The organism is Microvirga arvi, assembly GCF_016892765.1.
GTDB classification, from domain to species: Bacteria; Pseudomonadota; Alphaproteobacteria; order Rhizobiales; family Beijerinckiaceae; genus Microvirga; species Microvirga arvi.
Genome location: NZ_JAFEMD010000018.1, coordinates 1 through 55,525 on the forward strand (window position 1 = coordinate 1; position 55,525 = coordinate 55,525).

The 55,525-nt window shown below is 64.1% G+C and carries 55 protein-coding genes (1 of these 55 cut by a window edge); 31 read left to right on the forward strand and 24 right to left on the reverse strand.

Annotated elements, in window-relative coordinates; translation table 11 throughout:
• Positions 1-300 precede the first annotated feature (300 nt).
• Positions 301-1,857 carry a histidine--tRNA ligase gene (gene hisS / locus ILT44_RS12955; protein WP_204240007.1) on the forward strand — a complete coding sequence of 519 codons (1,557 nt, stop codon included), beginning with the start codon at positions 301-303 and terminating at the stop codon, positions 1,855-1,857.
• A gap of 70 nt (positions 1,858-1,927) precedes the next feature.
• The gene (locus tag ILT44_RS12960) at positions 1,928-2,389 is read left to right on the forward strand and encodes a hypothetical protein (protein ID WP_204240008.1); all 462 of its coding nucleotides are present in this window, start codon (positions 1,928-1,930) and stop codon (positions 2,387-2,389) included.
• A 76-nt stretch (positions 2,390-2,465) separates the two neighbouring features.
• Here ILT44_RS12960 and ILT44_RS12965 read toward each other — a convergent pair whose 3' ends face one another.
• Positions 2,466-2,900: an Lrp/AsnC family transcriptional regulator gene (locus ILT44_RS12965; protein ID WP_204240009.1), complete on the reverse strand. Its 435-nt coding sequence runs from the start codon at positions 2,898-2,900 to the stop codon at positions 2,466-2,468.
• A 231-nt stretch (positions 2,901-3,131) separates the two neighbouring features.
• On the opposite strand from ILT44_RS12965, the gene ILT44_RS12970 reads away from it, so the two are divergent.
• Positions 3,132-3,707, forward strand: coding sequence for a cysteine hydrolase family protein (locus ILT44_RS12970; RefSeq protein ID WP_204240010.1), 576 nt, complete (start codon positions 3,132-3,134; stop codon positions 3,705-3,707).
• Between the two features lie 106 nt (positions 3,708-3,813).
• Here ILT44_RS12970 and ILT44_RS12975 read toward each other — a convergent pair whose 3' ends face one another.
• Positions 3,814-4,272 carry a GatB/YqeY domain-containing protein gene (locus ILT44_RS12975; RefSeq protein WP_204240011.1) on the reverse strand — a complete coding sequence of 153 codons (459 nt, stop codon included), beginning with the start codon at positions 4,270-4,272 and terminating at the stop codon, positions 3,814-3,816.
• A gap of 143 nt (positions 4,273-4,415) precedes the next feature.
• Here ILT44_RS12975 and carA point away from each other — a divergent pair, with 143 nt between their 5' ends.
• The 4 genes from carA to ILT44_RS12995 all read left to right on the forward strand — a co-directional run bounded on the left by carA (position 4,416) and on the right by ILT44_RS12995 (position 7,549).
• Positions 4,416-5,633, forward strand: coding sequence for a glutamine-hydrolyzing carbamoyl-phosphate synthase small subunit (gene carA / locus ILT44_RS12980; RefSeq protein WP_204240012.1), 1,218 nt, complete (start codon positions 4,416-4,418; stop codon positions 5,631-5,633).
• Between the two features lie 119 nt (positions 5,634-5,752).
• Positions 5,753-6,127, forward strand: a complete 375-nt coding sequence (locus ILT44_RS12985) for a hypothetical protein (protein WP_204240013.1) — start codon at positions 5,753-5,755, stop codon at positions 6,125-6,127.
• Positions 6,128-6,262: 135 nt separating this feature from the next.
• Positions 6,263-6,811, forward strand: a complete 549-nt coding sequence (locus ILT44_RS12990) for a cupin domain-containing protein (RefSeq protein ID WP_204240014.1) — start codon at positions 6,263-6,265, stop codon at positions 6,809-6,811.
• A gap of 45 nt (positions 6,812-6,856) precedes the next feature.
• The gene (locus ILT44_RS12995) at positions 6,857-7,549 is read left to right on the forward strand and encodes a class I SAM-dependent methyltransferase (RefSeq protein ID WP_204240015.1); all 693 of its coding nucleotides are present in this window, start codon (positions 6,857-6,859) and stop codon (positions 7,547-7,549) included.
• A gap of 7 nt (positions 7,550-7,556) precedes the next feature.
• Here the strand turns inward: ILT44_RS12995 and ILT44_RS13000 are convergent, their stop codons facing one another.
• Positions 7,557-7,952 (reverse strand): GtrA family protein, encoded by a 396-nt coding sequence (locus ILT44_RS13000; RefSeq protein WP_204240016.1) that lies wholly within the window; start codon positions 7,950-7,952, stop codon positions 7,557-7,559.
• A gap of 31 nt (positions 7,953-7,983) precedes the next feature.
• Positions 7,984-8,769, reverse strand: a complete 786-nt coding sequence (locus ILT44_RS13005) for an SDR family NAD(P)-dependent oxidoreductase (protein WP_204240017.1) — start codon at positions 8,767-8,769, stop codon at positions 7,984-7,986.
• Between the two features lie 203 nt (positions 8,770-8,972).
• Between ILT44_RS13005 and carB the strand changes: the two genes are divergently transcribed.
• From carB to ILT44_RS13035, 6 genes are all read left to right on the forward strand, one after another.
• Complete coding sequence (gene carB / locus ILT44_RS13010) at positions 8,973-12,443, forward strand: carbamoyl-phosphate synthase large subunit (protein ID WP_204240018.1); 3,471 nt, start codon at positions 8,973-8,975, stop codon at positions 12,441-12,443.
• A gap of 106 nt (positions 12,444-12,549) precedes the next feature.
• On the forward strand, positions 12,550-13,026 hold the full coding sequence (gene greA, locus ILT44_RS13015) for a transcription elongation factor GreA (RefSeq protein ID WP_204240019.1): 477 nt from the start codon (positions 12,550-12,552) through the stop codon (positions 13,024-13,026).
• A gap of 33 nt (positions 13,027-13,059) precedes the next feature.
• Positions 13,060-13,560 carry a twin-arginine translocation signal domain-containing protein gene (locus tag ILT44_RS13020; RefSeq protein ID WP_204240020.1) on the forward strand — a complete coding sequence of 167 codons (501 nt, stop codon included), beginning with the start codon at positions 13,060-13,062 and terminating at the stop codon, positions 13,558-13,560.
• A 127-nt stretch (positions 13,561-13,687) separates the two neighbouring features.
• Positions 13,688-14,782 (forward strand): ATP phosphoribosyltransferase regulatory subunit, encoded by a 1,095-nt coding sequence (locus tag ILT44_RS13025; RefSeq protein WP_204240021.1) that lies wholly within the window; start codon positions 13,688-13,690, stop codon positions 14,780-14,782.
• Positions 14,782-15,756: an ATP phosphoribosyltransferase gene (hisG, locus tag ILT44_RS13030; protein ID WP_204240022.1), complete on the forward strand. Its 975-nt coding sequence runs from the start codon at positions 14,782-14,784 to the stop codon at positions 15,754-15,756. The genes ILT44_RS13025 and hisG overlap by 1 nt, the downstream gene beginning before the upstream one ends.
• Before the next feature lie 211 nt (positions 15,757-15,967).
• Positions 15,968-16,450: an META domain-containing protein gene (locus tag ILT44_RS13035; protein WP_204240023.1), complete on the forward strand. Its 483-nt coding sequence runs from the start codon at positions 15,968-15,970 to the stop codon at positions 16,448-16,450.
• 291 nt (positions 16,451-16,741) lie between these two features.
• Here ILT44_RS13035 and ILT44_RS13040 read toward each other — a convergent pair whose 3' ends face one another.
• Entirely contained in the window at positions 16,742-18,838 is a 2,097-nt protein-coding gene (locus ILT44_RS13040; protein ID WP_204240024.1) for an ABC transporter ATP-binding protein/permease, read from the reverse strand.
• A gap of 261 nt (positions 18,839-19,099) precedes the next feature.
• Here ILT44_RS13040 and ILT44_RS13045 point away from each other — a divergent pair, with 261 nt between their 5' ends.
• From ILT44_RS13045 to ILT44_RS13060, 4 genes are all read left to right on the forward strand, one after another.
• Entirely contained in the window at positions 19,100-20,194 is a 1,095-nt protein-coding gene (locus tag ILT44_RS13045) for a methionine ABC transporter ATP-binding protein (protein WP_204240025.1), read from the forward strand.
• The gene (locus tag ILT44_RS13050) at positions 20,184-20,849 is read left to right on the forward strand and encodes a methionine ABC transporter permease (protein ID WP_204240026.1); all 666 of its coding nucleotides are present in this window, start codon (positions 20,184-20,186) and stop codon (positions 20,847-20,849) included. Before ILT44_RS13045 ends, ILT44_RS13050 begins: the two co-directional genes overlap by 11 nt.
• A gap of 34 nt (positions 20,850-20,883) precedes the next feature.
• Positions 20,884-21,672 carry a MetQ/NlpA family ABC transporter substrate-binding protein gene (locus ILT44_RS13055; protein ID WP_204240027.1) on the forward strand — a complete coding sequence of 263 codons (789 nt, stop codon included), beginning with the start codon at positions 20,884-20,886 and terminating at the stop codon, positions 21,670-21,672.
• Positions 21,673-21,841: 169 nt separating this feature from the next.
• A complete protein-coding gene (locus ILT44_RS13060) occupies positions 21,842-22,870 on the forward strand; it encodes an ABC transporter substrate-binding protein (RefSeq protein ID WP_204240028.1) in 1,029 nt (342 codons plus the stop codon).
• A 39-nt stretch (positions 22,871-22,909) separates the two neighbouring features.
• On the opposite strand, the gene ILT44_RS13065 is transcribed toward ILT44_RS13060, so the two are convergent.
• Positions 22,910-24,013, reverse strand: coding sequence for a flavodoxin family protein (locus tag ILT44_RS13065; RefSeq protein ID WP_239468194.1), 1,104 nt, complete (start codon positions 24,011-24,013; stop codon positions 22,910-22,912).
• Positions 24,014-24,137: 124 nt separating this feature from the next.
• Between ILT44_RS13065 and ILT44_RS13070 the strand changes: the two genes are divergently transcribed.
• The gene (locus tag ILT44_RS13070) at positions 24,138-24,965 is read left to right on the forward strand and encodes an aldo/keto reductase (RefSeq protein ID WP_204240030.1); all 828 of its coding nucleotides are present in this window, start codon (positions 24,138-24,140) and stop codon (positions 24,963-24,965) included.
• Between the two features lie 16 nt (positions 24,966-24,981).
• Here the strand turns inward: ILT44_RS13070 and ILT44_RS13075 are convergent, their stop codons facing one another.
• From ILT44_RS13075 to ILT44_RS13095, 5 genes are all read right to left on the reverse strand, one after another.
• Positions 24,982-25,791, reverse strand: coding sequence for an anti-sigma factor family protein (locus ILT44_RS13075; protein WP_204240031.1), 810 nt, complete (start codon positions 25,789-25,791; stop codon positions 24,982-24,984).
• Positions 25,788-26,297, reverse strand: coding sequence for an RNA polymerase sigma factor (locus ILT44_RS13080; RefSeq protein ID WP_204240032.1), 510 nt, complete (start codon positions 26,295-26,297; stop codon positions 25,788-25,790). The genes ILT44_RS13075 and ILT44_RS13080 overlap by 4 nt, the downstream gene beginning before the upstream one ends.
• A gap of 56 nt (positions 26,298-26,353) precedes the next feature.
• Positions 26,354-26,740 carry a COG4315 family predicted lipoprotein gene (locus ILT44_RS13085; RefSeq protein ID WP_204240033.1) on the reverse strand — a complete coding sequence of 129 codons (387 nt, stop codon included), beginning with the start codon at positions 26,738-26,740 and terminating at the stop codon, positions 26,354-26,356.
• 106 nt (positions 26,741-26,846) lie between these two features.
• Positions 26,847-27,362, reverse strand: coding sequence for a VOC family protein (locus ILT44_RS13090; protein ID WP_204240034.1), 516 nt, complete (start codon positions 27,360-27,362; stop codon positions 26,847-26,849).
• A 133-nt stretch (positions 27,363-27,495) separates the two neighbouring features.
• On the reverse strand, positions 27,496-27,933 hold the full coding sequence (locus ILT44_RS13095) for a MarR family winged helix-turn-helix transcriptional regulator (protein WP_204240035.1): 438 nt from the start codon (positions 27,931-27,933) through the stop codon (positions 27,496-27,498).
• A 96-nt stretch (positions 27,934-28,029) separates the two neighbouring features.
• On the opposite strand from ILT44_RS13095, the gene ILT44_RS13100 reads away from it, so the two are divergent.
• Positions 28,030-28,479 carry a DoxX family protein gene (locus ILT44_RS13100; RefSeq protein WP_204240036.1) on the forward strand — a complete coding sequence of 150 codons (450 nt, stop codon included), beginning with the start codon at positions 28,030-28,032 and terminating at the stop codon, positions 28,477-28,479.
• Between the two features lie 27 nt (positions 28,480-28,506).
• Positions 28,507-29,124 (forward strand): glutathione transferase GstA, encoded by a 618-nt coding sequence (gstA, locus tag ILT44_RS13105; protein ID WP_204240037.1) that lies wholly within the window; start codon positions 28,507-28,509, stop codon positions 29,122-29,124.
• An 85-nt stretch (positions 29,125-29,209) separates the two neighbouring features.
• Here the strand turns inward: gstA and groL are convergent, their stop codons facing one another.
• Positions 29,210-30,859: a chaperonin GroEL gene (groL, locus tag ILT44_RS13110; RefSeq protein ID WP_204240038.1), complete on the reverse strand. Its 1,650-nt coding sequence runs from the start codon at positions 30,857-30,859 to the stop codon at positions 29,210-29,212.
• 54 nt (positions 30,860-30,913) lie between these two features.
• Entirely contained in the window at positions 30,914-31,204 is a 291-nt protein-coding gene (groES, locus tag ILT44_RS13115; protein WP_036357429.1) for a co-chaperone GroES, read from the reverse strand.
• A gap of 196 nt (positions 31,205-31,400) precedes the next feature.
• Between groES and ILT44_RS13120 the strand changes: the two genes are divergently transcribed.
• Positions 31,401-31,835: a MarR family winged helix-turn-helix transcriptional regulator gene (locus ILT44_RS13120; RefSeq protein WP_204240039.1), complete on the forward strand. Its 435-nt coding sequence runs from the start codon at positions 31,401-31,403 to the stop codon at positions 31,833-31,835.
• 59 nt (positions 31,836-31,894) lie between these two features.
• The gene (locus ILT44_RS13125; RefSeq protein WP_204240040.1) at positions 31,895-32,383 is read left to right on the forward strand and encodes a PaaI family thioesterase; all 489 of its coding nucleotides are present in this window, start codon (positions 31,895-31,897) and stop codon (positions 32,381-32,383) included.
• On the opposite strand, the gene ILT44_RS13130 is transcribed toward ILT44_RS13125, so the two are convergent.
• The gene (locus tag ILT44_RS13130) at positions 32,380-33,225 is read right to left on the reverse strand and encodes a DMT family transporter (protein WP_204240041.1); all 846 of its coding nucleotides are present in this window, start codon (positions 33,223-33,225) and stop codon (positions 32,380-32,382) included. The two genes, ILT44_RS13125 and ILT44_RS13130, sit on opposite strands and share 4 nt — an antisense overlap.
• A gap of 235 nt (positions 33,226-33,460) precedes the next feature.
• Here ILT44_RS13130 and ILT44_RS13135 point away from each other — a divergent pair, with 235 nt between their 5' ends.
• Positions 33,461-34,207: a L,D-transpeptidase gene (locus tag ILT44_RS13135; RefSeq protein WP_204240042.1), complete on the forward strand. Its 747-nt coding sequence runs from the start codon at positions 33,461-33,463 to the stop codon at positions 34,205-34,207.
• 177 nt (positions 34,208-34,384) lie between these two features.
• Here ILT44_RS13135 and ILT44_RS13140 read toward each other — a convergent pair whose 3' ends face one another.
• Genes ILT44_RS13140 through ILT44_RS13150 form a run of 3 tightly spaced genes read right to left on the reverse strand, consistent with a single transcriptional unit; the run spans position 34,385 to position 36,612 of the window.
• Entirely contained in the window at positions 34,385-35,101 is a 717-nt protein-coding gene (locus ILT44_RS13140) for a DUF2076 domain-containing protein (protein ID WP_204240043.1), read from the reverse strand.
• Between the two features lie 56 nt (positions 35,102-35,157).
• Positions 35,158-35,754 carry an NUDIX hydrolase gene (locus tag ILT44_RS13145; RefSeq protein WP_204240044.1) on the reverse strand — a complete coding sequence of 199 codons (597 nt, stop codon included), beginning with the start codon at positions 35,752-35,754 and terminating at the stop codon, positions 35,158-35,160.
• Between the two features lie 6 nt (positions 35,755-35,760).
• Positions 35,761-36,612, reverse strand: a complete 852-nt coding sequence (locus tag ILT44_RS13150) for an SDR family NAD(P)-dependent oxidoreductase (protein WP_204240045.1) — start codon at positions 36,610-36,612, stop codon at positions 35,761-35,763.
• A 284-nt stretch (positions 36,613-36,896) separates the two neighbouring features.
• Between ILT44_RS13150 and ILT44_RS13155 the strand changes: the two genes are divergently transcribed.
• On the forward strand, positions 36,897-39,089 hold the full coding sequence (locus ILT44_RS13155) for an FG-GAP-like repeat-containing protein (RefSeq protein ID WP_204240046.1): 2,193 nt from the start codon (positions 36,897-36,899) through the stop codon (positions 39,087-39,089).
• A gap of 141 nt (positions 39,090-39,230) precedes the next feature.
• Here the strand turns inward: ILT44_RS13155 and ILT44_RS13160 are convergent, their stop codons facing one another.
• From ILT44_RS13160 to ILT44_RS13180, 5 genes are all read right to left on the reverse strand, one after another.
• Entirely contained in the window at positions 39,231-40,742 is a 1,512-nt protein-coding gene (locus ILT44_RS13160) for a hypothetical protein (RefSeq protein ID WP_204240047.1), read from the reverse strand.
• 99 nt (positions 40,743-40,841) lie between these two features.
• Positions 40,842-42,197, reverse strand: coding sequence for a glycolate oxidase subunit GlcF (glcF, locus tag ILT44_RS13165; protein WP_204240048.1), 1,356 nt, complete (start codon positions 42,195-42,197; stop codon positions 40,842-40,844).
• A gap of 9 nt (positions 42,198-42,206) precedes the next feature.
• Positions 42,207-42,824, reverse strand: a complete 618-nt coding sequence (locus ILT44_RS13170; RefSeq protein ID WP_204240049.1) for a DUF2585 domain-containing protein — start codon at positions 42,822-42,824, stop codon at positions 42,207-42,209.
• Between the two features lies 1 nt (position 42,825).
• The gene (gene glcE, locus ILT44_RS13175; protein ID WP_239468204.1) at positions 42,826-44,010 is read right to left on the reverse strand and encodes a glycolate oxidase subunit GlcE; all 1,185 of its coding nucleotides are present in this window, start codon (positions 44,008-44,010) and stop codon (positions 42,826-42,828) included.
• A gap of 177 nt (positions 44,011-44,187) precedes the next feature.
• Positions 44,188-45,621, reverse strand: a complete 1,434-nt coding sequence (locus tag ILT44_RS13180; protein WP_204240051.1) for an FAD-linked oxidase C-terminal domain-containing protein — start codon at positions 45,619-45,621, stop codon at positions 44,188-44,190.
• Between the two features lie 248 nt (positions 45,622-45,869).
• Here ILT44_RS13180 and ILT44_RS13185 point away from each other — a divergent pair, with 248 nt between their 5' ends.
• From ILT44_RS13185 to bfr, 7 genes are all read left to right on the forward strand, one after another.
• Complete coding sequence (locus ILT44_RS13185; protein ID WP_204240052.1) at positions 45,870-46,259, forward strand: c-type cytochrome; 390 nt, start codon at positions 45,870-45,872, stop codon at positions 46,257-46,259.
• Positions 46,256-47,053, forward strand: a complete 798-nt coding sequence (locus tag ILT44_RS13190; RefSeq protein ID WP_204240053.1) for a (Fe-S)-binding protein — start codon at positions 46,256-46,258, stop codon at positions 47,051-47,053. Before ILT44_RS13185 ends, ILT44_RS13190 begins: the two co-directional genes overlap by 4 nt.
• Before the next feature lie 9 nt (positions 47,054-47,062).
• Positions 47,063-48,496 (forward strand): LutB/LldF family L-lactate oxidation iron-sulfur protein, encoded by a 1,434-nt coding sequence (locus ILT44_RS13195; protein ID WP_204240054.1) that lies wholly within the window; start codon positions 47,063-47,065, stop codon positions 48,494-48,496.
• Positions 48,493-49,164 carry a LutC/YkgG family protein gene (locus ILT44_RS13200; RefSeq protein WP_204240055.1) on the forward strand — a complete coding sequence of 224 codons (672 nt, stop codon included), beginning with the start codon at positions 48,493-48,495 and terminating at the stop codon, positions 49,162-49,164. The genes ILT44_RS13195 and ILT44_RS13200 overlap by 4 nt, the downstream gene beginning before the upstream one ends.
• Positions 49,165-49,240: 76 nt before the next feature.
• Positions 49,241-49,810 (forward strand): putative glycolipid-binding domain-containing protein, encoded by a 570-nt coding sequence (locus ILT44_RS13205; protein ID WP_204240056.1) that lies wholly within the window; start codon positions 49,241-49,243, stop codon positions 49,808-49,810.
• 118 nt (positions 49,811-49,928) lie between these two features.
• A complete protein-coding gene (locus tag ILT44_RS13210; protein ID WP_204240057.1) occupies positions 49,929-50,186 on the forward strand; it encodes a (2Fe-2S)-binding protein in 258 nt (85 codons plus the stop codon).
• A 221-nt stretch (positions 50,187-50,407) separates the two neighbouring features.
• Positions 50,408-50,893, forward strand: coding sequence for a bacterioferritin (gene bfr / locus ILT44_RS13215; protein WP_204240058.1), 486 nt, complete (start codon positions 50,408-50,410; stop codon positions 50,891-50,893).
• Between the two features lie 59 nt (positions 50,894-50,952).
• On the opposite strand, the gene ILT44_RS13220 is transcribed toward bfr, so the two are convergent.
• On the reverse strand, positions 50,953-53,676 hold the full coding sequence (locus ILT44_RS13220) for a bifunctional acetate--CoA ligase family protein/GNAT family N-acetyltransferase (protein ID WP_204240059.1): 2,724 nt from the start codon (positions 53,674-53,676) through the stop codon (positions 50,953-50,955).
• A 121-nt stretch (positions 53,677-53,797) separates the two neighbouring features.
• A protein-coding gene (locus ILT44_RS13225; RefSeq protein WP_204240060.1) for an ATP-binding protein crosses the window boundary here: on the reverse strand, positions 53,798-55,525 show its 3' portion. Its footprint extends 978 nt past the window's final position; only the last 1,728 of its 2,706 coding nucleotides appear in the window; its start codon lies beyond the right edge, outside the window; it ends in the stop codon at positions 53,798-53,800.

Genomic DNA, 55,525 nt, shown 5'->3' on the forward strand with positions numbered 1-55,525 from the left:
CCGCTGAAACAAACCGCGCGTGACGAGCAGTCCGGCTCTTAACCTTCACCATCCATCATCGAGCCGGGCTGCCCGACACGCCACCCTCGATCTCAACCCAAGGCTCGCAGCTCAGGCTGCGGGCCCCAAGGTGCTGGCTCTTTGACAGAGTAAGTCTCTGCCGCTTTGTCAGGGCCAGACTCCATCCAGGAAGGAATGAAGCGAATGTTGCCTATATGGCAACAACCCTTGCCCGTCCCCACTACAGGGAGTAGTGACCGCAGCACGTTCTTTCCAACAAACGGCTGCTGTAAGAAACCCATGTCCAAAGCCGACAAGATCAAGGCTCGCGCGCCGCGCGGCTTTGCCGACCGCACTCCCGCCGACCTCGGCGCCACCGAGCGCATGCTCGCGGCGATCCGCGAGTCTTATGAGCTCTACGGCTTCGAGGGGGTCGAGACGCCCTTCGTCGAGTACACCGACTCGCTGGGCAAGTTCCTCCCCGACCAGGACCGCCCGAACGAGGGCGTGTTCTCGTTCCAGGACGACGACGAACAGTGGCTGTCCCTGCGCTACGACCTCACCGCGCCGCTCGCCCGCTACGTGGCCGAGAACTTCGACGCCCTGCCCAAGCCCTATCGCAGCTACCGGGCCGGCTGGGTGTTCCGCAACGAGAAGCCGGGCCCGGGCCGCTTCCGTCAGTTCATGCAGTTCGACGCCGACACGGTGGGCTCAGGCAGCGTCGCGGCGGATGCGGAAATCTGCATGATGGCCGCCGATACGCTCGAAAAGCTCGGGCTCAAGCGCGGCGATTTCATCATCAAGATCAACAACCGCAAGGTTCTCGACGGCGTGCTGGAGGCTGCAGGCCTGGGTGGCGAGGAGAACGAGGCCAAGAGGCTCATCGTTCTCCGCGCTATCGACAAGCTCGACCGCCTCGGCGTCGACGGTGTTCGCCTGCTGTTGAGCGGCGGGCGACGTGACGAGTCGGGAGATTTCACCAAGGGCGCCGAACTCGACGCAAATGCACAGCGTGTGATCCTTGCCTTTCTTGGAACCGGAATGGACGAGCGTGTTCTTCCCTTTGAGGAGGCCTCGCAATCTGGGCAGGCTCCGACTCAGGAACAAGAGCATCAAGCCAATCTCGCGATCATCGACACCATCCAGAGCCTCGTTGCCCAGTCGAGAAGGGGAATGGAAGGGGTCGAGGAGTTGCGGCAGATTGCGGACAGCATTCATGCCGCTGGTTATAGCGACGGCCGCATCCGCATCGATCCGTCCGTCGTGCGCGGCCTCGAATACTATACCGGCCCCGTCTACGAGGCCGAGCTGACCTTCCAGGTGCAGGACGAGGACGGGCGTCCCGTCCGGTTCGGCTCCGTGGGTGGCGGCGGGCGCTATGACGGGCTCGTGGGCCGCTTCCGCACCGAGCCCGTTCCGGCGACCGGCTTCTCCATCGGCGTGTCGCGCCTGCTCTCGGCCCTGCAGATGGTGAAGAGCCCCATCGTCTCCGGAGCCGAGAAGCCCGGCCCCGTGGTGGTGCTCGTGATGGACCGCGACCAGATCGCCGCCTACCAGCGCATGGTCTCGACGCTGCGCCAGGCCGGCATCCGCGCCGAACTCTATCTCGGCTCGTCGGGCATGAAGGCGCAGATGAAATATGCCGACCGGCGGCAGAGCCCCTGCGTCGTCATCCAGGGCTCCAACGAGCGCGAGCGCGGCGAGGTCGAGATCAAGGACCTGATCGAGGGCGCCAAGGCAGCAGGGGCCATCGCCTCGAACGAGGAATGGAAGGCAGCCCGCCCGGCACAATTCTCGGTGACCGAGGACAAGCTGGTCGAGGCCGTCCGCGAGGTCCTGGCCAGACACTTCGGATAACCTTGGCCTTTCGGGAACCCCTGCGGTTCCATCGGGGTTGTCTGGCAAGCTTGACCATCAGGAGATGAACATGCCGAAGGATAAGAAGGGCAGCAGTAAAGCGAAGAAAGGCGCCGGCAAGAGCACCGGCACGAAGCTGGCAAAAACGGCCAAGAAGTCGGGCCTCATGGATTTGTTCAATTCCGATCTCGGGCGGGAAATCCTGGCTGACGCCCTCATCGCCGCCGCCGGCGCGGCCGCGACCGTCCTCACCCGGACCCGCACGGCCAAGAAAGCCGGCGCGGCTGCGGCCAATGCCGGCTCCCAGACCGCCGACCTGACGCAGACCGCAGCCGGCGCCGTGGCCGGCGTCGTGACGGAAGCCGCCCGGCATTTCCTGCCGCCAAGCCTCATCGGCGAAGAGGGCGGCTCCGGGAAGGGCGCCAAGGCCGAGCCCAGGAAAGTCAAGTACGTCAACCGCTCCAGCGACCACAGCAAGCGCAAGACGACGAAGGCCAGAAGCCCGAAGAGCGACACGGCCGAGAAGCACTGAGCTTCCGGTCAATCCTCATTCCGGGGCTGAACGGCAGCCCCGGAATGATCCCTCAACAAGAGTGGCGCGCCTGTGGCTACTCCCGCGACCATTCCGTCGCGAGGACGATATGGGTCGTGGCGGTGGCGACGCCGGGTACGGAAGCAACCACGTCCCGGATCCGGTTGAGGGTCGCGTTGGAATCGCAGGCCACATTGACCATCAGGTCGATCGAGCCCGTCAGGGAATAGCAGGCGACGACCTCGGGAATGCCCGTTAGGCGGGGCACCACCTGCTTGCAGCGAAAGCCCGGCTCGAAGGTGACGGCGATCATGGCGCGCACGGCAGGATCGTGAGCGGAAGCCAGCTCCACCGTATAGGCCTTGATGACGCCCTCCCGCTCCAGGCGGCGCATCCTCTCCTGGGTGGCGCTGCGCGAGAGCCCGACGCTGCGGGCAAGGCCCACGAGGCTTTCACGGGCATTCTTCCGCAGGGCCGCAATGAGGATCCTGTCTTTCTCGTCCAGTATCATGCCCCAATCGCCGCTTCTCAGTCCGTCTGACCGGCACTTAGCGCATCGTGCGGAAAAGTGGATCCGGTTTTCTGCTCCGAACGATGCGCTCATTAAAGAAGAAGCATCGGATGGATCCCAAAAGTGCAAATCCATTTTTCACGTCCGATGCTTTTGCCGGTCGACCGGTCATCTTGTCTAGTGAAACCGGCGGCATAAGGCGCGAAGAGATGGAGGATAAGGAGATGCCCCATGAACTTCGCCCAGACCATCCTTCTGCCCGTGGATATGCAGCAGGCCTTCGACGGCCCCTCGTGGCCGCGCCGGTGGAACGGCGCCGTGGACCGGAACGGCCAGGCCATCCTGGGCGCATGGCGGGCTCGGGGGCTGCCGATCATCCATGTGAAGCATGATTCCGTCACGCCCGGCTCGACCCTTGCCCACGGCCAGCCCGGCAATGCCTTCCGGCCGGGCTTCGAGCCTCAGGATGGAGAGCCCGTCGTCTCCAAGAGCGTCAACTCCGCCTTCATCGGCACCGACCTCGACCTGCGCCTCAAACGCCTCGGCATCCGTCAAGTGGTGGTCTTCGGCATCACGACGGACATGTGCGTGTCCACGACCGTTCGCACGGGGGCCAATCTCGGCTACGACATGATCCTCGTGGAGGATGCCTGCGACTGCTTCGACCTTCCCGACGGGACGGGCGGGACGATCCTGGCCCGGACGAGCCATCAGGTCCATGTGGCAACCTTGGGCTTCGAATTCGCCAAGGTGGTCACGACGGAGGAGATCGTCGAGGTGCTCGGGAAGTCGGCGGCCGCGGCCTAAAATACACTCTCGTCATGGCCGGGCTTGTCCCGGCCATCCACGTCTTCAACCGCCGCAAAGACGTGGATCCCCGGCACAAGGCCGGGGATGACGGGTGGGAAAATTCTTACCCCTTCGGCAGCAAGTCCTTCACAAGGCCGCTCGCCTTGGCGAAGTCCATGCGGCCGGCGTACTTGGCGCGCAGCGCCGCGACGACCTTGCCCATGTCCTTCATGGAAGCGGCGCCCGTCTCGGCGATGGCGGCCTCGATGGCGGCCTTCGTCTCGGCCTCGTCCATCTGCTGCGGCAGGTAGGAGGTGATCACCGCGACCTCGTCTTTTTCAGCTTGAGCCAGCTCCGTGCGGCCGCCCTGCTCGTACATGGTGATCGATTCCTGGCGCTGCTTCACCATCTTCTGCAGGAGGGCCAGGATCTCCTCGTCGGAGAGGGGGTCCTTGCCGGCGCCGCGGGCCTCGATGTCTTTGTCCTTGAGCGCGGCCTGGATCAGGCGGATGGCGCCGAGCTTGCCCTTTTCCCCGGCCTTCATGGCCTCCTTCATGTCGGCGGTGAAACGTTCGCGCAGCATGGATATCTCCTTGGTTATAAGTCGCTTGAGCGTTGACGGAACGCCGATCGCCCCTTAAGTCACGCAGGACAGTTCAAGGGCGGCCCGGTTGTGGCCTGCTCAAGCACGGCCCGTTGGCCCCGGACTTACAAGAGATCATGACGATGCTGCAAGACAAAGACACCACCGGGTTCTCCTCGGGCGGCTGGACAGAGCCGCGCGCAACCGCCGTTCTCGTGCTCCAGGACGGCATGGTGCTGGAAGGCTTCGGCATCGGCGCCGTCGGCGAGGCGACCGGCGAGGTCTGCTTCAACACCGCGATGACGGGCTACCAGGAGATCCTGACGGACCCTTCCTACGCGGGCCAGATCATCACCTTCACCTTCCCGCATATCGGCAATGTGGGCACCAACGAGGAGGACACCGAGAGCGTCAACGCCGCCTCGTCCTCGGGGGTGCGCGGCGTCGTGCTGGCGGCCACCATCACCGAGCCCTCCAACTGGCGCGCCTCCCGCGACCTCGACGCTTGGCTGAAAGCGCGCCAGATCGTGGGCCTGACCGGCATCGACACCCGGGCGCTGACGGCCCTGATCCGCGACAGGGGCATGCCGAACGCGGTCATCGCCCATGATCCGGAAGGGCAGTTCGATATCGCGGCGCTCAAGGCCAAGGCGGCAGCCCTCCCCTCCATGGACGGCCAGGATCTCGTGCCGCTGGTGACCAGCGGGCAGCGCTTCGACTGGGACGAGACCACCTGGAGCCGGGGCGAGGGCTACGGTCATCAGGACGGCACACAGAAGCACCATGTGGTCGCCATCGATTACGGCGTGAAGCGCAATATCCTGCGGCTCCTGGCCAGCGCCGGCTGCAAGGTCACGGTGGTGCCCGCCACGGCCACGGCTGAGGACGTGCTGGCGCTCAAGCCCGACGGCGTGTTCCTCTCCAACGGCCCCGGCGATCCGGCCGCCACCGGCGAATACGCGGTCCCGGTGATCCGCAAGGTGCTGGACGAGAAGATCCCGACCTTCGGCATCTGCCTCGGCCATCAGATGCTGAGCCTGGCCGTGGGCGCCAAGACCAAGAAGATGCACCAAGGCCATCATGGGGCGAACCATCCGGTGAAGGACAGGACCACCGGCAAGGTCGAGATCACGTCCATGAACCACGGCTTTGCCGTGGATCCTGAGACCCTGCCGCAGAACGCGGTGGAGACCCACGTCTCCCTGTTCGACGGCTCCAATTGCGGCATCTCGCTGACCGACCGGCCGGCCTTCTCGGTGCAGTATCACCCGGAGGCCTCGCCCGGCCCGCAGGACAGCCACTACCTGTTCGACCGCTTCGTCGAGCTGATGGATCAGAAGAAGACGCAGGCCTCAGATTGAGGTGCCTGAAGGCTGGCGCCGCGACAAACGGGTCGGTTGCGCCAGCCGCCCAAATCACGGTAACCGATCATTAACCATAAAAGAAAAATGATTCCGTGCTTTGATTTGGGGGTTTTGCAATGGATTTCGAGGACGATTCCGGCGAATTCAGCCGGCTTCACAACCTGTTCACCTTCCACCTCGGCATCGCCGTCACGCTCTCCTGGCTGACCTCGCTTTACGCCGCTCTCTATGCTCCCTGGGTGCGCAACATCCGCCCCCTGATCGACCCCGCCAATGTAGGCCCGGTCGAGAGCACCTGGTCCTATCTCTTCATCTTCCCGGTGGTGCTCACGGCAGCTTGGCTGATCTCCATCTTCGGCCAGAACCTCTTTGCCCAGTTCCGCATCTTCAAGAACCAGATCATCGAGTTCGCGATGGCCGCGATGGTGGCTTTCGGCATGTTCTACCTGTCCATCGACCGCGCCGTCGCGGCGATGCTCATCGGCATGTAAGGCTCTCTGACGCATCGGATGGATCCCAAAAGCGCCAATCCGCTTTTCACGTCCGATGCTCTAGCTTTCGAAAAGCCCCGCTCGATCTTTCGCCTGCCCCGGGCGTTCCCTCCCCGATTTCGAAGGGAGGAACGCATGGCGCAGGCGAAGGGATATGGTGATCCGCGGGGCTACAACGCGCCGCTCGGCACGGAAACTTACGTCTTCCGCAGCAACGGCATCGTCCCGAATTCATCCCTGCCGCTGATCGTCCGCCGCGGAGCGATTCCGCCCTCCGCCGACGATCCGGCCAAGGCCTTCAAGGCGACCTTCGCCAAGAACGGCTGGACGAATGCCTGGCTCGACAGCATCCACGATTATCACCATTACCACCCGAACACCCACGAGGTGCTCGGCATCGTCTCCGGGTCCGGTTCGGTCCGCTTCGGCGGGGAGGATGGTGATCTCGTTGCGGTGAGCGCCGGCGACGTCGTAATCATCCCGGCCGGCGTCGCCCATGCGCTCATCAATGCGAGCGACGACTTCGCCGTGGTCGGCGCCTATCCGGGTGGGGCCGATTACGCAATGATCCGCGACGATCCCAAGGCCCTCGCCTCCTCGCAACAGCGCATCGCCCAAGTGCCCCTGCCTGACGCAGATCCCGTTGACGGAGCTGACGGGCCGCTGATGAAGCTATGGACATGAAACCGGGTGACGAAACCTTAAGCATGGGATAGGGCTGGTCTCGTTATGAACTGGCGAGATTATTGGAATCAGGACACTCCGATCTATACGGGCGAGCGGCATAAGCTCCTCCATTATCGGCTGATCGCGAACGACATCATCGGCCTCATCTCCTCCCCGGATGCGGCGGTGCTCGACTACGGCTGCGGCGAGGCATTGTTTGCCGACAAGATCGCGGCGAAATGTGCGAGCCTCACCTTGAGCGATGCCGCGCCGCTGGTGCGCGAGCGCTTGAACGAGCGATTCAGGGGCGACGGGCGGATCACGGTGCTGTCCACGGACGATGTTGCCGCCCTGCCTGATGCCTCCTTCGATCTTATCGTCGTGAACTCCCTCGTCCAGTACCTCTCCCTCGACGAGTTCCGCGGGCTCCTGACCCTCGCCCATGACAAGCTGAAGGGCAGCGGCAGGCTCGTCCTCGGCGACATCATTCCGCCCGACATCAGCCCGCTCACCGATGCCAGGGCATTGCTGTCCTTCGCATGGCAAGGGGGGTTCTTAAGATCGGCGATGACTGGTCTCGCCCGCACCGCCTTCTCGGAATACCGCAAGATCCGCGAGGAGGTGGGACTCGCGCAATACAGCGAGGAGGAGATCGTCGATCTTCTCGAGGATTCCGGCTTCAAGCCGGAGCGCGCCGCGCGCAATCTCGGGCATAACCAGGCCCGGATGACCTTCGTGGGACGCCGCCCAGGCTGATCCGCCCTCAGGCGAAGGTCCACGCCTTGTGCGCCATGAAGCTCCACAGCATCACGACGCCCGTCGTGATGATCTGCGAAGGCAGATAAGGGCCTTCGAGCCAGATCGTAAAAGCATGCATGAGGAACCAGGTCACGAGGAAGCCGACGAGGGCCACGACCGCGAAGCGCCAGGTCGCCTCCCGGTGCGGCCGGTCGCTCCCATAGGTGTGCCTGCGGTTGAGGACATAGGACACCAGCCCTCCCGCAACGTAGCCGGCAAGCGTCGCCGGAACTGGGTGAAAGCCTATGGCCTCCACGAAAGCGATCAGGATTCCGAAATGGACCACCGCCGCAACAAGACCGACCCCGAAGAAGGCGGTGAACTGGCGAGCGAGGCGGTGGAGGGGGCGAGATGCGGTCACGATGCTTCGATAGCGGCTTATCGCCTGCCCGTCACTTCATTCCCTGAACGAGCCCGGCAACCCGGCGTGACACGAAGCGCGGCAGGAACTTGGCGCCGACAGCGCCCGCCCGGTTCTTGGCGCCTGGGATGACGATCGCCTGCCCCGCCTCATAGCCCTCGACCCCGATGCGGGCGACCTCTGCCGAGGACATGACGCCTGCCTTGAAAAGCCGGGAATCCTTGAGGCCCGCCGTGTCCGAAAACTCGCTCTCCGTCGGTCCGGGGCAAAGCGCCGTCACGGTCACGCCGTGGGGCTTGGCCTCATCGTGCAGGGCCTCGGACAGGGAGAGCACGAAGGCTTTCGTCGCGTAATAGACCGCCATATACGGTCCGGCTTGGAACGCCGCAGTGGAGGCGACGTTCAGGATCCCGCCCCGCCGGCGCTCGATCATGCCCGGCAGCATGAGGCGGCAGAGGGATGCCAAGGCCGTGATGTTGAGGTCGATCATGGCGAGCTGCTTCTCATGGGGAAGCGACGCGAAATAGCCCCGGAGCCCGAACCCGGCATTGTTGACCAGGGTGTGGATCGCGATCCCCTGCTCCTGGAGCATATCACGGAGGTCCTGGGGCGCCTCCCGGTCCCCGAGATCGAGGGCCATGACCTCGACCGGAACGCCGTGGGCTTGGCGGATCTCGTCGGCCAGCGCCTCCAACCGCTCGTGCCGCCTAGCGGTCAGGACGAGCGCGTATCCCCTGGCTGCGAACACCCGGGCCAGTTCCGCGCCGATTCCGCTGGACGCTCCCGTGATCAGGGTCCAGCGCGGTTCCTCAGCCATGGCCATGTTGTCCCAGCTCCGTTGATCCGATTCCCAGCGCATCGTACCGCATCGGCATTGCCTGTCTAAATCATGGCTCGGGCCTTTGAATTTGCTCAAGGTCCGTGTAAGAGCCTCTCTCAACCTTCAATCTGACACACCCCGGCTGCGCTTGAAGCGCCGTAGCTCTACGGCCGCGCGGCTGGACACGCCTGGGTGGCCCAATGCCAAAGCGGACAGACATCTCCTCCATTCTCATCGTCGGCGCCGGTCCGATCATCATCGGCCAGGCCGTGGAGTTCGATTATTCGGGCACCCAGGCCGTGAAGGCCCTGAAGGAGGAAGGCTACCGCATCATCCTGGTGAATTCGAACCCGGCGACGATCATGACCGATCCCGATCTCGCCCACGCCACCTACGTGGAGCCGATCACCCCCGAGATCGTCGCCAAGATCATCGAGAAGGAGCGCCCCGACGCGATCCTGCCCACCATGGGCGGCCAGACGGCGCTCAACTGCGCCCTGTCCCTCAAGAAGATGGGCGTGCTCGACCGGTTCAATGTGGAGATGATCGGCGCCACGGCCGAGGCCATCGACAAGGCCGAGGACCGCCAGCTCTTCCGCGAGGCCATGACCAAGATCGGCCTCGACACGCCGAAGTCGCGGCTTGCCAACGCCTCGGCCCTCAAGAAGGCCGACCGCGACGCCTACCTGGCCGAGCTCGCCCGGCTCGAGGCGCTCGACATGCATCCCGGCGACAAGAAGCGCATCGTTGCCGCCTACAAGCTCAAGTGGGATGCGGGCGAGAACGACCGGCGCAAGCGCTACCAGGAGCACGCCATGGGCGAGGCCCTGATCGCGCTCTCCGAAGTCGGCCTGCCGGCCATCATCCGCCCCTCCTTCACCATGGGCGGCACCGGCGGTGGCATCGCCTACAACCGCGAGGAGTTCCTCGACATCGTGGAGCGGGGCCTCGACGCCTCCCCCACCAACGAGGTGCTGATCGAGGAGAGCGTGCTCGGCTGGAAGGAGTACGAGATGGAGGTCGTCCGCGACAAGGCGGACAACTGCATCATCATCTGCTCCATCGAGAATTTCGACCCGATGGGCGTGCACACGGGCGATTCCATCACGGTCGCTCCGGCGCTGACGCTGACGGACAAGGAATACCAGATCATGCGCGACGCCTCCCTGGCGGTGCTGCGCGAGATCGGCGTCGAGACAGGCGGCTCGAACGTGCAGTTCGCGATCAACCCGGAGAACGGGCGCATGATCGTGATCGAGATGAACCCGCGCGTGTCGCGTTCGTCCGCGCTGGCCTCGAAGGCGACGGGCTTCCCCATCGCCAAGGTCGCGGCGAAGCTCGCCGTCGGCTACACCCTGGACGAGATCGCCAACGACATCACCGGCGGCGCGACGCCTGCCTCCTTCGAGCCGACCATCGACTACGTGGTCACCAAGATCCCGCGCTTCGCCTTCGAGAAGTTCCCCGGCGCCGAGCCGACCCTGACCACGGCCATGAAGTCGGTCGGCGAGGCCATGGCCATCGGCCGCTCCTTCCCGGAATCGCTCCAGAAGGCGCTCCGCTCGCTGGAGACCGGCCTCACCGGCCTCGACGAGATCGAGATCGAGGGCCTCGGCAAGGGCGACGACCGGAACGCCATCAAGGCCGCCATCGGCACACCGACCCCGGACCGGATCCTGAAGGTGGCCCAGGCGCTTCGTCTCGGCATCAGCCATGACGAGGTCTATGCCTCGTGCAAGATCGACCCCTGGTTCCTGGAGCAGCTCCAGGACATCGTCGACATGGAAGCCAGGGTGAAGGCCCACGGCCTGCCGCAGACCCCCGGCGCCTTCCGCCAGATCAAGGCGCTCGGCTTCTCGGATGCGCGCCTTGCCGTGCTCACCCACAAGACCGAAGCCGAAGTCCGCGAGCTGCGCCGCTCCCTTGCGGTGCGCCCGGTCTTCAAGCGCATCGATACCTGCGCGGCGGAGTTTGCCTCCCCCACCGCCTACATGTACTCGACCTATACCGCCCCGTTTGCAGGCACCCCGGCCGACGAGGCGAACCCGTCCGATGCCAGGAAGGTCATCATCCTCGGCGGCGGCCCGAACCGCATCGGCCAGGGCATCGAGTTCGACTATTGCTGCTGTCATGCCTGCTTCGCCCTGAAGGACGCGGGCTATGAGACCATCATGATCAACTGCAACCCGGAGACGGTCTCGACCGACTACGACACCTCGGACCGGCTCTATTTCGAGCCGCTGACCCAGGAGGACGTGCTGGAGATCATCGAGACCGAGCGCACCAAGGGCACGCTCCACGGGGTCATCGTCCAGTTCGGCGGCCAGACACCGCTGAAGCTCGCCCATGCCTTGGAAGAAGCGGGCGTGCCGATCCTCGGCACCTCGCCGGAGGCCATCGACCTCGCCGAGGACCGGGACCGGTTCAAGCGCCTCCTCGACAAGCTGCACCTGAAGCAGCCCAAGAACGGCATCGCCTATTCGGTGGAGCAGGCGCGCCTCATCTCCACTGATCTCGGCCTGCCCTTCGTGGTGCGCCCATCTTACGTGCTCGGCGGCCGGGCCATGGCGATCATCCGCGACGAGACCCAGTTCGAGGATTACCTGCTCGGCACCCTGCCGAGCCTGATCCCCTCCGACATCAAGGCCCGCTACCCCAACGACAAGACCGGCCAGATCAACACGGTTTTGGGCAAGAACCCCCTCCTCTTCGACCGCTACCTCTCGGATGCGATCGAGGTCGACGTGGACTGCCTCTGCGACGGCAAGGACAGCTTCATCGCCGGCATCATGGAGCACATCGAGGAGGCCGGCATCCACTCGGGCGACTCGGCCTGCTCGCTTCCGCCCCGCTCTCTCTCCCCCGAGATCATCGCCGAGCTGGAACGCCAGACCAAGGCCCTGGCCCTCGCCCTGGAAGTCGGCGGCCTGATGAACGTGCAATACGCCATCAAGGACGGCACGATCTACGTGCTCGAGGTCAATCCGCGCGCCTCGCGCACGGTGCCTTTCGTGGCCAAGGTGATCGGCGAGCCCATCGCCAAGATCGCGGCCCGCATCATGGCTGGCGAGAGCCTGGCCAAGTTCGGCCTCACCCCGAAGGAGCTGCCTCATATCGGCGTCAAGGAAGCCGTGTTCCCGTTCAACCGCTTCCCGGGGGTGGACGTGCTGCTCGGACCGGAGATGCGTTCCACGGGCGAGGTGATCGGCCTCGACCGCAGCTTCGGGGTCGCCTTCGCCAAGAGCCAGCTCGGGGCGGGAAGCCAGCTGCCGAAGACCGGCACCCTGTTCGTGTCGATCCGCGACTCGGACAAGCCACGCATCCTGCCGGCGGTCCAGATGCTTGAGGAGGCCGGATTCCAGATCCTGGCCACGGCCGGCACCCAGAGGTATCTCGAGGAGCAGGGCGTCAAGGCTAGGCGCATCAACAAGGTCCTGGAAGGCCGTCCCCATGTGGTCGATGCCATGAAGAACGGCGACATCCAGCTGGTCTTCAATACCACCGAAGGAGCTGGCGCCCTCTCGGATTCGCGCTCCCTACGACAAGCTGCCCTCTTGCATAAGATACCTTACTACACCACTCTTGCAGGAGCGATTGCTGCATCCGAGGGCATCAAGGCATACCTCAGCGGCGATCTCGAAGTCCGGGCGCTTCAGGAATACTTTGCCTGAGGCATCCGGCCTCACATTGGAACTGCGAAGCTTCTGGTAAGTTTTCGTTGACATGCGAGGGCGCTGTTTCCAGCGCCCTCGTACCTCTTTTTGGACGAGACAAACGATGGACAAGGTCCCTCTGACGATCAAGGGTTTTGCGGCGCTCGAGGAAGAGCTCAAGCAAAGGCAGCAGGTTGAACGCCCCCGGATCATCCAGGCGATCGCGGAAGCCCGCGCGCTTGGCGACCTGTCGGAAAACGCCGAATACCATGCCGCCAAGGAAGCCCAATCCCTCAACGAAGGCCGGATCCTTGAGCTCGAAAGCATGATTTCCCGTGCCGAAGTCATTGATATTGCAAAGCTCTCCGGTGATCGGATCAAGTTCGGCGCCACGGTGAAGCTGGTCGACGAGGACACTGAGGAAGAGAAAATCTACCAGATTGTCGGTGAGCCCGAAGCCGACGTGCGCTCGGGCCGCGTCTCGGTCGCCTCCCCCATCGCCCGCGCCCTGATGGGCAAGACCATCGGCGACACGGTGGAAGTCTCGACCCCCGGAGGCGGAAAATCCTACGAGGTCGTCGGCGTCCGGTTCGGCGCCTGACCAGCGGGGGCTTCGAGGATGAGCAATCCGACGATGTCCCCTCCTTCCCGTCGCTCATTCCTGAAAGCTCTCGCCTGTGCCGGCCTCGCCGGCGCAGGCTTTGTCCTGCCTGCCCGGGCGCAGAGCTTCCCGCAGGCCTTCTCCGCCTTCTCGGTGGATGTCAGCATCCTGAAGGCCAAGGGGCTCGGACCCTTTGCCGATCTCGTGGGAGCTGCCGCGCTCGATGAGCTGCGGCGCTCCTTTGCCGACCGCGTCGATCCACGCGGCCCTCGCCTCGTCCTGCGCCTGACGGGGGTCACCCTCACCCCTTTCCCCGGTGGCGGAGGCGGCTTGCGATGGCATGGCGGCGGTGGCGGTGGACACGACGCGGTGGAAGGCGAAGCCCTGGCCGTCAGCCGGCGGGGCGAAGTCCTGGCCTGGCATCCGATGCTGGCTGTCCTGGATGTGCACACCAGCATCCTCGTTCCCAACGAGCAGGGCCGCGCCGTCGCCGTGGCACAGCACTACGTCCGCTGGCTCAGGCGGCAGATCTAGCTTTCACCCGAATCATACCGGGTGGCACGATCTCTCTCGGACCCGTTCACCCTTCCCGTCGAAAACAATCGCCTTCCCGGTCAAGCGTTGCTAGAGAGCATGCTGAATTCAGGATTGGGCAAGGCCAGTGACGGAGACGGATGCCATTGTTGCGTTGATCGCGCTGTTCGAGCGTGAGGGTTATGCGCGTATCGAGCCGCCGGTGCTGCAGCCGGCGGACGCGTTCATCGATCTGTCGGGCGAGGACATCCGGCGCCGCATGTTCGTGACGCAGGACCCCGAGGGCACGGAACTGTGCCTGCGGCCGGAGTACACGATCCCCGTCTGCCTCCAGCATCTCGCCCAGCGCGGCGCCGAGCCCCTCGGCTATTCCTATGGCGGTCCGGTCTTCCGAATGCGCGCAGGTGAAAGCGGCGAGTTTCTGCAGGCGGGCCTCGAGTCCATCGGCCGGACGGATGTGTCGGCCGTAGATGCGGAGATCCTGGCCCTTGCCCTCGATGGCCTTGCCCGGATCGGCGGACCCGCTCCGGTCGTGAAGCTCGGCGACATGGGCCTCCTTCATGCCCTGATCGACGCTCTCGGGATCGCGCCCGCCGCCAAGCGGCGCGTGATCCGGGCCATCGTGTCGGGCCGGGGGCTGGCGAGCATCAGCGAGCCCGACGGCGCCGGCCACCAGGAGCATGCAGGCCTTCTCGCCGCCATCGAGGGCCAGGCGCCTCAGGCGGCCAAGGCTTTCGTGGAGGATATCCTCTCGATTGCAGGCATCGCCCGGGTCGGTGGGCGCAGCGCCGGTGAGATCGCTGAGCGCTTCCTGGCCCGGGCCGCGAACCGCACCGGTCTGCCGGACGAGGCGCGGCAGGTGCTGGAACGCTATCTCACCATCGCCGGCGATCCGGATCAGGCGGCCAACGCTGTCAGAATTCTGGCCAGGGACGCAGGTCTGGATATCGGCGCGGCCCTGTCGCTGTTCGAGGAGCGAATCGGCTTCATGGCCGCGCGCGGCCTCGATGTGGGCCGCTTCTCGTTTGCCGCCACCTTCGCCCGCAATCTCGACTACTACACGGGCTTCATCTTCGAGGTTCAGGACCCGCGCCGCAGCGACGGCAAGCCCGTCGTGGGCGGCGGTCGCTACGACCGGCTTCTGGAGCATCTCGGCGCCGAAGCCCCGATCCCGGCGGTCGGCTGCTCCTTCTGGCTCGACCGCATCGTGGGGAGGCCCTGATGACCGATTCCCCCCTCATCCTGGCCGTCCCCTCCAAGGGGCGCCTGCAGGAGAATGCATCCGCGTTCTTCGCCCGTGCCGGCCTCGTCTTCACCCAGTCCCGCGGCGCGCGCGACTATCGCGGCACGCTCGCCGGGGTGCCGGATGTGGAAGTCGCCTTTCTCTCGGCCTCCGAGATCGTCAGCCAGCTCAGCTCAGGCACCGCCCATCTCGGCATCACCGGCGAGGATCTGGTCCGCGAGCAGATCCCGGATGCGGACGAGGCGGTCGAACTGTTGACCCCGCTCGGCTTCGGCCATGCCAATGTCGTCGTTGCGGTACCGCAGGCCTGGATCGACGTGCGCACCATGGCCGACCTCGACGAGGTGGCGGCCGATCTGCGCGCCCGGCATGGCGCCAAGATGCGGGTTGCGACCAAGTACGTGAACCTCACCCGCCACTTCTTCGCCGAGAAGGGCGTGACCGACTACCGGATCGTCGAGAGCCTGGGCGCCACGGAAGGTGCGCCGGGGGCGGGCTCGGCGGAGCTCATCGTGGATATCACCACGACCGGCGCGACGCTTGCTGCCAACGCCCTGAAGATCCTCGACGACGGCGTGATGCTGCGCTCCGAGGCCAATCTCGTCGCCTCCGCCCGTGCGCCCTGGAGCGGCAGGGCGAAGGCTGCCGCCACGGCTGTCCTGACGCGCATCGCCGCCGAGGAGGAGGCACGGATCAGCCGCGAGGTGCGGGCGTCACTCGATCCGGCAAAGGCTTCGGCCCTCGTGTCGCTGGCGCGGGATCACGGCGCGGCGCTGCCTTACGGCAATGCCCTGGGACGCGAGGTCGTGCTCCATTGCCGCGCGGCCAACGTGTTCGAGATCGTTGCGGCCCTGCAGGGCATCGGCGCGCAGGACATTTCCGTCCGTGCTTTCGATTACCTGTTCCGTCCCACCAACGCCCTGACCGAGCGGCTCCTGCGGCGGATCGGCTAAGGACGCTTCATCACGCAGGTGCAGGACAACATCACCGATGTTCGGCTCACAAGTGGAGGCCTCCTTTGGGATGGAAACCGATCCACTTTATCGATGAGCGCATCGTTTGTTGCGGAAAACCTGGCCCACTTTTCCGCAGGATGAGCTAGGGCGTTGCCTGAATGCTCAAGGACCCTTATGGTCCGGGCGTTTTTCCGATGTAGAGGTTCCGATGAACGCGCTTCGACTTGCGACATTTCTGGTGGCTCTGGCCGCCGCCTCGGGAGCTCACGCCCAGTCAGCCGCCGAAACCCTCGGCCGCCCGGCCGGACCGACCCGCCAGGTCGATGCCAAGGTCCCGCAGCCCGGTGAAGGTGGCAAGGTCTTCCCGCTCAACTCCTCCTGGGTGGCCGTCAGCTTGAATGGCAAGCCTTTCAGCGGCGAGCGTCCGAGCTTCCGCCTCGACGACCAGCTGCGCGCCACGGGCTTTTCCGGCTGCAACACCTATGCCACCGCAGCCTATCCGCTGCGTGAGCAGGTCCTCGCCGTCGGCCCCTTCGCCCTGACGAAGAAGAGCTGCGACAAGGGCGCCATGGCCATCGAGCAGGCTTTTCTCGTGGCACTCCGCTCCTCGGGCAAGTGGGACATCCAAGGCCGTAACCTCATCATCCGCACCCAGAACGGCGGCGAGCTGCGCTTCGAGCGCGCGCTCTGAGACTGGATGCGACTTGGACGGAAAGGCCGGCTTTACGCCGGCCTTTTGTTTGCGCTTGGAATGAGGCGTCATCCCGGACGACGCAGGCGATCCGGGATCGCTGGACGAGTAAAGCACTGTCATCCCGGGGCTGCGCAGCAGAGCCCGGGATCCATGACCACCACCTTAGTCCAGTTTAGCACCGTCAGCGTTTATGGATTCCCGCCTGCGCGGGAATGACAGCGCAGGTGCAAGTGCCTCATCCTGCCAACGATCCCGGATCGGCTGCGCCGTCCGGGATGACGCTTTGGATTATTCCGCGGGCTCGGCCTGACGCAGGTCGACGGGAGTGGAAAGACCGCTTTCGGACTTCTTCATGTCGATGCGCCGGTCGTGATAGGCCGCCAGGGTCGAGCGGTGGCCGATGGACACGACGGTGGTGTGCGGCAGCTTCTCCTTGATGATGCGGTAGATGTCGGCCTCGGTCGGCTCGTCGAGGGCGGCGGTCGCCTCGTCCAGGAACAGCCAGTCGGGCTTGGCGAGAAGGGCCCGGGCAACCGCCAAGCGCTGCTGCTCGCCGAGGGAGAGGGTCTGGGCCCAGTTGCGGTCCTCGTCGAGGCGATGCGCGATCTGGGGCAGCTTCGCGGACTGCAGCGCCTCTGCCATCTGGGCATCGCTATAGGCGTCGATCTTGCTTGGATAGGTGACGGCGTCCCGCAGTGTCCCGATGGGAATGTAGGGCCGCTGCGGCAGGAGCATCATGGTCTGTCCCTCCGGCACCAGCACCTCGCCCTTGCCGAAGGGCCAGATGCCGGCGATGGCGCGAAACAGGGTGGACTTGCCCGAGCCTGAGGGGCCGGTCATCAGGGTACGCTCGCCCGGACGGAAGGTGAGCGCATCCGTGTGCAGCAAGGCGCTGCCGTCGGGCAGGCGCACGTCGAGATCCTTCAGGCGCAGCTCACGGACGGGAGCCTCCGTGATAGCGAGCTTGCTCTCCCCGCCCACGCGCTGTGCCGACGCGATAGCGCCCTCGAAGGTGGTGAGACGGTCGAGCACGGCCTTGTAGTCGGCAAGCGTGGTATAGATGGTGATGAAGTAGGTGAGCGCCGATTCCACCCGTGAGAAGGCGCCGACCACCTGCTGCATCTGGCCGAGCGAGATCTTGCCGACGAAGTAGTAGGGCGCCGTGAGGATGTAAGGCACCACCACGTTGGCCTGGAAATAGGCCGAGGTGAAGGTGTTCAGCTTGATGAGGCGGACGACGATCCGCATGTAGTTGTCGACGATCTGGCCGAACCGCCGGCCAAGCCCTTCACGCTCGGCCGTCTCGCCGGAGAGAAGGGCTACCTGCTCCGTGTATTCGCGCAGGCGCGCCAGGGAGAAGCGGTAATTGGCCTCAACCCGCTCCTGCTCGAAGTTCAGGGCGATCAGGGGGCGGCCGATGAGATGCGTGACCCACGTGCCGAGAATAGCGTAACCCGCGCAGACCCACACCAGCAGGCCCGGTATTTCCACGCTCGTTCCGGGAAAGGTGAAGCCGGCCGAAATGGTCCAGAGGATGGCGACGAAGGAAACGAGGGTCGCCGCCTGGTTCATCAGGCCGACGGACAGGGAGTAGGTGCTCTCGACGAACTTGCGCAGATCTTCCGAGATGCGCTGGTCCGGGTTGTCGGCGCCCCGGCCCATGATCTGCATCCGGTAATGCGTCCCGTCGCCGAGCCACTCTCGCAGGTAATAGGTGTTGAGGAAGGCGCGCCAGCGGATCGTGAGCACGTTCTGCAGCAGCACTTCGGTGAGCGCGATCGCCACGAACACGGCGGCCAGCGGCGTGAAGATGACGAAGAGCTGGTACCAGAACGCCGCCGCATCCTTGGCCTCGAGCGCATTGAACATGTCGCGCGAGAAGAAGCTGAGGCGGACGTTGAGAGCGACCTGGACGAGATTGATCGCGATGAGGATGCCGATCATCCAGGTGCCGATGACGCCTTCACGAGCCCGCACGAGACCGATGAAGGGGATGCGGATGACGCTGTCGGCCTGGGAGGCGAGATAAAGATCGGTGATGCGGCAGATCGTGCGGACGACGGGCACGTAGGAGAGCCCGAAGATGATGGCGCCGAACGCGGTCGCGCCCAAGGCGGCGGAGGGCGGCGGCACATAGCCCGTGTAATCGCCCGTGATGAGGCCCGACCTGGCGCCGAGGACGAGGGCGACCAGCACCAGATGCGTGGCCGAGAGCATCACGAGGAAGATGCGCAGGAACTTCGGGATGTCGCGCCCGATGTACATCACCCCGGCCAGGGCCAGTGTCGACAGGGGCAGGTAGAACGGAACAGCGACCGCTCCGGACGCCGAAGCCGCAAGAACGCCCAACCCGATAAGCGCCAGCGCGAGGCTCGCCTTGATCATACATATCTCCTGCCAGGATTCCTGCCCCGGCTCTTAGAAACTCGAGGCAGCCGCATCAATCGCGCTTGTGGCGAAAGAAAGGAGGATTTCCTCCCCAGGCAAGCGATAGCAGTCTTGTGACCATAACGACAGGGCTCCTCGAACCGTCAAGCTGTTCTTCAAAACAGATTGTCCTATTTAAAGAACGAAATCGTTGACATGGAGAACGATATGTCCCATGTCTCGCATCATCATTCGACGAAAGTTTCTGAAGGCGAACTTATGAACGCCCCCCTTGGCTATATCGGCGACACGCCGGCGCAGCGCCTTGTCCCGGCGCAGCCCATCGTGCGCCTGGAAAAGGTCTCGAAGACCTTCCCCGGCCGCGATGGTCAACCCGTCACGGCCTTGCGCGAGATCGATCTCGCAGTGCCTCAAGGCTCCATCCTCGGCGTGATCGGCCGCTCCGGCGCCGGCAAGTCGACCCTGATCCGGCTGGTGAACGGTCTGGAGAAGCCTTCCTCCGGCAAGGTGATCGTGGACGGCGCCGACATTGCGGCCCTGCCGGAGGCGGCCCTGCGCCACGCCCGCCGCTCCATCGGCATGATCTTCCAGCACTTCAACCTGCTCTCCTCGCGCACGGCCGCCCAGAACATCGCCCTGCCGCTCGAGGTGGCAGGCTTCGACAAGGCGGAGATCCGGACGCGGGTCGAGGAGCTTCTCGCCCTCGTCGGCCTCACGGACAAGCGCAACCGTTATCCGTCCGAGCTCTCCGGTGGCCAGAAGCAGCGCGTCGGCATCGCCCGTGCCCTCGCCACCAAGCCCAAGGTTCTCCTCTCCGACGAGGCGACTTCGGCGTTGGACCCGGAGACCACTCGCTCGATCCTCGACCTGCTCGCCCGCATCAACGACGAGCTCGGCCTGACCATCCTGCTCATCACCCACGAGATGGCGGTGATCCGCAACATCGCCCGCGAGGTCGCGGTGATCGAGGGCGGCCGCATCGTCGAGCAGGGGGATGTGTTCGAGGTCTTCACGCGGCCGCAGCACGAGGTCACCCGCTCCTTCCTCGCCGACGAGTCAGGCCGGGCTCTGCCGCCCTATGTGGCAAGCCGTCTGCAGACCGAGGCGACGCCCGACAGCCAGGCGGTCGTGCGCATCGGCTTCCGCGGCCCGCACGCCACCGATCCGGTGCTGGCGCGGCTGGCGCGCGATCTCAACATCGAGACGAACATCCTGTCGGGCTCGGTCGACGAGATCGCAGGGCGCCCCTTCGGCACCCTGGTGGTCGGCGTGCCGGAAGCGTCGCTCTCCACCACTCTCGATTTCCTGAAGAAGCACGGTCTCGACACGGAGGTCCTCGGCCATGTCGCCTGAGATGATCCGCCTCATCGCCAATTCCACCGGCGAAACCCTCTACATGGTTGCGGTCTCGGCTTTGATCGCCACCCTCTTCGGACTTCCGCTTGGCGTCTTTCTCGCCACCTCGGCCAAGGGTGAACTGTTTGCGGCTCCGTGGATCAACCGCGTGCTCGGCGTCATCGTCAACGCCACGCGCTCCACGCCCTTCATCATCCTCGTGGTCGCGATCATTCCCTTCACGCGCCTGATCGCAGGCACTTCGATTGGCACCAATGCCGCCATCGTGCCGCTGACCATCGCCGCGACGCCCTTCATCGCGCGCCTCATCGAGAGCGCGATCCGCGAGGTGGACCAGGGCCTGATCGAAGCAGCGCGCGCCTTCGGCGCGAGCCCGCTCCAGATCGTGCTGAAAGTGCTGATCCCGGAGGCCCTTCCCGGCATCGTGCTCGGCCTGACGCTCGCCATCGTGTCGCTCCTCGGCTTTTCGGCCATGGTCGGCGCCGTGGGCGGCGGCGGCCTGGGCGATCTCGGCATCCGCTACGGCTACCAGCGCTTCATGCCGGAGATGATGCTTGCCGTGGTGGTCGTGCTGATCGTCCTCGTCCAGGCGGTACAGAGCATCGGCGACCGCCTCGCCCGCCACCTCAACAAGCGCATCCGCCACGCCTGATCCCCATCAAGAACATCGCACAAGGAGAAACCCGATGTCCCTGAAGCACTTTAGCCTTGCTGCCCTGCTGTCGCTTGCCGCGCTGCCGGCACTCGCCCAGCAGACGCAGACAATCCGCATCGGCGCAACGCCCGGCCCGCACGCGCAGATCCTGGAAGCCGTGAAGCCGATCGCCGCCAAGAAGGGCCTCGACGTCAAGATCGTCGAGTTCTCCGACTACGTGGTGCCGAACACGGCTCTGGCCGGCGGCGACATCGAGGCGAACTCGTTCCAGAACCAGCCCTATCTCGACAATCAGGTGGCCGACCGCGGCTTCAAGATCGAGAGCGTGGCGCTGACTGTGAACTTCCCGATCGGCATCTACTCGAAGAAGCACAAGAGCCTCGACTCGCTGCCGAACGGCGCGACGATCTCGATCCCGAACGATCCGACCAATGGCGGCCGCGCCCTCATCCTTCTGCAGGACAAGGGCCTCATCAAGTTGAAGGAAGGAACAGGCTACAAGCCGACACCCCTCGACGTGACCGATAATCCCAAGAAGATCAAATTCGTCGAGATCGAAGCCGCCCAGGGACCGCGTGTGCTCGCCGACGTGGATGCCGCGATCATCAACACCAATTATGCGACGTCGGGCGGCCTCGACCCGGTGAAGGATCCCATCGCCCGCGAGAACCCGAAGGGTCCTTACGTGAACCTCATCGCAGTGCGCAGCGAAGACAAGAACAAGCCCTGGGTGAAGGCTCTGGTCGAGTCCTACCACACCCCCGAGGTGAAAGCGTTCATCGAGGAGAAGTTCAAGGGCTCGGTTCTGACCTCCTGGTAAGCGTCATTCGCTTCGCGACATTGCGGAAGGCCGGGCCATGTGCCCGGCCTGTCCCGTTTTCCCAAGATCTGCCGCGCCAATCTTGACAAAGAAGTCGGCTAAGCTTCCCAATCGCATGGTCTGGCACAAGAGCACCGGCCCAAGCAGGCCGATGCTTGGGAGGGAACTTATGCGACTATCATTGACGGGCTTTGCCCTTACGACGGCGTTGTGCGCCGCGCCGCTGGCCGCGCAGGCTCAGGCGCCTCTCACCATCTATTGTTCGATCCTGGAAGAGCAGTGCCGCGCCGGCGTCGCGGCCTTCGAGAAGGCGACCGGCGCCCAGGCGACGATGGTGCGCAAGAGTACGGGCGAGACCCTGGCGCAGATTCGGGCCGAGGCCTCCAACCCGCGTGCCGACGTGTGGTGGGGCGGCCCCGGCGACTCCCATATCCAGGCGGCCGAAGAAGGGCTGACGGTCGAGTACAAATCGCCGAAGATTCCGGAACTGCACGATTGGGCGCAACGCTTTGCGGAGCAGGCGAAGTATCGCGCCACGGGCACCTATCTCGGCGCTCTCGGCATCGGCTACAACACCAAGGTTCTCGCAAGCCGCGGTCTGCCGGAGCCCAAGTGCTGGGCGGATCTTCTCGATCCGAAATACCGCGACGAGGTGCAGGTGTCGGATCCGAATTCCTCGGGCACGGCCTATGTCTTCCTGGCCTCCCTCGTGCAGCTCATGGGTGAGGACAAGGCCTTCGACTACATGAAAGGCCTGCACAAGAACGTCAACCAATACACCAAGTCGGGTGCCGCTCCCGTGAAGGCCGTGGCCCTGGGAGAGACCGGTATCGCCATCGCCTTCATGCACGACATGGTGACGATGATCGCCGAGGGTGCTCCCGTCAAAACCCTCGCGCCCTGCGAGGGCACGGGCTACGAGACCGGCTCCATCTCGCTCGTGAAGGGCGGCAAGAACACGGAGATGGCGCAGAAGTTCGTCGACTGGGCTCTCTCGGCCGAGGCGCAGAAGCTCGTCGGAGCCGACTTGAAGATCTATTCCATCGCCTCCAACAAGAGCGCACCGGTCTCGCCTGACGCGCCGAAGCTCTCCGAGATGAAGCTGATCAACTACGACACCGCCAAATACGGCTCGGTGGCCGAGCGCACGCGCCTGCTCAAAAAGTGGGACGCCGAGGTCAAGTCGGCTCCGAAATAGGGTCCGAGGATCGCTAAAGGCCGGGTCTCGCGCCCGGCCTTACTTCTGCCGCGGCTCCTTCAGGTTTTCTCCAGCCGTTACCAAGGTCCCTGCCCTCTTGGCCTTCACGGCTTCGAGCAGCGTCCAGGCCGCATTGCGTACCTCGTCCTGCACGGCCTGATCGTTGTCGAGCTCTTCGTGGCTGGTGGCATAAGGCTTCCAGTAGCCGATATAGCGATCGAGCTCCGCGGCGCCTCCGGCCGGCACGAGATCCATGGCGCGCAGCCAGTCGGACAGGCTGTGGCGAACGCCGCCGGCGCCCTCCGTGTCGCCGTGGACGATGACCGAGAACAGCCGGCCTTCGAGGTGCTTGGGATAATCCCAGCCCTTGAGCTCCAGGCCCTTGGCGATGCCGGTCTTCTTGCCCTGGGTCGAGGTCGGGTCCGGATTGCCGCCGTCGGCGCAGACGAGACGGTCCATCATCAGCTTCAGGGGCGACGAGACCTGATACCAGTTGACGGGCGTGACGATCATCACGCCGTGGGCGGCCACCCATTTCGGATAGATGTCGTTCATCCAGTCCTGCGACTGCCCGAGCGAGTAGTTGGGATAGCAGGAGCACGGCCAATGGCACAAAGCCGCCGCCGTCGAGAAGCAGGCCTTGCAGGGGTGGATGTGACGCCCGTATTCGGAGGTGAGACGGCTGAGCTCCAGCACCTCGACCTCCGTGTTCTCCGCGCTTGCGAGAACCTGATGGGCGATCTCCACGAGGCGGTAGCTCTTCGACATCTCGCCCGGGCAGGTATGCTCGCTGCGGGACGAGGCGGAAACCAGGAGGAAACGGGCGGGTGCGCCTGCATCCTCTTGCCGCTTCTGCGCCAGATCGATGGCCTCCCTGGCGGCGATCCAGTCGACGGCGAGATCGTAGTCGGGATCGGCGAAACCCGGACCGGCCTTGCGGGTTTTCGGGCTCTTGCGGTGATGGCTGTAGGCATCCCAGGCCGCATCGGCGATCCGCTGAAGCTCGCCTGCGAGCGGCTCGAAGGCCGGGTCCTGGAACTGATGGAGAAATCTCTTTCGGAACTCAGCCTCGTCGAGGGTCGGATCGGGCGTGCCCTTCCGTGCTTCGGGAATGGACAAGGGGGAGCTCCTGCGTCTAGGCATGGTTGCCAAGCTCGGAACGCAGGGTGTCCATGCCGGTTCCGGCATACGGGCCATGTGAAGCCATCACACTTTGCTTATCGGTTTCGGACCCTACCTCCTTGCCGCCATGTCAACGGAGCAGCCGATGCCAGCGATACCCACGATCCGCCTGAACGATGGAAACGCGATGCCGCAAGTCGGCTTCGGCGTCTGGCGCGTCTCCAACGCAGAGGCCGGGAGCACCATTGCCGAGGCCGTCAAGGCGGGCTACCGCTCCATCGACACCGCTTCCGTCTACGGCAACGAGGAGGGCGTGGGAGAGGCAATCCGCGCCGTTCCCATTCCGCGCGAGGAACTCTTCATCACCACCAAGGTCTGGAACGACCGCCAGGGCTACGACAGCACGCTGCGCGCCTTCGAAGAAAGCCTGGCGCGCCTGAAGCTCGATCATGTGGACCTCTACCTCATCCACTGGCCGTTGGTGGGCAGCGAGGCCTACCTCGACACATGGCGCGCGCTGATCAAGCTGAAGCAGGAGGGCCGCGCGAAATCCATCGGCGTCTCGAATTTCCTGGTGCCGCATCTGCAGCGCGTGATCGACGAGACCGGCGTGACACCGGCCGTCAACCAGATCGAGCTGCATCCCCGGTTCCAGCAGAAGGAGCTGAGCGCGTTTCACAAGGCGAACGGCATCGCCACGGAATGCTGGAGCCCGCTCGGTCAGGGCAGGATCCTCACCGACGAAACCCTTGCCGCCATCGGACGCAAGTACGGCAAGACGCCGGCACAGGTCATCCTGCGCTGGCACCTCGACAACGGCTTCACGGTCATACCGAAATCCGTGACGCCGTCGCGCATCCGCGAGAACGTCGACGTGTTCGACTTCACGCTCGATGCGGATGACAGGCGCGCCATCGAAGGGCTCGACAGCGCCTCCGGCCGCGTCGGACCGGATCCGTCCGTCTTCGCTTGATCGTTTTGAACAGGTGCTACAAACGGCTCTTCGCCGGGTCGTTTGCAGCCTCAAGCTGCTTGTAGATCGTCTCGGCGATGGGCAGGAGCTGGGCGCGATCCACTCTCGCTGTGACCACATAGGACAGGCCCTTGTCGATCCAGGAGAAGGCGGACACCTCGCCCTGGGATTCGAAGCGGAAGGACGTCTGTTCCCGGCTCCCGCCTGATCGCGCATAAAGAGTCAGGCGGGTACCACCCAGATTCTCGTACATAAAGAGGGCAGCAGCCTCGCCGTCGTCGGGAAGAAGCCGCCCGCCGATCAGACGATAGCCCTGCGGGTTCAGGTTTGGTGCAGTGAGCGGCTTGCCCACGCGCCGCGACAGCCATTGGACGAGATGTGCCTCCTGCTCGGCCGGCACTTCGACCGGATGCAGGCGTTCGCTTACATAGATGCGGTGGGCGGCAATGGCATTTCCGGCAACCCTTGTCTCCGCGTCCTGCCTTTGCACACTGGATGTCCACCCAATGCCGCCTGCCGCTCCCAACATGGCTCCGATGGCAAGCCATGTCATGGCAGCGGCCACCGCCGCAGGACGGAAGCGCGGGGAGCGGCGCTGCGAGGCAAGGATATTGGCGATCCGCAGGCGCGAAGGAACCGGCTCCTGCGCTTTGAAGGCTAGTCTTGCGCGCAGCGCCTCACGCAGTTCGATCTCGCGCTTCACCTGCTCGGCCAGGGCGGGATGGGCGTCCAGATAGATCTTGACCGCTTCGTGTCGCGACGGCGCGAGCCTGCCGTCGACGAAGGCCTGCAGATCATCCTCTCCGATGGGTCGCTCGCCCGTCACTTCACTCTCCTCAAGACGGTGCTGGGACCGTGCTCCATGAAATCCCTCAATCGTGCCCGCGCCCGGCTCAAGCGGGACATCACCGTGCCGAGTGGAATCCCCAAGGCCTGCGCCGCCTGCTCGTAGGACAGATCCTCGACGCCGACCAGCAGCAGGAGCGAGCGCTGCTCCTCGGATAGAACATCGAGCCCCACGAGAATGTCGTGCAGTCCGGCCTGGCTCTCGGGACTTGCTCCCGGCGCCTGAATATCGTTGAGCGCCTCTTCCCCCACCTGGGTCCCGCGCGTCTTGCGCTGCCTCACACCGTTGAGGAAGAGATTGCGCTGAATGGTGAAGAGCCAGGCTCTCAGGTCCCCCTCGCGCCGCCGCTGGCTCCAGCGGCTGATGGCGCGCTCCAGGGTGTCCTGAACGAGATCGTCCGCCGCCTCATGGTCGCGCAGCAGGGCCCAGGCATAACGCCTCAAGGCCGGGATCTGCGGTTCGAGTAGGGAGGCGATCTCGTCCAAGGTCAGCTCTCAGGTGGCGGTATCATTCAAGAACGAACCGCCGGTCCCGGCAAGGGTCAAGGCATCGCGATGTGCCAGACGTTGTTGACGCCATCGCCCGTCACCTCGCCCGGCTTCGTGTCCTTGACCCAGAGATAGAGCGGCTTGCCCTTGTAGGCCCATTGCTTCGAGCCGTCGTCGCGGGTGACCACGCTCCAGTCGCCGGACGTGGACGCATTCGCGGCGGCCATGAGCGGCGGCCAGTTCTGGGCGCATTGGCCGTTGCAGGCCGACTTGCCGCCTGCGTCACGATCGAAGGTGTAGAGCGTCATGCCCTTGGCATCGACGAGGGCCTTGCCTTTGCTCGTATCCGCGACCTTCGCGGGAGCTGCGGTCTGGGCGAGCGCAACGGATGCAACAACGAGGGCTCCAGCCAGAATGGCGGGGCGCAGGAAAAGCGTCATGGGTGTCCTCCTGAAGGTCGTGTTTGACCACATCTTCAAGGACACGCGGCAGGTCAGCCTTATTCCTTCAAAGCTTGAGAATTTTTGCCAAGCCTCTTGGGCCCTCTCATCGGCCCATGGGATGGAACCGCGCCGGATCGTCGAGGGGCTCGCGCAGTTCGATGCGGTGGCGGCCGTTGTCCCGGATCTGCGCGGTTCGATAGGTTCCGTCGAGATCGTCCTCGGGCGGTTGGAGAATATCAACCCCTGCCTTGCCTAGGCGGGCGACCTCCCCGTCCACATCGGGGACGAGCAGGCTGATGACCGGAGCCCGGGTCACCTGGATGGCTGCCGTCGCATCAGGCTCCGGCTGCAGGACATGATCGGCTTCGTTGAGTTCGAGCAGGAAGCCGCTTCGCTCCAGAACGGCCCGCCGCCCCGGGACGAGGCTCTGGCTCCCGATGAGCCGGAAGCCCAGCTTCTCCTGGTACCAGGCGACGCTGTCGTCGAAATCCGGGGTGCGGACCGAAGCCGAGCTCGGCCGGGGCTCGGAGGCCGCTTGAGCCGGCGTCGGCGACGAGAGCCCGAAGCAGGCGACGATGAGCTGCACCGCAAGCAGGGCCTGCCATGAGCGATGCTGCATTGTTGAAATCTTCGATTGTCCTGTACTCACGGAACAGCCCTCGCTTAGCCAGCTACCGCTTAGCCGTATACACATGAACGCACAGGCCGGCAGATCGTTTTGCGAAAGCCTGACAAGCTAGACATGCAGCCCTTCATTCCTGGATGAGCTTGAGCAGCAGAGCCGAGAGCTGCCCTGCCTCCTTGTCGTTGAGCTTGGCGCTGATGAAGCGATTGAGGGCAGCGCCATACACGCCCCACATGCGCTCCTGGAGCGCCCTTCCCTCCTCCGTGATCTCCACCAGCTGACGCCGCTTGTCGCCAGGATAAGGGATGCGGCGCACCAGCCCTTCCGCCTCCATCCGGTCGAGGAGCCGGGACAGGTTGTACTGCTCGAACAGCCCTGCGTCCTCGATTTCGCGAGGGGTGAGCCGCCCTTCGGGACCGCGCTTCAATTCAAGCAGCACGTCATACCAGTGGAGAGAGGGGAAGCCGGCGCTTTTCAGCTCCGCCTCGATACGCCCCACCACCGTACGCTCAGCGCGGATGAGGCGTCCCCAGGCTCTGATCACGGAGGGAGTAGGATCTTGCATTCAGGCAAACCCCTGCTGGCTTCTATGCAACTGCATTGAAATTGACAGATCAATGCACCTGCATCAAATAACTATGCACTTGCATGGAGAATTGCAATGACACGCGTTCAACCCACCAGTTCCGATTATGCCGCCCTGCTCCTCCGGGTGTCCCTCGGCATCATGTACATCGCCCACAGCCTTGTTCTGAAGGCGATGACCTTCACGCTCGCCGGCACCGCACAGTACTTCGAGTCTCTCGGCCTGCCCGCTTTCTTCGCCTATGCCACCTTCTGGGCCGAGCTCATCGGCGGTGTCCTGCTCGTCCTCGGCGTCCAGAGCCGCTGGGTGTCGCTTGCCCTGCTGCCGGTCCTCTTCGGCGCTGCCTGGGTGCATATCGGCAACGGCTGGGTCTTCTCGGGCCAGGGCGGCGGCTGGGAATATCCGCTTTACCTGATCGTCCTGTCCGTCGCACAAGCCCTGCTCGGTGACGGCGCCTATGCCCTGAAAGCCTCACGCCCCCTCACGGTTGCTTCCGCGACGCCATCCCTCAAGGCAGCAGCCTAAAACCCTCTTCAAACCTGGAGAATAACCATGAAGCTCTACTACTATCCGGGCGCCTGCTCGCTCGCGCCCCATATCGTCGCCCGCGAGGCCGGCATTCCCCTGACGCTCGAGAAGGTGGATCTCGCCAACCGCACCACCGAGACCGGCGCAAGCTATCTCGCGATCAATCCCAAGGGCTATGTTCCGGCCCTTGGCCTTCAGGACAATTCCGTGCTCACGGAAGCCAGCGCCATCATCCAGTATCTGGCCGACAGCCAGACCGCAGCCGATCTGGCGCCCGCCAACGGCACCCTGGAGCGCTACCGGCTGCTCGAATGGCTCGGCTTCATCAGCACCGAGATCCACAAGGGTTTCGGCCCTCTGTGGAATCCCGCCACGCCGGATGCCGTGAAGACTGCCACGAAGGAGCGGCTTGCCAACCGCTTCGCCTATCTCGACGAGAAGCTCGGCTCTCAGCCTTTCCTGATGGGCTCCAAGTTCACGATTGCCGATGCCTATCTCTTCACCGTGGTGAACTGGACGAACTTCCACGGCATCGACCTTTCGCCCTTCCCGAACCTGCAGGCCTTCCAGGCGCGGATCGCTGCGCGCCCGGCCGTGCAGCAGGCGCTTGAGGCCGAAGGGTTGCTCAAGAAGGCGGCGTAAGCTTCATCAGAGCTATCCCAAACAAAAAAGAAGCCCCGGAGTAATCCGGGGCTTCTTCTTTTTCAGGCTTTGGAGGCAGAACTTCTTAGAAGTCCATGCCGCCCATGCCACCCATGCCGCCACCGCCCGGCATCGCCGGACCGTTGTCGCGCTTGGGAGCCTCGGCAACCATGGCCTCGGTGGTCACGAGCAGGCCGGCCACTGACGCGGCGTCCTGGAGAGCCGTGCGGACGACCTTCGCCGGATCGACGATACCGGCCTGGAGCATGTCCACGAACTCTTCCGTCTGAGCGTTGAAGCCGTAGGTGTCGGACTTCGTGTTGTCGTTGATCTTGCCGACAACGATCGAGCCTTCGACGCCGGCGTTCTCGGCGATCTGACGGAGCGGAGCCTCGAGAGCGCGCAGCACGATCTTGATGCCGGCCTGGACGTCCGGGTTGTCGGTCTTGAGCTTGGCAACCGCAGCCTTGGCGCGCAGCAGAGCCGTGCCGCCGCCGGGAACGATGCCCTCTTCCACCGCAGCGCGGGTGGCGTTCAGAGCGTCGTCGACGCGGTCCTTCTTCTCCTTGACCTCGACCTCGGTCGCGCCGCCGACGCGGATCACCGCGACGCCGCCTGCGAGCTTGGCCAGACGCTCCTGGAGCTTCTCACGGTCGTAGTCCGAGGTGGTCTCCTCGATCTGCGCCTTGATCTGAGCCACGCGGGCCTCGATGTCGGCCTTCTGGCCGGCGCCGTCGATGATCGTGGTGTTCTCCTTCTCGATGCGGACGCGCTTGGCGCGGCCGAGCATCGGGAGCTGCACGGTCTCGAGCTTGATGCCGAGGTCTTCGGAGATCGTCTGGCCGGCGGTGAGAACGGCGATGTCCTCGAGCATGGCCTTGCGGCGGTCGCCGAAGCCTGGCGCCTTCACGGCCGCGATCTTCAGGCCGCCGCGCAGCTTGTTGACCACCAGGGTGGCGAGCGCCTCGCCTTCCACGTCCTCAGCGATGATGAGCAGCGGCTTGCCGGTCTGCACGACGGCCTCGAGGATCGGCAGCATGGGCTGGAGCGACGAGAGCTTCTTCTCGTGGATGAGGATGTAGGGGTCCTCGAGCTCGGCCACCATCTTCTCGGCGTTGGTGATGAAGTACGGCGAGAGATAGCCGCGGTCGAACTGCATGCCTTCGACGACATCGAGCTCGGTCTCGGCGGTCTTGGCCTCCTCGACGGTGATGACACCCTCGTTGCCGACCTTCTGCATGGCATGGGCGATCATCTCGCCGATGTCCTTGTCGCCGTTGGCGGAAATCGTGCCGACCTGGGCGACCTCGTCGGAGGACTTCACCTTCTTGGCGCGGGACTGGATGTCCTTCACGGCCTCGGCCGTAGCCATGTCGATGCCGCGCTTGAGGTCCATCGGGTTCATGCCGGCGGCCACAGCCTTGGCGCCCTCGCGGACGATGGACTGAGCCAGAACGGTCGCGGTGGTCGTGCCGTCACCGGCGATGTCGTTGGTCTTCGAGGCCACTTCGCGCACCATCTGGGCGCCCATGTTCTCGAACTTGTCGGCGAGCTCGATCTCCTTGGCGACGGTGACGCCGTCCTTGGTGATGCGCGGCGCCCCGAAGGACTTCTCGATCACCACATTGCGGCCCTTGGGACCCAGCGTGACCTTCACGGCATCGGCGAGGATATCGACGCCGCGCAGCATCTTGTCGCGAGCATCGGAGGAGAACTTAACGTCTTTGGCAGCCATGGGCTTTGCCTCCAGGTATGTTCAAAAAATTTAGGAAAGGGCTTTTTGGCGAACTTACTTCGCGACGACGCCCATGATGTCGGATTCCTTCATGATCAGGAGATCCTGGCCATCGATACGCACCTCGGTGCCTGACCACTTGCCGAAGAGCACGCGGTCGCCGGCCTTCACGTCGAGGGCGACGACCTTCCCGCTCTCGTCACGGGCGCCGGGGCCGACGGCGACGATTTCGCCCTCTTGCGGCTTCTCCTTGGCGGTGTCCGGGATGATGATGCCGCCGGCCGTCTTCTCTTCGGCTTCGATGCGGCGGACGACAACGCGGTCGTGCAGCGGACGGAACTTCATGGAACTTCCCCTTTGACTGTTGGTACGGCCCCTCTGGCCGTATCCAGGTCTTGCGGCTGTTAGCACTGTTCGTTGACGAGTGCTAACGCTGGCCGCGAGATAGGCATTTGCAGGCAGGGAGTCAAGGCACTTGCCTCGTGGCGAGGCCCATAAAAGAGTGCCTTGACGCGTGATAGCGGCGGGTCATGATCGTTTCATGACCGATTTGGAAGCCATCGGCAGAACCTGTTTTGCCCTTCATGCCCGTATGACGGCCCGCCTGTTGAGCCGGACCTACGAGGCGGCCCTGCGGCCTTTGGGCCTGAAGCTTCCCCAGTTCGGCATCCTCGGGGCCGTCGGCCATGGATCGACCGCATCCGAGACCGTCCTGGCGGAGCGGCTTGGGCTCGAGCGAACCACCCTGGTGAGAAATCTGAAGCTCCTGACCCAGAACGGCTGGATCGAACCCGTTTCCGGAGAAGGGCGCGGGGTCCGGCACCGACTCACACCTGCAGGCCAGGCTCTCCTGGAGGCCGCCATTCCTCTCTGGCAGCAGGCCCAATCCCAGTTGGAGGGCAAGCTCCAGGAAACCGATGCCGAGGAGGCTCGCAAGGCCATGCGGGCGTTGCGGAAGGCCACATACCCCGCCTGAAGCCATTGCAAGACACCGCCGCCTCACGTACTGTGCATATACACAGACAGGAGAAGGCGATGCTCGAGCGGGTTCATGGAATCGTATCGCGGGACGTGCTGACGGCCGAGCCCGGTCTTGCGTTCCTCCGCGGCATGCTGGAGGGCCGCTATCCGGCTCCCCCCTTCTCCCGCTCGACGAACGTCTACATGACCCATGTGGAGGAAGGCCGGGTGACCTTCGAGGGCGAGCCCACCGAGAGCTTCTTCAACCCGCTCGGCACGATCCACGGCGGCTGGACCTCCGCGATCCTCGACAGCGCCATGGCCTGCGCGGTCCATACCACCCTGGCGGCGGGCCAGGGCTATACGACCGTGGAGATGAAGCTCAACTTCGTCCGGCCGATCCTGCCGAACACCGGCAAGGTCACTTGCGAGGGCGTCCTCATCCATCGCGGCGGAACGCTCGCCACCTCCGAGGGCAAGCTGTTCGACGCCTCAGGAAGGCTTCTTGCCCACGGCACCGAGACCTGCATGATCTTCGGCACGGCCGCCCGCAAAGCGGCTTAACGCTTGGATGTCAGCATGGCTGCGGCGACGATCAGGATGCCGCCGCCGAGGGTTGCCCAGGTCGGGATTTCGCTGAACACCCCGTATCCGATCAGGACGGCCCAGATCAGGGCGGTGTATTCGAGCGGAGCCAGCCGCGCCGCCTCGGCCTTGGCATAGGCCGTGACCATCAGCATGTGGCCCATGAAGCCCAACGCCCCCATGAGCATGAACCAGATGAGGTGGGAGTAATCCAGGGGCTGCCAGGCCCAGAGGCCGAACGGTGCGACCAGGATGAACGGCCCGAAATTCTGGAAGATGACGATGTGCAGGAACTTGTCCCGCTGCGCGCGCTGGCGAAGGAGCACCAAGCTCAGCGCGTAGGTCACCGCCGATGTTAGCGCTGCGGCGACCCCGGTCCATGACCGGGCCGCATCGGCCTCCCCCGTCTGGCCGAGGACGACGACGAGCGTTCCGGCGAACCCGATGCCGATGGCGCCGATGATCCTGGCATCGACCTTCTCCCGCAGCATCAGCATGCCGAAGAGCGCGATGAACATCGGCGACAGGAACGAGAGCACGAGAGTCTCGGCGAGCGGCAGCTGGCCCAGCGCATAGAAGAAGCTCAAGGCGGTGACGACCGCGATCACGGAGCGGATCGCATTCGCGGCAATGGTCTCCCGGTTCGGCCAGCCGGGCCTCAGGACCGCGACGACGCCTGCGACGACCAGCGAGCCGCAGGCGAAGCGTAGGAAGGCGACCTGGAAGGTCGGGTAATGGGCGGACATCCCCTTGATGAACGCATCCATGATGGACAGAACCGCGATGCCCGCGGCCGCCCGCAGGGCGGGACCGAATTGCATGATGTCACGACGATGTGAAAGCCGGCATCCGGGATGAACGCCGTCGAAGGAAGTGGCTCTTACAGCACTTTGCTCAAGGCTTCACCCCTCTTCTCGGAGCATCGACAGGAAACCGGTCCTGACCTTCCCGCTTAAATTCATCGAGCTTGGCGGAAACAAAAGCCTCGCTTGCCGTTATTTCAGCGAACCACAGCTATAGGATGCTTCGATGCGTGCTTGGATCCCTTGCTCTGCAATGCTTTTGGCCGTCCTCCTGCCCGCCGCCGCTTCGGCGCAGCCGATGGGCCGCACAGGTCAGTTCTACGGCAACACCTACATCTCGTCGGAATACGATAACTATCCATATGCGCGGACGCAGGACGGATATTCTGAAAACTATCCTCTCGTGACGCGTCCCTCATCCCGAACCCAGATCTACGGCAGCCAGCGCGTAAACGGGTATCCCTACGACGTGAGCTCGACGGGCAGCGTCGTCGCCTCGCTGCCTCAGGATTACGGCAACGGCACGGGCTACGACAACAGTATCGATTATGCCATTTCGCCGGAATTCCAGCGCCAAATCGTCTCCTATCGCGGCAACGAGCGTCCCGGCACGATCGTCGTCGATACCAACAGCAAGTTCCTCTACCTCGTGCAGGAGGGTGGCCGCGCCCTGCGCTACGGGATCGGCGTCGGGCGCGAAGGCTTCGAGTGGAGCGGGCGACAGACCGTGTCGATGAAGCGCGAATGGCCGTCCTGGCGTCCGCCGTCCGAGATGATCCGCCGCCGTCCCGACCTGCCGCGCTTCATGGAAGGCGGTCCCGACAATCCGCTCGGCGCCCGCGCCCTTTATCTCGGCTCGTCGCTCTATCGCATTCACGGCACCAACGAGCCGCACACCATCGGCCAGGCCGTCTCCTCGGGCTGCATCCGCATGCTCAATGAGGACGTCACCGACCTCTATAACCGCGTGAAGGTCGGAACGACGGTGATCGTGCTCTGACCCCGCGACGGCGTCATCACCGTTCTCTTGCGATGGCCGGGCTAGTCCCGGCCATTCTCTTTTGAGAATCGTGCAGCGTCTGATCCAACGCGGCATCGACTGCTTGATGGGTGCTGCCGTGAGCTCCGTCTATCTCTTCGCCGCAATCAGCGGCGTTGTTGTCATCCGGAAGAGCGTCTAGGCCCAATCGCCCTCGTCTCCGCCATCACCGCCGAAGTCGGAGAAATCCTGACCGGATTCGTGATTGCCTTGATCCTGGTAGAGCGAATCCGTAATGCCCGTGTTGCCGGCGTCGGCAGCCTTATCGGCGCCTCCGAGACCGGCTGCAGAGGCGACATCGCTTAACGGATTGTTGTCGCCGCTGAAGGCATTCGTCAGGGCATTGGCGATCATCATGCCGCCGGCAACACCGGCCGCCGTCGAGAGCGCCGTCCCGAGGAACCCACCTCCACCCCCGCCGCGCTGCATCATGCCGCCGCCCCAGGGACCGGGCGCGCCGCCCATCATGCCGCCCTGTGGAGCACCGTAGTGATGCTGCGGGTGCTGTTGAGGATTCCCCCAGGGCGAGGCCTGCCGCGCGGGCGGCGTGTTGTAGGCCGGTCCCGGCGGACGCGACGCACTGCCGCCGCCGAAGATGCTGGAAAGGAAGCCGCCCGTCTGCGGGCGGCGGCTCGCCTGATCGAGCTCGGCGCGCAAGTGCTCGTTCTCGGCCTGGAGATTGGCCAGCGCCTGCTCCTGCACGAAGACCGCCTGGGCCATGGCATAGGGTGCATAGGGCTGCTGGCGCAGTTTCTCGGCGATGAAGCGCTCGGCCTCAGGATCGCGCGGCTGGTTCGCCACCTGCTCGAGGCGTTGGAAGATGTCGCTGATGACCTGGCGTTCCTGATCGTTCATGGCAAGCCTCCTTACATGGCCGTCGGACACTCATGTAAGAACGGCCTTCGCGTTTGTCAGGGGTGGACAAGGCCGAGCTTGCGCATATTCCGCAGAGCCTGTGGCGCGATGGCTTCCAGATCCTGGAGGCCCCTCCATTCGGCACCATGCACCTCCAGCAGGTCGGGCCGGACGGCGCTCCCGCGCTCTGCCCGCACCACGTAGCGGATGTCGTGATGCCAATGCTCGGGCTCGTCGCGCTCGGGACGGGCGGGAATGCGGTGGCTGTCGATGTCGATCGGCAGGCCGGAGGCCCGATGCCAGGGATCGAGCGCAAGCCCGTCGATCCCTGTTTCCTCCATCGCCTCCCGCAAGGCCGAGCCCGCCAGATCCTCCGGAGCCTCATAATGCCCACCGGGCTGCAGCCAGCGCGCGAGGGAGCGATGATGGATCAGAAGCGTCCTGCGCCCTACTTCGTCAAGGATGAAGGCCGATGTCGTGACATGGCCGGGAAAAGTGCGGCGGGAGTGAATCCCGTCTCCCCTCGCGATCTGACGCCGCAGGAGCGCATGCCTGTCATCCGGCACATCGAATGCCCTGGCATACCCATCCAGGATCGCTGCGACATGGTTCCGGAAGCCTGCCGGATCGAAGTCTACGGGTGAGGAATCCAACGTCGCCTAACCTTCCATCACTTTGGCGAAGGCATCCTTGTAGTCGGGATGCCAGCGCGACAGGGGCGGACGGTTCTCGATGAGGTCCTCGGCGGCCCAGCGGATGCGCTTCTCGTCCATCGCCCGGGTCGTCTCGTTGTCCGGGCACAGCACGTAGAAGTCGCCGCGCTGCAGAGCCGGCAGCAGAAAGTCGATGACCTGGTCCGGCGTCCAGGCGCCCGCCGGCCTCTCGGTGATCCCCCTCGCCCTGGTCAAGCCCGTGTAGACGAAGCCCGGGATGAGCAGATGCGCCGTCACCTGGCAATCGGGCGTGTTGCGCAGCTCATAGGCCAGGGCCTCGGTCAGCACTTTCACGCCCGCCTTGGAGATATTGTAGGCCGTGTCTCCGGGCGGCGTGGTGATGCCCTGCTTCGAGCCGGTATTGATGATGGCGCAGGGGGATTTCTGCCCGATCATGGCGGGCGTGAAAACCTGCACGCCATTGATCACGCCCCACAGGTTTGTTTCCAGGATCGTGCGCCAGCGCTCCGGATCGCCAAGGATCCGCCCGCCGCCTTCGGTGCCGGCATTGTTCATGAGCACGGCGACCTCGCCGAAGGCCGCATAAGCCTTCTCCATGAGGCGCTCGACATCCTCGCGCCGGCTCACATCCGTTGCCACCGCCTGCACGTTTTCAGGTTTCCCGGCAACGCCTGCCACCTCTTCGGCGCTGCGCTGGAGCGTTTCACCCTCAAGATCCGCCAGGCAGACCTTCATGCCGAGCTCCGCAAACCGCTTGGCGGCCGCAAGCCCGATGCCGCTGGCCGCTCCGGTAACGACGGCAACGCGGTCTTTGGCGATTGCAGGGTGCTGGGCCATCCTTTTGATCCTTGTTCAAGGTTTTATTTGGCGTTCAAGTCCGAGAAATTCCGACTCCGGCGTGATCGGCTGAGATGACCTTTGCAGGCGCATGGATCCCGAACATAGTTTCATCCGATTTCGGACAGCTCCTACGGGATGATAGGCAAGATCGGCAGAATTGCCACACTTCTGTCGTCACGATGTTTGAAGCGCCATTCCTGCTTTCGACGTGCTGTGACACGAGATAAAAATCTTGAATACTGCGCTCGGGGAACATTCCCTCCTGAATGAGATAATAAAAAATGTCACTGCTGCCGCTCAGCACAACCAAGCCGCCCTCTCCAACGTCCTATTACACGCTCGGGCAATATGGGTTTTATCATCGTGAAATGAGCGAGCCTTACGATGCCTGGTATTACCCCACAGCAAACGACTACAACCCGCCAGGAGTCTACTCCCTCGAAACGAGCAGCCATGCAACCGGCGATTTCAATGGCGACGGGCGCCAAGATCTCCTGATCGGCTGGGTCGCAACTCCGCATACCGTCGACCGCGAGACTCCCATTTATCCAACCGTCTTCCTGAACGATGGCCACGGCGGCTTGCGTCCTGCCAACATGAACGTCGTCGGCGATCTTCCGAACATTCATATGGGATACCGGCTCGTCGTCGCGGATTTCAACGGTGATGGCATCGACGACTTCGCTCAGGGCAGCATGGGCAGGATCACGCGGCTGCCCGATGGAACTTACGACAACTCTTGGGATCCGATGATCCTTGTGCTCTCACAACCGGACGGCACATTGCGGGATGCCAGCAAGAACATTGAAGGCCAGGAAAATGGCCTGCCGATGGATGGGTTCACTTTCGCCCATGATACGGCGGGCGGTGACATCGACGGTGATGGCGACATCGATCTCTACAGCGGCAAGGTTCTGCTGCTGAATGATGGTACCGGTCATTTCAAGAACGCGCGCCACCTGCTTCCCGATGAGGCCCGGCCCACAGAAACCAACATCATGTCATCGGCAATGGCTGATTTGGACAATGACGGAGCCGATGATCTCATTTCGGCCCAGTTCAATGGCGGCACGAACAACGTCTTCTTCTCGCGCTGGAGCAATGGCGCGGCCGGATGGGAAAGAGTGGTTCTGCCAGACGGGTTGTATGGCTCGAATACCAACTTCAATGATGTGACGGTCGCCGATATCAACCGTGATGGGCTGAAAGACATTCTGTTCGCAGAAACTCGACGGGAGCCCTATTATACAGGTCGGGCCATTCAGATTCTGGTCAACAGGGGCGGCGGAGTCTTCGTGGACGAAACGGGATCCCGCATCAGCAATGTCCAGCGGGATGCCGCCGGCGGCGAAGGCGAACTGAATGCTCTCGATATCGATGGCGATGGCGATCTTGATCTGATCGATTCCAGCGTACCCTTCCAAACTGGCGGGCGCGCACCGTCAGGAACCTCCGTTGCCCTGAACGACGGATTCGGGCATTTCACCTGGGTGAACAACGAGGTCTTTGCCTATGTGCAACCATTCCAGATCGCGGGTTACGAGCATCTGGAAAGCATGTGGAGCCAAGGCCCGGGACGCATGATTCCCATCGACCTTGATGGGAAGAACGGTTTGGATTTCGTCGGTCTTGCTGAGACGCCGCTGATGCAGTGGCCGGTTACGGATCCGAAGAACTTCATCATGTTCACGGTGCTCAGCACCCTGCCGCTCGGACAGGGAATTGATGGCACTTCGGGTGCGGATACCGTCAACGGTACATCCGCGAACGACGTGCTCAACGGCTTCAGCGGAAACGATACGCTCCGTGGCTATGGTGGCCATGACAAGCTCGATGGCGGGAAAGGTTCCGACCGTCTCGATGGTGGAAAGGGCAATGACACTTACATCGTGGATTACGCCCGAGACATCGTCATCGAAGCAGCCAACGGCGGGCGCGACACAGTGCTCACCAGCGTCAGTTACACGCTCGGCTCATCGGCGCAGGTCGAGGGCTTGTCCGCTTTACTGCCCGCAAGCACCTCATCTCTCAATCTGACCGGCAACAAATATTCGAACGCGATCAAGGGCAATTCCGGACGCAACACCCTGAAAGGCGGCGAAGGCAGCGATAAGCTTTATGGCGGGCTTGGTAATGATCGGCTCAGCGGTGGTTCGGGAAAGGACGTGTTCGTTTTCGACACACAACCCCACAAGACCACGAACATGGACACGATCACGGACTTTTCGGTGTCCGACGATACGGTCTGGCTCAGCAATGAGATCTTCACGAAGATCGGCTCCAACGGACGTCTCAAAGCGGGCGCGTTCTGGATCGGTTCGAAGGCCCACGATCGGTCCGACCGGATCGTCTATGACGAGCGGACCGGGACGCTTTCCTACGATATGGATGGAACGGGCAAGGCCAGCCAGATCAAATTTGCCCAGATCGCCAAGGGCCTTGGCTTAACCCATGCTGATTTCTACGTGATTTGAGGATCTTCAAGGGGAAAGCAGGTTCGGCTTTCCCCTACCGCGCGTCTATCCGTCTCGGAGAGAAGGGAGAATGCGGCAGCACCCGAGGCATTTACAAAAGAAAAAGCCCCGCATCTCTGCAGGGCTTTGGAGGTAAGCGTCTTATTCCGCGTCCGGCGATTTCAAGGGCCGTACATTGGTCTCGATCTCGTCCTCGTCGAAGAGGGAGGGATCGTCCTCCTGTGTGTCGAGGCGGGTCTTCTTGCGCAGGGCGATGTATTTCTTCTGGATCTTGATGCGGCTCTCGCGGGCGATCTCGAGGGCACCCTGCACGAGGGAGCGCTCGGCCTTCTCGTTCTGCAGCTCTTCCGTGAGGCGGCGGTTGGCGGATTCCAGGGTGCTGCGTTCCTGATCGAAGCGCTTGGTGAGCTGGTCGATGCGCTCGGAGAGGCTCGCCACCTTGTTGTCGGAGCTTTCGATCTGGAAGTCCTTGGCGGCGATGGCCTTGCCCAGCATCTCGACGCGCTCCTGCAGCTCGATGCGCGAGCGCTGGAGTTCGTTGACCATGGCCACCTGACGCTCGACCTCCTGCTGCGTCGCTTCGAGACGCCGGTCGAGGGTGTTCTTCTCGATGGTGGTCTCTTTCAGGGAGCGCTCGACGCCGCGCAGGGCCTCGTTCTTGTCGCGCAGCTGGTCGCGGGTGTGGGCGAGGATCTTGTCGGTCGCCGAGAGGCGGGAGGTGAGACCCTCGATCTTCATGTCGAGCGCCGAGAGATCGGTCTGGTGCGACGAGCGCTCGGCATCGATCTGCGTCTCGAGCCGCTGGCGCAAAACCTGCTCGGCCATGAGCTTGGTTTCGAGTTCGGAGGCGCGCTGGCGCGTGGCCTCGAGCTGCGTTTCCATCTCGCCATAGCGGTTGGACAGGCTGGAGAGGCGGTAGTTCTGCTCCTCCGCCACCTTCTGCAGCCGCTTGACCTCGTGATCGAGCAGGCCGTTCCTCTCGCGCGTCTCGATGAGCTCCCGCTCGGCGCGAGCCACCGACTGGTCGGCCTCCTGCGCTTCGAGGCGCAGCGCCTGGTTCTCTTCCGTGATGTTGCGGGCGCGCTCGGTCTCGATGGCGAGCTGATTCTCAAGGTCGGCAACGATGGCCTCCTTGTCCTTGGCGTTGAGGCGCAGATCCTCGATGTAGCTGTCCTGCTCGCGGATCTTGGACTCGGCCTTTCGCAGCTGGGAGACCGCGGCGTTCAGGTCGTCCACCGTGCGGGCATGAAGGCTGCCGAGGTCGCCAAGCTCCCGCCGGAGGGCCGTCGTGTTCTCGGTCTCCTGCCGGAGCACCGCCTCGGTTTCCATCAGACGCGACTGGAGCTGCGGATAGCTGCGGATGAGGTCGGTCACCGGCTCGCTCAGGAGGGCGAAATCCTCCTTGAGGCTGCGGATCTCCTCCAGCCGGTCGATCATGTTGGCGAAGCGGACGCGGATCAGCTCGTTCTTCTGGCCGACGGAGTCGAGGGTGCCGTTGGGACGGACGATGACCGGCTCCCCTTTCTCGGGAGAAGCGGGCGCCGCCAAGGCAGGGGCTCCTGCGGCTTCCCCACCCTGAAGCAGGGGCGCCGAGGAATCCTCGTCCTGCTTCTTGCCGAAACGGTTCCTGAAAGACGTCCATCCCGAAGACATGTACCGGCCCTTACGTCCTGAAATTCATACTTTCCTAACTTTTAGCTCAGACACGAGCCTTTTGGAAATAAAATTTCGTTGCGTAAGAGTGTAGCAGCCTCACTCTGCTGCGATGGTTAACGGCTGGGAGGGGCTCTTTCCGAAGCCTGCCGCCTCCAGGGTCTCCGGCATGGGGCCTCCCGTCGCCCAGTCGAGAAGCTCGACCGTATGGACGATGGGGATTTCGGTGCCTTTCCCGATCTGGGTCATGCAGCCGATATTGCCCGTGGCGATGAGGTCGGGCTTGGTGCGCTCGATATTGGCGACCTTCCGAGCGCGCAGCTGGGCGGCGATCTCCGGCTGGAGCAGGTTGTAGGTGCCGGCCGAGCCGCAGCAGATATGCCCTTCCGGCACGTCTTTCACCGTAAAGCCCGCCTGCTTCAGCAGGGTCTTCGGCTCGGTGCGGATGGCCTGCCCGTGCTGCATGGAGCAGGCGGAGTGATAGGCCACCACGAGATCCGTCTCCCGCACCGGCTCCATGAGCTTCAAGGACGTGACGTACTCGGTGATATCCTTGGCAATCGTGGAGACCCGGGCCGCCTTCTCGGCATAACCCGCGTCCTCCCGGAACATGAAGCCGTAATCCTTGATCGTGGTGCCGCAGCCGGAGGCCGTGATGATGATGGCGTCCAATCCCTCGCCGTCCATCTCCGCGATCCAGGCATCGATGTTGCGCTTGGCGAAGGCATGAGCCTCCTCGTCCCGGCCCATATGATGGACGAGGGCGCCGCAGCACCCCTCCCCCTTCGGCTGGACCACGTCGACGCCATGGCGGTTGAGGAGGCGGATGGCGGCCTCGTTGAAGCCGGGCTTGAGGATCGGCTGGGCGCAGCCGGACAGGATGGCGACCCGGCCCCGGCGCTCTCCATGGGCCTGGAAGGTGCCTGGCTGGTCGAAGGGCGTGCGGGCGGGAACCCGCGCGGGCGCCAGCTCGATCATCGCCTGGAGGCGATTGCCGAGCAGAGGCAAGGCGCCGATCAGCCCCTTGAAGGGCTTAGCCAGCATCGCGGCGCCGAGCGCGAACCGAAAGCGGTTCGGATAAGGCAGCACGCTGGCCAGAACCCAGCGCAGTAGCCTGTCATGCCACGGCCGCGTATAGGTCGCCTCGATATAGGCGCGGGCATGATCGACCAGATGCATGTAGTGCACGCCGGAGGGACAGGTCGTCATGCAGGACAGGCACGAGAGGCAGCGGTCGATGTGCTTCACCACCTCCGGCGAAGCAGGCTTGCCGCTCTCCAGCATGTCCTTCATCAGGTAGATGCGCCCGCGCGGAGAATCGAGCTCGTCGCCGAGCAGCAGATAGGTCGGACAGGTGGCGGTGCAGAAGCCGCAATGAACGCAGGTCCGGAGAATACTCTCCGACGACGCCATGGCGGGGTCTCTCAGCTGGTCGGGCGTGAAATTGGTTTGCATTGTTTTATCTCACATCGCCCCTTGCCACTGATTGATGGCGTCAATGGGGTGGATCAGCATGATGATGTTCAAGATCAGGTTGTCGCGGATCCAAAACCCGACGAAGGCTTCCATGATCACCGCCACAAGAACCGTCAGCCAGACAGGCCAGAGCCGCGCCAGCACGAACCCGGCGATCATGGCAACAATGTCCGAAACCGAATTGATGACGCTGTCGCCATAGTAATCCAGGGCGATGGTCGTTGCACGATAGCGATCGATGATCGTGTCTGTGTTCTCGGCGATCTCCCAGGCTGCCTCCAGGCCGATGGCGAGCAGAAGCGCGATGCCGAAGGGAAGCGCCTTACCCCTCAGGAGGCCGAAAATCCAGGCGCCGCAATAGAACAGGAAACCGTGGATGACATGGGAGGGCGTGTACCAGTCGGTCAGATGCTGCGAGTTGCCGGAATCCTTCACGGTTCCATGCCACAGCTCGACCGTGCCGCAGGTACAGATCGGCGTGCGGCCCATGGCCAGAAGGATGACGGCGGTCAGCGCGATGAGCGCAAGGGCGAGCCCGACCACGATCAGGGGCCGCAAGCCTTTCGATGCCTTGGTCCGAAGAGCCAGAGAAGCCGTCCCTGCCATTTCAGATCCCTGCATACATCCGGCCCGGATTGAGAATGCCGGACGGATCGAAGGAGGCCTTGATGCCGCGGGTGAGCGTCATCAGCGCATCGGATTGCGGCTCGAACACGTCGAGGGTCGAGCGAACCTCAGTGGGCGCCCGCACGAGGGTGGCGTGGCCGCCATAAGTCCTGGTGGCGTCACGCAGGACGGAGGCGCCCGCGTCGCCGTCGAGCGGGGTCGAGATCCAGAGGAGTCCGCCGCCCCAATCGTAGAACCATTGCGCGTCGAGCGACTGCGCGACCTGGCCGACGAAGTCGGGCCCCTTCGTCGGCGCGGTGGAGACGCGCCAGACCGCCCGGTTCCCCTGATCGGTCAGCAGCGTCGCATCGCGCACCGATTGCCAGAGCGCCTCGGCCCCGACGCCTTCGAGAATGTCCATGAAGCGGAAGCGCTTCAGCAGGCGCTTGAGCTCGTTCATGCGGTAATCGACGGAGACCCTGAACCCCTCGAGCCGGATCAGCGTGCTGCCGCCGCGCCGGTCGCGGTCCGGAACATGCGCGGCGCCCGTCACGTCGAAGGGCGATCCAAGCGCCATCGCGAGCGCCTCGATGCCCTGCCTGTCGTCGAGGCCACGGATGACGAGGGTCGCCATGCGCTCGGGCTTCGGGAGCACCTTGAAGGTGACCTCCGTGAGGAAGCCGAGCGTGCCCCAGGAGCCGGCCATGAGCTTCACGAGGTCGAGCCCCGTGACGTTCTTCATCACGCGCCCGCCGGATTTCACCACCTCGCCGCGCCCGTTGACGAAGCGCACACCGATCAGGCTGTCGCGGGCGGCTCCCGCCATGATCCGGCGCGGGCCGGAGATGTTCATGGCCGCCACGGCCCCGATGGTGGGATCGCCCCTTGTGCCGAGAAGCGAGCGGTAATCCATCGGCTCGAAAGGCAGCTCCTGCCCCTTCGCGGCCAGGACCCGCATGACCTCCAGCACCGGCGTGCCGGCGCGGGCGGAGATCACGAGCTCCGCCGGCTCGTAGAGCGTGATGCCGGTCAGAGCCGTCGACGAGATCGAGGCGTCGGTCTGGTTGGGGCGCCCCATCGGCGCCTTCGTGCCGTTGCCGGCAAGGTTCAGAAGCGTGCCCTTGTCGGCGGCTTCGCGGATGATATTGGAGGCGTCCTGCTCGTCGCGGGGGGTATGGACTGACATATCGCTCACTGTTCCCCTCCCCCTTGCGGGGAGGGGCTAGGGGTGGGGGTCGGACGACCGGGTGGGAGATCTTGTTTTATGAACACCGGTATCAACCTTGAATCTCAGTTCATCACGTTAGAGTTTTGACTTTGCGACCCCCACCCCTCAATCCCTCCCCGCAAGGGGGAGGGAAGCTCAAGCGGCGAATCTTCCTTCGAGCGGGAACACCTTGGCGGGGTTGAGGAGCCAGAGCGGATCGAACACGCCGCGCACGCGCATCTGCTGCTCGAGATCCTTGGCGTTGAACTGATAGGTCATCAGGTCGCGTTTCTCGATGCCGACTCCGTGCTCGCCGGTCAGACAGCCGCCGACCTCGACGCAGAGCTTGAGGATGTCCTCGCCCGCCTTCTCAGCCTTCTCCATCTCGCCGGGCACATTGGTGTTGAACATCACAAGCGGATGCAGGTTGCCGTCGCCGGCATGGAACACGTTGGCGACGCCGAGCCCGTAGGACTTCACGATCTCGTCGATACGGTTGAGCACATAGGGCAGCTGCCCCGTCGGGATCGTCCCGTCCATGCAGATGTAGTCGGCGACACGCCCCGTGGCGCCGAAGGCCGACTTGCGGCCCTTCCAGATCGCCGCGCTCTCGGCCTCCGATTGCGAGACCTTCATGGTCTTCGGCTTGAACGGCTCTGCGATCGTGACGATGCGGCGGAGCATGTCGTCGATCTCCTGATCCGAGCCCTCCACCTCCACGATGAGCATGGCCTCCACGTCGAGCGGATAGCCCGCATGCGCAAAGGCCTCGCAGATCTGGATCGCGGGCTTGTCCATATACTCGAGCGCCACCGGGATGATGCCCGCGCCGATGATCGCCGCCACGCAGGCGCCGGCATCCTCCACCCGCTCGAAGCCGAAGAGCGCGGGCCGCGCGCCTTCCGCCGCGCGCAGGATCCGCACCACCGCTTCCGTCACGACGCCGAGCTGGCCTTCCGAGCCGCAGACGAGACCGAGGATATCGTAGCCGGCAGCGTCCAGGTGCTCGCCGCCGATCTCCACCACCGTGCCGTCGAGAAGCACCATGGTGACGCCCAGAAGATTGTTGGTGGTCACGCCATATTTCAGGCAATGGGCGCCGCCGGAATTCATGGCGATGTTGCCAGCAATGGTGCAGGCGAGCTGGCTCGACGGGTCGGGGGCATAGAAGAAGCCCTCATGCGCCACCGCCTGGCTGATGCCGAGATTGGTGATGCCCGATTGAACGCGCGCCGTGCGGCTCTCGAAATTCACATCCAGCACCCGGTTCATCTTGGCGACGCCGAGCACGATGGCGTCCGCCTGAGGGATCGCTCCGCCGCAGAGCGAGGTTCCCGCCCCGCGCGGCACCACCTTCACCCCATGCTCATGGCAGAACCGGAGCACGGTGGAGACCTCCTCGGTGGTGGAAGGCAGCACGACGGCCAGCGGCATCTGGCGATAGGCGGTCAGGCCGTCGGTCTCGAAGGCCCGGCGCTCGTCCTCGGAGACGATCAGGGCCTCCGACGCGACAAGGCGTCCCAAACCCTCGACGATCTCCCTGCGGCGCGCCAGAACAGCCTCATCCGGTTTGGGAAATGCAATGGTCATGAAACCCTCCTCAAGGAAATGCCGGCTGCGCCCAGGGTATGGCTACCTTAACAATAAGGCGGCTTTCGCGGCTGGCGTTTCCTAATAATGTAGAATCTCTCTAGCGCATCGTGCGGAAAAGTGGACCGGTTTTCCGCAATAAAACGATGCGCAAGTTGAAAAGCGAGCATCGGATGGTCCCAAAAGTGGTGTCCACTTTTGGGTCCGATGCTCTAAGATGGGATAGATGTCCAGCAAAGGAGTTTTTGATGCGTTCCTTCATTCTATCCGCCGCCCTGCTTCTCGCAGGACTTGGCCACGCACAGGCTCAGGATGCTGCCAATGGCGAGAAGGTCTTCGCGCAGTGCCGCGCCTGTCATCAGATCGGCGAAACTGCGAAGAATGCCGTGGGACCGGTGCTGAACGGCCTCTTCGGCCGCCATTCGGGATCCATCGAAGGATACAACTACTCCCCCGCCAACAAGAATTCCGGCATCACCTGGGATGAGCCCACCTTCCGGGAGTACATCCAGAACCCTCGTGCCAAGATCCCGGGCACCAAGATGGTCTATGCGGGACTGAAGGACGAGCAAAGGATCAACGACCTCGTCGCCTACCTGAAGCAGTTCGACGCTTCAGGCAAGAAGGCAGCCCAATGAGCGTTCTGCCGTCGCAGGGCCGCCCGGCAAAACCGCGGGTCGGCCTGTTCGTCACCTGCCTCGTCGACCTGATGCGCCCCTCGGTGGGCTTTGCGGCCGTGAAGCTCCTGGAGGATGCCGGCTGCATCGTCGACGCTCCCGTTCAGACCTGCTGCGGCCAGCCGGCCTACAATTCGGGCGACCGGGGCACCACGCGCGATCTGGCGATGCGGATGATCGAGGCCTTCCAGGGATACGACTTCGTGGTCGCTCCTTCGGGCTCCTGCGCCGGCATGATAAAGGCCCATTATCCGGAGCTCTTCGAGGAGGATCCGAACTGGCGCGCCAAGGCCGACGCGCTGGCGGCCAGGACCTACGAGCTGACGAGCTTCCTCGTCGACGTGCTGTGCGTCACGAAGGTCGATGCCGCCTTCAATGGGGCTGTGACCTTCCACGATTCCTGCTCGGGCCTGCGGGAACTCGGCGTGAAGACCCAACCGCGGAAGCTGCTGGCCAGCGTGGAGGGTCTGACCCTCGTCGAGATGAAGGACAGCGATGTCTGCTGCGGCTTCGGTGGCACCTTCGCGGTCAAATACAGCGACATCTCCGGCGCCATCGTCGATGCCAAGGCCAGGAACATCGAGGACGCTCACGTCCCCACCCTGCTTGCCGGCGATCTCGGCTGCCTCATGAACATGGCGGGCAAGCTCAGCCGTGACGGCAGGCTGATCCAAGTGCGCCATGTGGCAGAGGTTCTGGCCGGAATGACGGACGTAGCCCCGATCGGAGCTGCAAAAGCCGACGCGATCAAGTAGAAGTCTTTCATGACCGTTCATTCCACATCTCCCCAGTTCAAGCAGAATGCCGCGCGGGCGCTGAACGACGATCAGCTGCAGAAGGCGCTGAACAACGTGAAGCAGGGCTTCATCGACAAGCGCCAGATGGCCGCCGACAAGCTGCCGGAATTCGAGGCGCTGCGGGATGCGTCCCGCGACATCAAGAACCACACCCTGGAGCATCTCGACCTCTACCTCGAAGCCTACGAGGAGAAGGTGAAGGCCTCCGGCGGGCACGTGCATTTCGCCCGCGATGCTGCGGAAGCCCGCGACATCATTCTGAACATCTGCCGTGAGACGGATGCGAAGACCGTGACGAAGGGCAAGTCCATGATCTCCGAGGAGATCGGGATCAACCATCACCTGGAGGCGAACGGCATCCAACCGGTCGAGACCGATCTCGGCGAATACATCATCCAGCTGCGCAACGAGCTGCCGAGCCACATCATCGCGCCCGCCGTGCATCTGAATGCCACGCAGGTGGAGGAGGATTTCCGGCGCGTCCACACCCATCTCGACGCCAAGCGCGATCTCTCCGAGCCCGTGCAGCTCCTGACCGAGGCCCGCGCCGTGCTGCGCGAGCGCTTCCTCGCGGCGGATGTGGGCATCACCGGCGCCAACTTCCTCGTCGCCGAGACCGGCACCTCGATCATCGTCACCAACGAGGGCAACGGCGATCTCACCCAGATCCTGCCGAAGACGCATATCGTGCTCGCCTCGCTGGAAAAGCTCGTTCCGACGCTGGAGGATGTGAGCCAGCTCCTGCGCGTGCTCGCCCGCTCCGCGACGGGCCAGGAGCTGTCGGTCTACACCACCTTCTCCACCGGACCCCGCCGCAGCACGGATGCGGACGGGCCGGAGAACTACCACGTGGTTCTCATCGACAACGGGCGCTCCTCCATGCTCGGCACGAGCTTCGAGGAGATGCTGCGCTGCATCCGCTGCGGCGCCTGCATGAACCATTGCCCGGTCTATCACGCGGTCGGCGGACACGCCTATGGCTGGGTCTATCCCGGCCCCATGGGCGCGGTGCTCACGCCCTCCCTCATCGGTGTCGACCAGGCAGGGCATCTGCCAAACGCCTCCACCTTCTGCGGGCGCTGCGAGAGCGTGTGTCCCGTGCGCATTCCGCTGCCCAAGCTCATGCGCCACTGGCGCGAGCGGGAATTCGAGCGGCACCTGACGCCCGCGACCGTCCGGTCCGGCCTAAAATTCTGGGGCTTCTTCGCCAAGCGCCCGGCCCTTTACCGGCTCGCTACCCGCGTCGCCATGGGCGCTCTCGCCCTAGCGGGCCGCCGGCGCGGACATTTTGCTTGGCTGCCCATGAGCAAGGGCTGGACCAAGTACCGCGACTTCCCAGCCCCGCAGGGCGAGACTTTTCAAGCCCGCTGGGAGCGCGAGCGCAAGGGACAAGCCGCATGAGCGCCCGCGACGACATCTTCGGCAATATCCGCCGCTCGCTCGGCGTCAACGGCAGCGAAACTATCCGGCGGCAGATCGTAGCGGACCGCCTGGAGCGCGCGCCCAAGGGCGTGATCCCCAAGCGGGGCCAGGTCTCCGGCGAGGAGCGGATCGCCCTCTTCAAGACCATGGTCGAGACCTCGCTTGCCACGGTGACGGAGGTTGCCTCCCCGGCGGAGGTGCCGCAATCCATCGCCCTCTTCCTGCGCAACCACAACCTGCCGGCGACGCTCCGCATGGGCGACGACCCGCGCCTCAAGGCCATGCCCTGGTCCGATACCACGCTCGAGATCGCCCATGGCCCGAGCCGAGGCAGCGACCTCAACGCGGTGAGCCACGCCTTCGGAGGCATCGCCGAATCCGGCACGCTCGCCATGGTCTCGAGCGCCGACAACCCCTCCACCCTCAACTTCCTGCCCGACAACCACATCATCGTGGTCTCGGCCAAGGACATCGCCAGCGATTACGAATCCGTCTGGAACCGGGTGCGCTTCGCCTATGGCAAGGGCAGCATGCCGCGCACTGTGAACTGGATCACCGGCCCCTCCCGCTCCGGCGACATCGAGCAGACCCTGTTGCTCGGCGCCCATGGGCCCCGGCGGCTGCATGTCATCGTGGTGCGGGAGTAGTTTACGCCTGAGTCGACAAGTCGCTCAGCTAAGCCATAATCCTGTGACAAAGCAGCTGTGACGCTGGAGCCTCGCCATGGCCATCCCGACCCTCATCTTCCGCACCATCCGGTGGTCGGCCTGGGACGGCTGCGAGGCGGGGCTGGAGCATGTGGATGTGCGCCCTCGCGATGGCGGGCTCGACATCTCCGGCGTCGTGATCGCCCAGGAGGACGACGCCAGGTTCGGTCTCTCCTACCGCCTCAAGCTGGATGCCTTGTGGCGAACCCGCGAAGCTCTTCTCAGAACCACATCGGGGCATGTGCTTCACTTGGAGAGCGACGGCCAGGGGCACTGGCAGGAGAACGGCAAGGAGCAGCCTGCGCTCCAGGGCTGCATCGATATCGACATTCAGGCGACACCGATCACCAATACCCTGCCCATCCGCCGTCTCGATCTCGATGCCGGGGAGAGCATGGAGATCCGCCTCTGCTACATCTCCATGCCTGATCTGATCGTCTCGGCGGCCAACCAGCGCTATACGGCCCTTGACGCGGGTTCGCTCTACCGTTTCGAGAGCCTGGAGAGCGGCTTCACCGCCGAACTGCCTGTCGACGAGGACGGCTTCGTTCTCGACTATCCGGGCCTGTTCAGGCGCCTGGGCTGAACGTCCGTGCACAACCGTGACATCTGGGCACAGGAAATAGGGCTGGCGCCTGGTTTTATTATCAGCTAAGTCTTTGAAATCCAATATAGTTTTTAGTAATTCTAAACTAGAACAACAAATGATCGTCTGCTCCTGCAACATCCTCTCCGACGGTGATGTCAAAGCCTGCCTCAAGCCGGGGCCGGGCTGCCCGCGCACGCCGGCGCAAGTCTATCGCTGCCTCGGCTGCAGCCCCGATTGCGGGCGCTGCGCCCGGACGATCCGCGCCATCATGGACAAGGCGCTGGCCGATGCGGGCGTGGAGCCCATTGCCGCCTGCCAGCGGGGCTGCTGCCCGACCGCCCTCGAAAAAGCCGCCGCCGAACCCACCCTTTGATCAAAGGGGCTTTCACCCTAGTTCATAAATCCTCTAGAGCATCGGATGGATCCCAAAAGTGGATTTGCACGTTTGGGATCCATCCGATGCTCAATCTATTGAGTAGCGCATCGTTTGAGCGGACCCAGTGGGCCGCGCCAGCGAAAACCGGCTCCACTTTTCCGCACGATGCGCTAAGGAAGGGTCCGGCGCATCGGCGCCGTTTGGACGAGAGGGTTAGGATGAAGGGTGATCCGAAGGCAATCGAGTATCTCAATCGCGGCCTGCGCAGCGAGCTGACGGCGGTCAACCAGTACTGGCTGCACTACCGGCTCCTGGACGACTGGGGCTACAAGGAGCTTGCGAAGACCTGGCGCAAGGAATCCATCGAGGAGATGCACCACGCGGACCGCTTCATCGAGCGCATCATCTTCCTCGAAGGCTTTGCCAACCTGCAGGTGCTCGACCCCCTGCGCATCGGCCAGAACATCCAGGAGATCCTCGAATCCGACCTCGCGGCGGAATACGACGCCCGCAACCTCTACGGCGAGGCCGCCGCCTATTGCGACAGCATCGGCGACCGGGTGTCGAAGAACCTGTTCGAGGAGCTGATGGCGGACGAGGAAGGCCATATCGACTTCCTCGAGACCCAGCTCAACCTCGTCGAGCAGATCGGCATCGAGCTCTACGCCCAGAAGCATATCGGCGGGCTCGACGACGACCACTGAAGATCTGGCATCATGCCGATGCAAAGATATGGCCCGCCCTAAGGCGGGCCTTTTGCATTTCAGGTGGATTTGGCGAGTTTTCCCGGTTCCTCGATCGCGGCGATCGGCAGGGTCACGAGACGCAGTTCCGGATCGTCCGGATCGATCCGGATCGTGAAGCCCAGGCTGCGGCACATGTCGAGCATGGTGGAGTTCTCCCGCAGCACCTGACCATCGATCTCGCGTAGGCCCTCGGCCTTCGCCCACTCGATCATCAGCCGCATCAGCTCCCAGCCGAGGCCGAGCCCCTTGAGATCGGAGCGAAGCAGGATGCCGTATTCGCCTGTCTCGTGGTTGGCATCCGCATGGAGGCGGACAGCCCCCATCATGTCGCCAGTCTCCGCGTCGAAGGCGACGAAGGCGATAGCGCGGGCATAGTCGAGCTGCGTCAGGCGAGCGAGGAAGGTATGGCTGAAATCGCGGACCGGCGCGAAGAAGCGTAGGCGCAGGTCCTCCGGCGTGATCTTCTCGAAGAAGCGCCGGAACTCGTCCTCGTCCTCGGGCCGCACGGGACGCACGAAAGCATTCCTGCCGTTGCGCAGGCCGATCGTGCGCTCCCATTCCTTCGGGTATGGCCGGACCGCAAAGCGCGGATGCCCGCTGCCCTTGCGGGTTTCGGGCGCAACCGCGACGCGGGCATCGACCGCGTTGACGCCGGTATGGTCGGCGAGCAGCGGGTTGATGTCGAGCTCGCGGATCTCGGGCAGGTCGGCCGCCATCTGGGCGAGCTTCACGAGGGTGAGCGCAATGGCTCCCTCGTCGGCCGCCGGAACGTCGCGGTAGGCCTTGAGGCGGCGCGACACGCGCGTGCGCCCGATGAGATCGTGGGCGAGCTTCAGATCGAGAGGCGGCAGGGCCAAGGCCTTGTCGTTGATCACCTCCACCGCCGTGCCCCCGCGCCCGAACAGCACGACGGGTCCGAAGGAGGGATCGTCGGCGATTCCCATGATCAGCTCGCGGGCCTTCGTCCTGCGCACCATCGGCTGCACGGTGACGCCCGTGACATGCGCCCCAGGCTTCAGGCGCGCGGCGCGTTCGAAGATGTCGGCGGCCGCCTTGCGCACCGCCTCCTCACTGGTGAGATCGAGCTTCACGCCACCGATGTCGGACTTGTGCACGATATCGGGCGAGAGAACCTTCACCGCGACTGTTCCCCCCTCCGCAAGGACGGGCCGCGCCGCCTCCGCGGCCTCCTCCGGCGTCGTCGCCAGAACGACGGGCGCGGTGGGAATGTCGTAGGCTCTGAGCAGCGCATTGACCTCGAGAGGATCGAGCCAGCGGCGGTTCTGCCCCACCACGTGCTCGACAATGGCCCGGGCGGCCTCCGTATCCGGCTCGAAATCGTGCGGAAGGTCGTCGGGCGTCTCCATCAGCTGGTTCTGCGCCTCACGGTAGCGCACCAGCTGCATGAACCCGCGCACCGCGTCAGCCTCCGTGGCGAAATGCGGAATGCGGGCCTCTTCGAACACGCGGGCGGAATCCGGGTCCTCGCCGATCCAGGCGGCAAAGACCGGCTTCTGGCGATAGCCTCTCGCCCTATCCTTCTTCACCACGTTCACGACGGCAGCGGCCACATCCGAGGCGCCGGCCACGGCCGTAGGCACGCTTAGGATGAGAACGGCATCGTTTTCGGGGTCCGCGAGCAGCGCCTCCAGGGCCCCAGCATAGCGCTCGGGGTTCGCATCGCCGATGATGTCGATCGGGTTCCCGTGCGACCAGGTGGGCGGCAGGATGGCATCGAGCGAGTTGCGGGTCGTCTCTGAGATGGTGGCCAGCGTTCCGCCAAGATCCACAAGACGATCCACCGCCAAAACGCCGATACCACCTCCATTGGTAAGAACTGCCAGTCGACTGCCAGGGAAGGGCTTCTGCCGTCCCAATGTCTCGGCGGCGGCAAAGAGCTGGTCGAGATCGAGCACGCGGAGCAGCCCGGCGCGGCGGAAAGCAGCGTCATAGACCGCATCGGAGCCCGCCAGCGCCCCCGTATGGGTTGCGGCCGCCTTCGCTCCCTGCGCATGACGCCCGGCCTTGATCACCACCACCGGCTTCACGCGAGCCGCCGCGCGAGCCGCCGACATGAACTTCTTCGCGTTGCCGATGGACTCGATGTAGAGCAGGATCGCCCGCGTTCCGCTGTCGGCGGAGAAGAAGTCAAGGCAGTCGCTGAAGTCGACGTCGATCTTGTCGCCCAGGGACACGATGGCGGAAAAGCCAACGTTGCGCTGTGCGGCCCACTCGACAAGCCCTGCCGCGACCGCACCGGATTGCGAGACGAGCGCCAGATCGCCGGGCTTCGCAGAGTGAGCCGCAAAACTCGCATTCATCTTCGCCTGGGGGGCCAGCACACCGATGCAGTTGGGCCCGACGATGCGCAGTCCATGGGCGCGGGCCGCGAGCCTGACCTTCTCGCTCAGGGAACCTTCGCCATAGCCCAGTCCGGCGGTTGCCACGATGGCGGCGCTCACGCCGACTTGACCCGCCTCCTCGATCACGCCGAGCACCCTATGCGGCGGCACGGCAACGACGATGAGGTCTGGCACCTCCGGCAGCTCGGACAGAGACGGAAAGCACGATCTACCCTCGATCTCCACGTGATGCGGGTTGACGGAGAAGATGTCTCCCTCGAAGCCGCCGGCAATGAGATTGCGCAGGAAGGTCAGGCCGAGGGAGCCGGGACGCGGGCTCGTGCCGACGACCGCAATGGAGCGGGGAGCCAGCAGCTTGTCGAGGCGATAGGTGGACATGGGGATCCTTCGTCGCGTGGACATTTCGGACGAGGCGGCCCACCAGAACCTATTGCGGCCGGAGATAATCGCAAGACGCATTGACGTGAACGGTCTATCGCGTCTCGGCAAGCACGAGGACCTACTCGGCAAGGACCCTGGTCGGCGGGAAGATCACCTCGACCAACGTGCCCTCGCTCGGCTGGCTGGAGATCTGCAGCGCCCCACGATTCGCTTCGACAAGCGCCTTGGTGAGGGGAAGCCCGAGGCCCGTGCCGCCGCGCCTTCGCGACGTGGCGAGCTGGCGGAAGGGCTCAAGGGCGGCCTCGACCTCCGTAGGCGTCATGCCGATCCCTGTGTCACGCACTCGGAACGCCACCTCGCCGCGATCGGTCATGGCCGTGGAGACGATCACCTGTCCGCCCGCGTCGGTGAACTTGATGGCATTCGACACGAGGTTGAGCACGATCTGGCGCATGGAGCGCTCGTCAGCCACGACCGGAGGCAGCTTGGGCGCGAAGCTCATGCGCATGACGATGCGGTCGCGGGCGGCCTGGGGCTGGAGCAGGGCCACGCAGGTGGAAACCAGGTCGTTCAGGCTTACCCCCGTGAACGACAGCTCGAGCCGCCCTGCCTCGATCTTGGCGAGGTCCAGAAGATCGTTCACGAGGCTGATCACATGCGAGCCGGAGGCGTGAACGTCCTTGAGGTATTCCTTGTACCTTTCGTTGCCGATAGCCCCGAACCTCTCCTCGAGCATCACCTCAGCGAACCCGAGAATGGCATTCAAAGGCGTGCGGATCTCATGGCTGATCTTGGCCAGAAGGTCGGATTTCTGGGCACTCGCTTCCTCGGCGGCGTGCTTGGCGCCGATCAGTTCGCCCTCCGCCTTCTTGAAGGCGGTGATATCGCGCAACACGGCGCAGAATCGACGCTCCGGACCATCGCCCAAGCGCCCCATGGTCATGAAGAGCGGGATGGAACCGCCCTGACGCTCCCGGCCGACAACCTCGCGCCCGTCATTGAGCAGACTTCTCACGCCGGGCGAGCGCAGGCTCTCGAGATAATCGAGAGCGACCATATGGCTCTCGGGCGCCAGCAGCACCGTGATGGCGTCGCCCGCCACCGCCCGCTCATCATAGCCGAAGAGCGCCTCGGCCGAGCGGTTGAGGGAGAGGATGCGTCCCGTTTCGTTGAGCACGATGACGCCGTCGGTCGCCGTATCGAGGATCGCCTCCAGCTCGTGGACCCGGCTGTCCTGGGATGGAGGCGGAGGGACGTCGACCTTGGGGGCCCTGCGGATCAACAGGAGAGCTGCTTCCTCGCCGCCCCATTCAGCTGTCGAGGCGCGTACGGTCACGGCGATGTTCTCGTTGCTGCGGGTCGTCAGCGCGAGGGCGAAATCCTCGTCGCCTGAGCCCCCGAGGGCAGGCGAGCCGCGGAACAGGTGCACGAGACCGCCATCGGTCCGGACCTCTTCGATAGCCTCATAGCCGGTCAAATCGAGCAGGAAGCGATTGGCGAAGAGAACGTGCTCCCCGCGATGGACCAGAATGCCGATGGGCAGCCGGTCGAGGATACGGTCATCGCCAGCAGGAAGAGCAGCCGGCTCGGAAGGGCCGGCATCGCCCTCGGCTGCCGGCGTGTCCCCTTCTGGAGGGCGATCAGCCTGATCCGACGCACTCTCTTGGGCTGGCGTATCCTCCAAGCGTGCTCCCAGCGCCCGCGCGATCTCGCGAAAGGCGTTCCGCTCGGCCGTGGAGAGGCTCGATGCCGGAGGACGTCTCCCAGCGTTCTCCGGCTGCTGACCGGGCTCGGGCGGATTAGTGTTCGAGAGCGCTTCCGCCACCTGACCACGAAGATCGGCGAA

What these genes read in the sequence shown, in the direction of transcription:
- hisS (WP_204240007.1), top strand. Translation starts at nt 301, where the DNA reads ATGTCCAAAGCCGACAAGATCAAGGCTCGCGCGCCGCGCGGCTTTGCC.
- ILT44_RS12960 (WP_204240008.1), top strand. Translation starts at nt 1,928, where the DNA reads ATGCCGAAGGATAAGAAGGGCAGCAGTAAAGCGAAGAAAGGCGCCGGC.
- ILT44_RS12965 (WP_204240009.1), bottom strand. Translation starts at nt 2,900, where the DNA reads ATGATACTGGACGAGAAAGACAGGATCCTCATTGCGGCCCTGCGGAAG.
- ILT44_RS12970 (WP_204240010.1), top strand. Translation starts at nt 3,132, where the DNA reads ATGAACTTCGCCCAGACCATCCTTCTGCCCGTGGATATGCAGCAGGCC.
- ILT44_RS12975 (WP_204240011.1), bottom strand. Translation starts at nt 4,272, where the DNA reads ATGCTGCGCGAACGTTTCACCGCCGACATGAAGGAGGCCATGAAGGCC.
- carA (WP_204240012.1), top strand. Translation starts at nt 4,416, where the DNA reads ATGCTGCAAGACAAAGACACCACCGGGTTCTCCTCGGGCGGCTGGACA.
- ILT44_RS12985 (WP_204240013.1), top strand. Translation starts at nt 5,753, where the DNA reads ATGGATTTCGAGGACGATTCCGGCGAATTCAGCCGGCTTCACAACCTG.
- ILT44_RS12990 (WP_204240014.1), top strand. Translation starts at nt 6,263, where the DNA reads ATGGCGCAGGCGAAGGGATATGGTGATCCGCGGGGCTACAACGCGCCG.
- ILT44_RS12995 (WP_204240015.1), top strand. Translation starts at nt 6,857, where the DNA reads ATGAACTGGCGAGATTATTGGAATCAGGACACTCCGATCTATACGGGC.
- ILT44_RS13005 (WP_204240017.1), bottom strand. Translation starts at nt 8,769, where the DNA reads ATGGCTGAGGAACCGCGCTGGACCCTGATCACGGGAGCGTCCAGCGGA.
- carB (WP_204240018.1), top strand. Translation starts at nt 8,973, where the DNA reads ATGCCAAAGCGGACAGACATCTCCTCCATTCTCATCGTCGGCGCCGGT.
- greA (WP_204240019.1), top strand. Translation starts at nt 12,550, where the DNA reads ATGGACAAGGTCCCTCTGACGATCAAGGGTTTTGCGGCGCTCGAGGAA.
- ILT44_RS13020 (WP_204240020.1), top strand. Translation starts at nt 13,060, where the DNA reads ATGTCCCCTCCTTCCCGTCGCTCATTCCTGAAAGCTCTCGCCTGTGCC.
- hisG (WP_204240022.1), top strand. Translation starts at nt 14,782, where the DNA reads ATGACCGATTCCCCCCTCATCCTGGCCGTCCCCTCCAAGGGGCGCCTG.
- ILT44_RS13035 (WP_204240023.1), top strand. Translation starts at nt 15,968, where the DNA reads ATGAACGCGCTTCGACTTGCGACATTTCTGGTGGCTCTGGCCGCCGCC.
- ILT44_RS13040 (WP_204240024.1), bottom strand. Translation starts at nt 18,838, where the DNA reads ATGATCAAGGCGAGCCTCGCGCTGGCGCTTATCGGGTTGGGCGTTCTT.
- ILT44_RS13045 (WP_204240025.1), top strand. Translation starts at nt 19,100, where the DNA reads ATGAACGCCCCCCTTGGCTATATCGGCGACACGCCGGCGCAGCGCCTT.
- ILT44_RS13050 (WP_204240026.1), top strand. Translation starts at nt 20,184, where the DNA reads ATGTCGCCTGAGATGATCCGCCTCATCGCCAATTCCACCGGCGAAACC.
- ILT44_RS13055 (WP_204240027.1), top strand. Translation starts at nt 20,884, where the DNA reads ATGTCCCTGAAGCACTTTAGCCTTGCTGCCCTGCTGTCGCTTGCCGCG.
- ILT44_RS13060 (WP_204240028.1), top strand. Translation starts at nt 21,842, where the DNA reads ATGCGACTATCATTGACGGGCTTTGCCCTTACGACGGCGTTGTGCGCC.
- ILT44_RS13065 (WP_239468194.1), bottom strand. Translation starts at nt 24,013, where the DNA reads ATGCCTAGACGCAGGAGCTCCCCCTTGTCCATTCCCGAAGCACGGAAG.
- ILT44_RS13070 (WP_204240030.1), top strand. Translation starts at nt 24,138, where the DNA reads ATGCCAGCGATACCCACGATCCGCCTGAACGATGGAAACGCGATGCCG.
- ILT44_RS13085 (WP_204240033.1), bottom strand. Translation starts at nt 26,740, where the DNA reads ATGACGCTTTTCCTGCGCCCCGCCATTCTGGCTGGAGCCCTCGTTGTT.
- ILT44_RS13090 (WP_204240034.1), bottom strand. Translation starts at nt 27,362, where the DNA reads ATGCAGCATCGCTCATGGCAGGCCCTGCTTGCGGTGCAGCTCATCGTC.
- ILT44_RS13095 (WP_204240035.1), bottom strand. Translation starts at nt 27,933, where the DNA reads ATGCAAGATCCTACTCCCTCCGTGATCAGAGCCTGGGGACGCCTCATC.
- ILT44_RS13100 (WP_204240036.1), top strand. Translation starts at nt 28,030, where the DNA reads ATGACACGCGTTCAACCCACCAGTTCCGATTATGCCGCCCTGCTCCTC.
- gstA (WP_204240037.1), top strand. Translation starts at nt 28,507, where the DNA reads ATGAAGCTCTACTACTATCCGGGCGCCTGCTCGCTCGCGCCCCATATC.
- groL (WP_204240038.1), bottom strand. Translation starts at nt 30,859, where the DNA reads ATGGCTGCCAAAGACGTTAAGTTCTCCTCCGATGCTCGCGACAAGATG.
- groES (WP_036357429.1), bottom strand. Translation starts at nt 31,204, where the DNA reads ATGAAGTTCCGTCCGCTGCACGACCGCGTTGTCGTCCGCCGCATCGAA.
- ILT44_RS13120 (WP_204240039.1), top strand. Translation starts at nt 31,401, where the DNA reads ATGACCGATTTGGAAGCCATCGGCAGAACCTGTTTTGCCCTTCATGCC.
- ILT44_RS13125 (WP_204240040.1), top strand. Translation starts at nt 31,895, where the DNA reads ATGCTCGAGCGGGTTCATGGAATCGTATCGCGGGACGTGCTGACGGCC.
- ILT44_RS13130 (WP_204240041.1), bottom strand. Translation starts at nt 33,225, where the DNA reads ATGCAATTCGGTCCCGCCCTGCGGGCGGCCGCGGGCATCGCGGTTCTG.
- ILT44_RS13135 (WP_204240042.1), top strand. Translation starts at nt 33,461, where the DNA reads ATGCTTTTGGCCGTCCTCCTGCCCGCCGCCGCTTCGGCGCAGCCGATG.
- ILT44_RS13140 (WP_204240043.1), bottom strand. Translation starts at nt 35,101, where the DNA reads ATGAACGATCAGGAACGCCAGGTCATCAGCGACATCTTCCAACGCCTC.
- ILT44_RS13150 (WP_204240045.1), bottom strand. Translation starts at nt 36,612, where the DNA reads ATGGCCCAGCACCCTGCAATCGCCAAAGACCGCGTTGCCGTCGTTACC.
- ILT44_RS13155 (WP_204240046.1), top strand. Translation starts at nt 36,897, where the DNA reads ATGTCACTGCTGCCGCTCAGCACAACCAAGCCGCCCTCTCCAACGTCC.
- ILT44_RS13160 (WP_204240047.1), bottom strand. Translation starts at nt 40,742, where the DNA reads ATGTCTTCGGGATGGACGTCTTTCAGGAACCGTTTCGGCAAGAAGCAG.
- glcF (WP_204240048.1), bottom strand. Translation starts at nt 42,197, where the DNA reads ATGCAAACCAATTTCACGCCCGACCAGCTGAGAGACCCCGCCATGGCG.
- ILT44_RS13170 (WP_204240049.1), bottom strand. Translation starts at nt 42,824, where the DNA reads ATGGCAGGGACGGCTTCTCTGGCTCTTCGGACCAAGGCATCGAAAGGC.
- glcE (WP_239468204.1), bottom strand. Translation starts at nt 44,010, where the DNA reads ATGTCAGTCCATACCCCCCGCGACGAGCAGGACGCCTCCAATATCATC.
- ILT44_RS13180 (WP_204240051.1), bottom strand. Translation starts at nt 45,621, where the DNA reads ATGACCATTGCATTTCCCAAACCGGATGAGGCTGTTCTGGCGCGCCGC.
- ILT44_RS13185 (WP_204240052.1), top strand. Translation starts at nt 45,870, where the DNA reads ATGCGTTCCTTCATTCTATCCGCCGCCCTGCTTCTCGCAGGACTTGGC.
- ILT44_RS13190 (WP_204240053.1), top strand. Translation starts at nt 46,256, where the DNA reads ATGAGCGTTCTGCCGTCGCAGGGCCGCCCGGCAAAACCGCGGGTCGGC.
- ILT44_RS13195 (WP_204240054.1), top strand. Translation starts at nt 47,063, where the DNA reads ATGACCGTTCATTCCACATCTCCCCAGTTCAAGCAGAATGCCGCGCGG.
- ILT44_RS13200 (WP_204240055.1), top strand. Translation starts at nt 48,493, where the DNA reads ATGAGCGCCCGCGACGACATCTTCGGCAATATCCGCCGCTCGCTCGGC.
- ILT44_RS13205 (WP_204240056.1), top strand. Translation starts at nt 49,241, where the DNA reads ATGGCCATCCCGACCCTCATCTTCCGCACCATCCGGTGGTCGGCCTGG.
- ILT44_RS13210 (WP_204240057.1), top strand. Translation starts at nt 49,929, where the DNA reads ATGATCGTCTGCTCCTGCAACATCCTCTCCGACGGTGATGTCAAAGCC.
- bfr (WP_204240058.1), top strand. Translation starts at nt 50,408, where the DNA reads ATGAAGGGTGATCCGAAGGCAATCGAGTATCTCAATCGCGGCCTGCGC.
- ILT44_RS13220 (WP_204240059.1), bottom strand. Translation starts at nt 53,676, where the DNA reads ATGTCCACCTATCGCCTCGACAAGCTGCTGGCTCCCCGCTCCATTGCG.